The organism is Paenibacillus sp. CMAA1364 (genome assembly GCF_054373195.1).
Genome location: NZ_JBITNB010000014.1, coordinates 1 through 57,671, shown reverse-complemented (window position 1 = coordinate 57,671; position 57,671 = coordinate 1). Strand labels below are relative to the sequence as shown.

The following is a 57,671-nucleotide window of genomic DNA, read 5'->3' as shown; positions in this document are numbered from 1 at the left end:
TGTAAAAAAGGAACTCAATCTGTAGATTAAGTTCTTAAAGTTAAAGAATCTTCTTATAGTCCTATTGAAAGACCAGCAATAGGGGTAAGTTCACTCTGAAGAACACGTTGTTCTTGGACCAAGTTACCATACTCGTCCAATCCGTAGACAGACATGACAACTTCTGATAAGACCGAAACGACATTGATCTGGACCTCATAAGCAACATTTCCTGCGATAAAGAATTCTCGAATATTGGAAGAGTTGGCGGGGACGATAAATCCAGTAACATAGAGTGGGGTAAGTGACAATGTTGAGATCGATACCCCGAATATCTCCAAGACGACCGTTGCAGAACCAGAACCAATGTTTCGTGTGCTAACGACAATGTTGGTAGCTGCCGTACCTGCGGCTCTAGTATTGGTGATTAGACCTGTTGTAAATGGCATCGAAGATCACCTCCCTTCTCCTAACATATTATGTGAAAAGAAGTTGATAGTTCGAGACGATCATTCACTATTATTTGTGTATTTAAATAATGGGTATCAGATACCCAGAGCAAAACTCCTACCCGTCATATAATGAATAAACAACGAAAGAATAGGAGTCGGTTCGCATGACAAATTTCAATTTCCAAGTCACACCCGGAGGGTTTCCGAAATTTGAGCCAGCTGTAGCAGTGAATTTACTTATACCAGGCATTATGATAGCCGTATCTGTGGACACCACTACCGGGGTCCCCAACACAGGGGTCTATCGATCACTTGACGGAGGTTTCAGTTGGGCCAATTCATTACTTCCTCTTCCTGTTGGCTATACAGGAGCAGAAGCGCCTTATGTCGCGTATGGTTTTCCTGATATATTCATCATTACCGCCCATGTCTTTCCATCTACGCTAGGTGGGGGTACATGTGTAGCTTATATTTCAAATGATAACGGAAGTACTTTTGGAGATCCCATTGTTGTTGGACCTGGTTTTGGATCATATATCAATAATGATGAAACACTAGTGGCTATTGATACAGGACAATCCAGTCCCTTTCTAGGTAATGTATATGTGACATACAATCATCAATTCAATGTAGCTAATGGAGGGAACTCTACAGCTTTCTTTAATCGATCCACCGATGGTGGGCTTACATGGGATCAACCCGTTCTCTTATCTAGTGATGCAGATCAAGTTGAACGTCCGGACATTGCCTTCGATCTTATAGGTAGTGTATACGGTGCATGGGTAACGGTAAATCCAACCTATAGGTTCGTTATTCGTCGCTCAGATGATGGGGGAGCAACATTTCAACCTCCTGTGTTGGTGTCTGATATCGTTCCAGTTCCTATTATACTTCCTGTGCCGAATTATAATTTTAGAGTTCTGACCTTCGCCAATGTTTCAACCGATCGTTCGATCGGCCCTTATACCAATAATGTTTACGCTGTGTGGCAAGACTTCAGGGAAGGTTACTCCGATATCTTCATGTGCATATCTACGGACTTTGGTCAGCACTGGTCTTCACCTGTTAGCATAACCAGTGCCCCAGCAGGCTCGCAGAACTTCTTCCCCGCAATTGATGTAGATCCATTAACTGGCGTAGTCAATATTATTTATTACAGCAATCAGATGAATGGATTCGATCTAGATGTGTATGTTGCCAGATCGATCAACGGGGGACAGAGTTTCACGAATACTAGAATTACGATTAATTCCTTTGATCCCAATGCTGGAAGTGCTACGCCAGTTTCGTTAATCGGAGATTACATTGACATTATAAGTGTGCCACCAGGAGGTTATATTGGTGTATGGACAGATACAACACCAGGAACTCAAGTCATATATGCAGGGTATTCTGATATTGTGATTACTTGATCATACGAAATATACAATTCTATTTATGATAGTTATATAACCGTACCTGATTAGACATAATGTAAGGGTGATTACCTACGAATGAGGAGGAGAAGAACCATTACAGAACCATTTCTAATACCAGCTACAGAAGGCATGAGTTTCCAACTTAAACAGGGTCAAGTGATTCGGGTGACAGATGTGGAGGGTGAACAAGTAGCAGATTTTGTTGCCTTTCGTGCGGATGATATCACTGAGCGTCTTGACCCTACGGTAACCATGGATGCCTTACATGCAATGAAGGTGAATGTGGGAGATATCATCTACTCTAATAAATATAAGCCGATGCTTACAGTTATAGATGATAAGGTAGGGCGACATGACTTCATTAATTCTGCCTGTCGCCCAGAGATGTATGAATTCTTATACGATAAAACCGACCACAGAAGCTGCTATATGAACCTAAATATGGCTCTTAAGAATCATGGCATTCCCGCTCCACATCAGCATTACCCCTTTAATCTGTTCATGAATACGGTCGTGTCATCAGACGGTCAGATCCGTGTGGAAAGACCCTTATCCAAGAAAGGGGATTACATCGAACTTCGTGCGGAAATGGATCTTATTGTCGCCATATCTGCTTGCCCGTGTGAGGAAAGTGAGTGCAACGGGGACAAATGTACCCCAATCGCTGTCGAAATAAGTTAATTCTTCTAAAAGAAATCGCCCCTGCATACAATAACTAGGACAAGTTATTACATGTTTAGGGGCGATATTTATGTATATATTTATGAGTTATGTATTTCTGGGTATTTCTTTATCCGCTCCAATTGGTCCTATTAACGCTGCTCAACTGGATAGGGGAGCTAGATTCGGATTTACGCAAGCTTGGTTAATAGGGCTTGGAGCGATGTGTGCTGATTTAATATATATGTTACTTATCTATTTTGGTTTAGCTCATTTCCTAGATACACCCTTTATGAAGACATTCTTATGGTGTTTTGGCTGCTTCGTTCTTATCTACACAGGTATCGATACCCTAAGAAATATGAAGCAAGATCCGCAATCGGATTCACGAGCAGAGCAGTCTAGTCTAAATTCCTTTCGTTCCGGATTTATGTTGGCTATTACGAATCCGCTGAACATTTTATTCTGGCTTGGAATTTATGGTTCGATTTTAGCTGAAAGTGTGCAGAATCATGGTCTAACCTTAGTATTGTGGCATAGCTCAGGTATCTTTGCAGGAATACTCTTGTGGGACGTAGTGATGGCAACACTCGCAAGTTCTTTTCATAAGTTCGGGAATCGGAACACGTTGCGAATTATTTCTATCGTTGCGGGTTGTTCTTTAATTGGCTTTGGTATCTACTTTGGTTACCAGGCATTCACCTATATCATCTCCTCCGCATAATATGCTTCCAAGACATGGAGGAGGTCATTACGATATGGCTGATTTATATACCAAAGACTGGTTGGATGAACATTTGACGACATTGGCACCCTGGAAGCGGGACGCTTTTCGCCAATTCGGTCTGATTCTTGCAGATCCGCAAGACAAGTATCCTTGTATACTGGGACGACAAGGATTTCTAGCGAATAACCTACGTTTTGGCTTTGTAGCTGATCCGAGGTCAGAGGAAGCCGCCGCCGATACCGCTGAAATGATGAAATCATATGGTGCTATCTCTAGAGATACGGGTAAATTCGCATCGCTTGTTATTTTCTTCAACACACCTGTAGAGGTGTATAATAACTATTCTGTTGAAGATTATGAACGGGTTTTTTGGTCTGTTCTAAGCCGAGTCCATGCCAAAGATCAGGCGCCATGGCCGGAACATATATCACGAGATCCATCCGATCCATCTTGGGAATTTTGTTATGATGAGCAGCCCTATTTCTCTTTTTGCGGAACACCTGCACATGTCATTCGAAAGAGTCGCATGTTTCCTCATTTCCTCATCGCTTTTCAACCCCGTTGGGTATTTGAACACATCAATGATTCCACACCCTTTGGACGTAAAATTAAACAACGTATTCGACAAAAACTAGTTGAATATGATGGTGTTTCTGCACATCCTTCACTTCAATGGTATGGACAACAGGACAACTTAGAGTGGCAACAGTATTTCTTGCGCGATGATGAAAGTGTTCCTACTAAATGTCCTTATCGTCATATGATAAAGAGTAAATTATAATATATTGAAATCAATTATATAGTCATTTACAAATTGTTCGAATGAGATTGGTTTACGCTTGAGAATAACTTCTATTTCATCTGTTATAAGCTTGGCTGTACCCAATCTAGTCATGGTGTACAATATGGTCATGACATTTGCAAACTCTTTAGGCATTCCTCTTCTAATCATGGTTTGTCTAAAAGATATTATATTAGGGTTTTTATATACAATTGTACGATGTAGCACTTTAGACATTATCGAAGCTACTTGATCATAGGTAAGTGCTTCGCTTCCTGTTAAATCATATTTTTTAAACTCATGCCCCGGTTCCGTAAGACAGGTTGCTGCGACCGCAGCAATATCTCGTGTATCAATAAAACTGGTTTTGGATTTACCTACAGGTACATACAACTCATTGCGTACAGCAATATCTTCACGGTGGGTCGTATTTAAGTTTTGCATAAAAAAGCTAGGTCGCAAAAACGTATAAGTAAATCCTAATTCAACAATGTATTTTTCGATTTTGTGATGAGGGACTATAGGGTTCTTCTCTACTCCAATTAAGGATACAAATACAATATGCTCCACACCTGCAGATTTAGCAGCCTGCAAAAAGGGGAGAGTGTCTTGTTTAGGATCGGCTAGTTGGGGAGGACGAACGATAAAAATTTTCTTTATATCTGTTAAGGCGTTACTATATGTAGATTGCTGTAAAAAATCAAATGATACTATATCCAATTTTGGGTAACACGAGAAAAATGCCCTTCCTTTATCTATGTTTGTTACAGCAGCTCTTATATGAACGCCTCGATTATATAATTCTTTTACAACAAAACTTCCGATATTTCCAGTCGAACCAATCACTAAGATAGATGGCATTATTATTCCTCCTTGTGAAGTTGTACAGTAGATTCCATAATCTTTAGAAGATTGATAAATTGATCGCTTTGTTCCTGACTGAAGTTGACTAAAGCTCGTTGTACAACACGCTCGCTTGCTTCTTCTAGCAAAGGTATTAAATTTTTAGCTTCTATAGTAAGGTTCAGGGTGAAAGATCGTTTATCTTGCGGATGATGCTGCTTAAAGATCATATTCTTATCTTCAAGGCGTGCAATGATTCCAGAAACAGTAGGCTTATCAAAATCAAGGTCCTTAGCGATGAATTTGGAAGTTCGTTCATTAAAGGAACTATGATGTGTTTCTTTGATATCAATGTTTTTGATGACTGCCCATTGAGCAGGGGTGAGCCCATATTGATCAAATTCCTTTGAGAGTTCGTAACGTAAGTCTTTAGCGACTTTCATAATAAGATAACCTATTGATTCCATGTCGATCTCCTTTATATAGTTAGTGCGCTAACTATATATCGAGTATGATATCTAATTAGTAAGCTTAAGTCAAGAAGTCTTATCTGTATGAGATGCTCGATACTTCTTACCACATTGTAAAGGCTTCGTATAATAATTATCTGCGATGAATTCCCTCGTCCTTATCATAACGACGCCAAGCTCTTGGTGTCATTCCAATATACTTTTTGAAAACAGTGGCAAAATGTTGACTAGTCTTATAGCCCAGATCATGTGCAATGTCTGTGATTGACGTTCTGGATTTCACAAGCAACTGACAGGCGTAATCCATTCTCACTCGTTCTATATACGATGCCGGTGACTGTCCTGTTGTGTCTCGAAATACACGGTAAAAATGTGATTCGCTTAGGTTTAATTCCTCCGCTAACTGACTAGTAGTAAATCTTAGGGTAGGTTCTGTAACGATACGTTTGGTCAGCTCCAAGGAATATTCAAAAATATTAGCCGTCTGCAAGGATGGACTGGAGGAATGCATAAGTTGAAGGAGAACATCCAGTATCTGATGACGAACTTGAAACTCAAATAACAGCCCCGGCTGCTCGATCAGTTTCCTCAATGTACGAAAACGTTCAGCAATCGATCGATTCATGGATACGATACGCGGTAATTGACACAGAATATGGCTGAATTGTTCTCGATCCTCTTTTTCTAATGAAAACCACGCTGTAGCATGCTGTGGGTCCTGTATAATCATCCACCACATTTTGCACGGCCCGATATAATCAAAGCTGGCTCTATGAAGTTCTCCTGGTCTAGTATGAAACATCTGTTGCGCATGCATAGAATATCTGACACCATCTACTTCCCAGCTAACGGCACCTTGCTCTAAATAAACGAACTCGTATGCATTCTCGTGGTAGTGAGTGCTAAGGGGGGCTGCTACACTAAAATGATCATATCCTAACAGATCGAATTCCGTAAGATGCTTCAGTATCGGATGACTCCCACATTGGTATACCCAACGTTCATTTTGTAAGTTCGATGACATCAAATCAACCTCCTGACCTAATTTATTAATCCCTAATGTTTCTGATCCTATTGGATACGATGTGGAAAGTCAAATCATTTGCTAGCGCCTACAATAGAGGTAATTGATATCAAGGAGTGATTGTCATTGAACCAACAACCTAAACATATCCACGTCGTATTCAAGACTCATCTGGACATCGGATATACTGATCTTGCCGATCATGTAGTCACACGTTATATGAAAGAGTTTTTCCCTAAGGCTATTGCGGTAGCCGAATACTTTGCAGAACATAATGAGAAGGGAGAGTTCATATGGACTACTGGCTCATGGCTCGTTGATTATCTTTTAAAGCATGGAAGTGAGAGTGAGAAATCCAAGACAGAAGAAGCTATTAATAAAGGTCTTTTAACCTGGCATGGTCTTCCATTCACAACATATACAGAATTGTTTGATCCTGAATTGCTGGAACACGCCCTTAGCATCTCTCAAAGGTTAGATCGGCGGTTTGGCAAAAAAACGATATCTGCCAAAATGACGGATGTTCCCGGTCACACCCGCTCTATGATTACGCATTTAGCGAAGGCGGGAATCAAGTATTTACATTTAGGTGTGAATGCATCCAGCCATGTCCCTCACGTTCCTGATATATTCTTGTGGAGAAATACAGATGGTTCCGAAATCGTGGTTCAATATAGCAAAGATTATGGGGATTCAATTCAGGTAGAAGGCTTGCAGGACATGCTGTACTTCGCGCATACGCACGACAATCACGGCCCGTCTTCAGCTCAGCAGATCGTAAGCGAATTTGATCAACTGCGTACGACTTATCCGAATGCTGTTATCAGGGCATCCACGCTAGATTGTTTCGCAGAAAAAGTCTGGGCTATTCGTGAGACCTTTCCTGTTGTGGAAGAAGAGATTGGCGATAGCTGGATTCACGGTGCATCGTCGGATCCGTTCAAGCTATCCGCCTATCGTGCGTTGCTAAGATTGAAGAGTAAGTGGCTAGTGGATGGTTCCCTTAAGGTCTCGGATGACGAATACATTGCATTCTGCGATGAACTGATCATGATTCCTGAGCATACTTGGGGGTTGGATATAAAACGTTATCTGGCGGATTATGCTCATTATGATAAAGATGATTTTTCACAAGCACGTAAGAAGAACAAAACAGAAGTGGACTTGAATCCACAAGTGTATCGTTTCCTCGAAGAGAACTCACGTGCTGAAATCATTGAAATGTTCGGCAACGAGGCAACTGCAAAGCTGGAAGCTCGTTCTTACGGATTAATGGAGAAGTCTTGGCAAGAGCAACGAAACTATCTCACAAAAGCGATCCATGTTCTACATGCAGATAGGAAGCAAGAAGCTGAAGAAGCATTAGTGGCACTTCAGCCCGTAAAAAGTTCCGCTTGTGCAGGAGCGCAAGAGCTGATGACCGATCACACTTACTCGTTGGGAAGCTTTAATGTTGTATTTGCTGATGACGGTTCGATCATTGGACTGCAGGATGTGAATGGAAAACAGTGGGCGGGGCATGAGAATCGAATCGGTATGTTTACTTACGAAACGTATTCCCAAGCCGATTATGATCGGTGGTATCAGGACTATCATATGCGATGGAATAAGACTCACTTCTGGGTTGTTGGCGACTTCGGCAAGCCCGGGATGGATCTGACAAAGCAGTGGATTACACATCAAACGCTCAAGCCTAAGCTGACATCCCTAACGCGTCAACATGCCAATGGAAAAGATACGGTATGCGCTAAACTGACTATGCCTTGTGAAGCGGCCGAACAGATGGGAGCACCAAGAGAGCTAGTTATTGAATATGAATTCCCAGCGGACAGAGCCGTTATCGAGTGTAAAGTGATGTGGTTCGATAAAGATGCCTACCGTTTGCCTGAAGCATCTTGGCTGACGTTCAACCCCGCAGTTGACAATTGTAATCTGTGGAAGCTAGATAAGCTCGGGCAACTCATCTCTCCTCTTGACGTTGCAAAAGGTGGGAACCGAAACATGCACGCGGTCAATGAGGGAATGTACTATCGTGGAGCGGATGGAGAGGTATCGATTCAAACGCTGGATGCTGCGCTTGTCAGTCCAGGAGAAAGGAGATTACTGCAATTCGACCATTCCTTTGCCCCATTAACAGGAGGAATGCATGTCAATTTGCATAATAATGTTTGGGGAACCAATTTCCCCGCTTGGTATGAGGATGATGCACTTTTCCGTTTCAAGCTGACTTTTACATCAAAAATATGATTTGAGAGGATAGGGATGAATATGATATCAAACAACACAAAACCATGGAAATTGTTCGCCATTCAGCATTCGCACACCGATGTAGGTTATACCGAAAGACAAGAGAAGATTCAACAGTATCATGTGGATTATATCCGGCAAGCATTGCATATTTTCGAGGAGATTGAATCAGGCCGTCGTCCTGAATGGAAGGGTTATAAGTGGGTATGTGAAACATTCTGGCCCGTTGAATCCTTCTTAAAGAAAGCAACGGAACATGAGAAAGAGCAATTGAAGCAAGCGATACGAAGTGGAGTCATTGGTCTCTCAGGAACATATCTCAACTTTGGCGAGCTGATCGGTAAGGATCTTCTGGAAGCGGTAATTAAGCGGATTACGGATTATGGTGAAAGCATTGGACAACCTGTTCATAGTGCAATGACTGCCGATATTACTGGATTTGGCTGGGGTTACGGACAAGTGTTGGCAGACGCTGGTATTCATAATCTGATCACTTGTATTCATACCCATCATTCGATGTTCCCTCTTTGGGCAAAACAAATGCCGTTTTGGTGGGAGACCCCTAATGGCGACCGTATCTTGACATGGAATGGTGAGCATTACATGTTAGGCAATGATCTCGGTTTAATGCCTGGTCTAGGTGGCTCATATACGATTAAAGATGAGTTAGATACAAGGAATGGAGTCTCGTTTGAAGTAGCCGAAATTCGCATTAAGCGCTACATCGAGCAATTAGCGGAAGATGGTCTGACCATGCCATTTGCTCCGGTTATGCTATCTGGGCTTCCGACAGATAATGGTTCACCCAATGTCAAAATGATGGAATTCGTTAACGAATGGAACGAGAAACATGGCGATGAAATTTGTATTGTACCAGCGACACTGGATGATTTCTTCGATGAGCTTCGTCGATATGCGGAACAGAATCCTGATGTAATCCCGGTGTATCGAGGCGATTGGCCAGACTGGTGGACGGATGGGGCATGCTCGACACCAAAGCATGTGCAGGTATTCCGCGAAGCGCAGCGTGTCTATCAAAAGGTACAGCAGTTAGATCCAGAGCAATACATCATTTCGGCGGATCGAATTCAAGAGATTGAATATGAATTGGCATTATTTGCTGAACATACATGGGGCTACCATTCATCGGTCAGTGAGCCATGGAATCAATTCGTGCAGGAGCTTGGAGTACGTAAGGAAGCTTATGCTGCGAACGCTAGCCGACTTGCACATACCGCACTTTATGACATTCAAGAGGTGAAGGGCGACGCGTTACTTGCACCTGACCGGACGATGCGGTTCAAGGTATATAATCCGTACGATTATGTGCAGTCGGATCATGTCCAACTGATTATGGAAGGTTGGCATTATGAGCTGATTAAAGACGGTTATGAGGTTATAGATGAACAAAATGGAAATAGATATCAGTCCCAGGTGGCCTATACCCATAGAGGAGTCATTGTGAGTGTACCTATGCAACTATTACCTAAACAGGAATGTGTGTTAAGGATTCAACCTTCGGTGAAATCGCCAATAAAGACAGCATCCCGTCATGATTACGTCGGCGCAGACCGAATGGCAGATATCATCGCACCTGAAGAGAAAGACATGATGGTCACACCAACCTATTTGGAAACTTCCTTTGTCCGGATTGAATGGAAGAAGGGAGAAGGCATTACAACATGGGTTGATAAGCGTACGAATCGAGATTTACTTCGTGAGGATCGACTACATGATGCCTTTACACCTGTTTACGACGTTACCAAAGCGAATAGTATAGAAAATATGATGGAAGTACGAAGAAAAATGGGACGCAACCGTAAAGGGCCAGATGCCGTTGTATCTGTTGGCAAGCTTATTTCCACCGCTGTGATTGAAAACGGGGATGTGTATGGTAAAATCCAGCTAACTTATCAGGTGGATGGTTGTAGCCATTATTCGTTACTTCTAACGGTATATGCTGACCGACCGCGTGTTGACGTAGCGGTTCGCATCCATAAAGACAGTATCTGGGACCCAGAGAATCTGTATATATCGTTGCCTTTTGGTGATGCAGTTGCAACGGATAGCCATCAATTATGGATTGATAAGGCAAAGGCCTTGGTCCGTCCGCGTGTAGATCAATTACCTGGATCCTTGGCAGATTATTACTGTGTTGGCGAGGGGGCTGCATTCGTTGGTGAGAAGGAAGGTCTCGTTATCGCGATGCCAGATACACCATTGATTCAGTTGGGATCATTGGAGCATGAAGCGCGTTTACTAAGTGGTCATACTAAGCTCGCAGATGATCCGGCGCATCTATATTCATGGACGATGAATAACTATTGGGAGACGAACTTTGCTGCTACGCTTGGCGGATTTTATGAATTTAGATATTATGTGGCCTGGGGAGAAGGATACAACACCCCTGAAAAGTCAATTGAAGCTTGTCGTAGTATGAATGCAGGACTGCTGTCTTGGCGAGCGAAGTAATCTAGTTCGGTGACTGGAGCTTGAACTGAATTTGTTGTAAAATGATCTATAGGGAAGACCTCTTTGTTGTGAATTGAGTTGTGGTAACCCAATTCTACAAGAAACGGTCTTCCTTTTTCTATGTATCTATATACATATAATAGTTTACGCTCTTAAGTAGTAGTGGTTGGTTTTCTAAATTAGGGCAAATAAGGAGTATACGCTATGTTAGGTACAAATGATTTAACCCAAGGACCTATTATGAGTACGTTAATGAAATTGACGATACCTATCATTGCAACCAATTTCATCTCAACTACCTATGGTCTTGTCGATATGATATGGGTAGGGAGACTCGGAAGTGGGCCCGTCGCTGCTATAGGTACGGCAAGTTTCTTTATAAATTTAGCGCTTGGCCTAGCAACCATGATCACAATGGGGACAGGTATTAAAGTCTCCCATAGTATGGGGGCTGGTCAGCAGGATAAGGCAAGATCGTATATTACGAACGGTCTGATCATGTCGATAGGCTTAGGACTAGTGTATATGGTTTTTATCATGTTAAGCCGTAATCAACTGATTGGCTTCTTTGATCTAGGAAGTGATGAAGTTGAACAGATGGCGAAGAATTTTTTGGTAATATCTACAATCGGAACTGTATTTTCAATAATAAATATGTTGTATGCTATCATTCTTAATGCAATGGGAAATAGCAAACAGCCGTTTCAAATTTTTACCGTCGGACTTATTTTCAATATCGTCATGGATCCATTATTTATATTTGGATTAGGTAGTTTTGAAGGTTGGGGTGTATCTGGCGCTGCAATCGCTACACTCATAGCAAATATACTGGTGACCAGTTTATTTATCCTCAAAACAAGGAATTCGCAATTGATTTCTAATTCAATTCGGTGGAATCCGCATCAAATGAAAGAAGTCATCCGAATAGGGATTCCTATTACGATCCAGCGGGTAACTTTTACGATCATATCTATCATCATTGCGAAGATTATTATTCGTTTTGGTGCTGATGCGATTGCCATTCAAAAAGTTGGCATTCAAATCGAATCGATCTCGTATATGACCATTGGTGGACTGCAAGGCGCTATCGTTGCTTTCTTTGGACAGAACTATGGAGCACATCGCATGGATAGAATGAAGGAGGGTTATCACAAGGCTCTGCTCATGACATCTGTTTTTGGTGTCATCATATCGATGATATTTATACTATTTCCGCAACAACTCTTTTCAGTTTTTCTTTCCGATTCGAAGAGTCTAGCGTTAGGCGCGAATTATATGCGTATCATTGGTGTTTCTCAAATGTTTATGTGCTTGGAGCTGATGACTGTTGGTGCTTTTAATGGTATTGGCAAAACCCATATTCCACCCATGTTTAGTATCTTATTAACGGCATTAAGAATACCTTTAGCGTTGATATTATCCGAACCCTTCGGACTGAACGGGGTATGGATGTCGATTGCCTTGACCAGCATTCTTAAAGGAATCATTCTTGTCTTCTGGTTCAAGCGAACGCTACGCACAATGAATGAACCACAATTAAATACTTAAATAAAGGATGGTAGTTCAAATGACCATGTTAAATTATAAACTTATACAACAGCTGAACGACAATAAGTTAAATCATGATCTTTTAAAAGGTCAATTTGGCTTGGAAAAAGAAAATGTGAGGGTTGATCGAAAAGGACGACTTGCGCTCACACCGCATCCTAAGGCTTTTGGAAATAAAATGGAAAACCCATATATTCAAACTGATTTCTCCGAGAGCCAGATTGAGATGATCACGCCAGCACTCGGTTCAATTGATGAGATGTATCAGTTCATGGAAGCCTTGCAAGATATCGTTACTTTGGAATTGAAGGATGAATATTTGTGGCCAAGTAGTAATCCGCCTAAACTACCTGAAGATCATGAAATTCCGATCGCCAAGATGAATGATCCGATTGAAGACAACTATAGATCGGAACTAGCGGACAAGTATGGTCGTAAAAGACAATTATTAAGTGGAATCCATTATAATTTTTCATTTGATGAAGGATTTCTTCGAAAATTACATGTGTTAAAAGGTGAGCAGGAAGGTTTTAAAGAGTTCAAAGATGGCCTTTACTTCAAAGTAGCACGTAACCTATTGCGATACCGTTGGTTTCTCATCTATCTGACCGGCGCAAGCCCCGTATTTGATAAGACATATATTGATCGATGTGTTGATTTGGGAGAACCATTAGATAGAGATAGTTTTTATTTCCCAAATATGAACTCGCTTCGCAATAGTCCATGTGGGTATCGCAATGAAAAATCATTATACGTTTCTTTCCATTCAATGGAAGATTATGTTCAAGATTTGAACGAATTAATTCAATCCGAGAAATTGTTGAGTGTGAAGGAATTCTATAGTCCAGTCCGAGTAAAAACAGCCATTGGTGATGATCCATTACAAGAGCTTAAAGAAGATGGCGTGGCGTATCTGGAACTGCGATTTATTGATTTGAATCCACTCTATAAAATAGGAATCAGTAAAGACAAGATGAAATTCATTCATTTATTCATCCTATTTATGCTACTGAAGAATGACGAGACTTTCAGTGTAGAAGATCAAAAGATAGCAGACATGAATCATGATCAACTGATCACGGAGGGCATAACAGGTCGTTTGCACGATCAAGTGGATAAATCTACAACGATGCAGGAGAAGGCTTTAGCCTGTATAGAAGAGATGCAAGAAATAGTAAGACTATTAATGCCTAAGAATGAAGAATTCCTACATATTCTGAATGATGAAAAAGAGAAAATTAGTCATCCTGAGTTGAATTACGCTTCTATATTGAAGTCTAAAATTCAAGAATCATCATATTTAGCTTATCATTTAGAGAAAGCCAAACAATATACTCAGGAAAGTGCTCAGAATAGTTATCGTTTCATAGGATATGAAGATCTGGAATTATCCACACAGTTGCTATTAAAGGCTGCGGTTAAAAGAGGAATTAAGTTCACACTGATGGATCGGGAAGAAAACTTTATTTTGCTTACACAAGCGGGTCAAAAAGAATATGTAAAGCAAGCTACGAAGACATCGTTGGATTCGTACAGTACGGTATTGATTATGGAAAATAAGGTCGTAACCAAGAAGGTCCTTGCAGAACAAGGGATTAGAGTACCTAAGGGCGAGACCTTTCAGAGTCTTGAAGAGGCAATGTCTGCATATGAAACATTTCGAGGTCAAAACATTGTAATCAAACCCAAATCAACGAACTTCGGATTGGGCATCACCATTTTTAATCAGGAATTCTCCAAAGAAGACTATCAGAAGGCTTTCCAAATCGCTTTTGAACAGGACCGTACGGTCCTTCTAGAGGAGTTCATGACAGGTAAAGAATATCGTTTCCTTGTGATGGGAGATGAAGTGGTTGGGATTCTACATCGAGTTCCTGCCAATATCGAAGGGGATGGAGTTCACACGATAGAGCAACTTGTTCATGAGAAGAATGAAAATCCACTCCGAGGTCAGGGGTATAAGACACCACTAGAAAAGATTCAATTAGGCGAGGCAGAAGAGATGTTCTTAAAGAATCATTCCCATAGCTGGAGCGATCTACCGCAATCGGGTGAAATCATCTATCTGCGGGAGAACTCGAATATTAGTACAGGTGGCGACAGCATTGACTATACCGACAACATTCCAGATAGCTATAAGGATATTGCCATTCAATCGGCTAAAGCGGCAGATGCAACCATATGTGGTGTAGATATGATGATTGACGATGTTGAACAAGAAGCAACGTCCAACAATTACAGTATTATTGAAATCAATTTTAATCCGGCCATTCATATTCACTGCTATCCTTTTAAAGGTGAAAATCGAAAAGCAGATGAAGTAATTCTTGATCTATTGTTTGGTAAGAATACTGGATAGTTGACCGGATGGTACGATAATATAAATTTATAAATAGTGCAGAACCTGGCGCGAGGGTATCGTAAGAGGACTGCGAGCAAGAAACAGATATACCGTGAATATGCCTTGGAGTAACAGCAAGTTATTGGAGGTTTCGATATGGTCTGAGTGCGCAGGCCGTTGTATACTAAAGTCACACGAGAAAGGAAGGAACTCACATTAATGAACATCACACGATTCTGTGAAGGGATTAAACTTGATCCTGCTGCTCAAGAACAGGTAAATGAGTTCCAGATGAAGGAAGAAGAATACCTTGCTTATAAACAACGTTTTTATTTGGACAGATGGTCCTTTTTTGATTCAGCAAAACAAAAGATAGGCTATCGGAAGTTATTCCTGTATTTATTTGTGCGGTTCTCAGTAGATGCTTATGAAGAGTATCGCATTCGAAAAATAGATGATGAGGTTTATTTCGATACATTCTCAGATATTCAGATTTGGTGTATGCAATGTATGCGTGATTTCGGCGAATATGGGATAGAAGAATATCATTGGCTTCAAGAGCATGTACAGCTTCGTTTATTCCGTCTGGGAAGATTGTAATTTCAGCCTATCTCTTGTGATCGTGATATCGTCGTTCATGATTGTAGAATCGTTAAAAGTCAAATTGTGCTTAACGTTCATATCCCAACGGGAGAACCTTTGTTAGCAGAAGCCGTGGAAGAATCATTTGAATTAGCCAGAGCTTTTTTCAGAGGGATCTCTCCCGTATTTATTTGTCATTCATGGCTACTAGATTCCGATCTAAGTGACATACTGAACCCGGAATCAAATATTATACAGTTTCAAAGTCATTTCTATATTTATGATGTTGATAAGAGTTCAAAGGAAGCGGAGCAAAGAATCTTCAGTAAAGAAAGTGATAATCCCAGTACGTATGAAGAGAACACTCAGTTGCAACGCCATGCAAAAGCATATTTGATGGCTGGCAGCAAGTTGGGAAGCGGGTATGGGATCAAATTAAATAGATAACGATATGATCGCCAGAAGTGCTATTGTATTCATCTTTGATCTATAAGCTGTGCGACGATAGAACCCCTATGCAACATGTATTTTGCGTAGGGGTTCTTAACTTTTTATTTTAAAAATAAGATTGTTAAAATACGTGTATAGTAGTAAAATTGATTTGTAGGAAAAACTAGGTTTTGTATAATGTATAAGGGTGGTTGTATGGACAAAAAATATTGGGTACCTGCTTTGGAGAAAGCAGATGGGATTCTACGTCTTATATCCGAAAAACCTCGTAAATATCGTTTAATTGATCTCTCCTCTCAGCTAGGAATCCACAAGAGCTCTATGTATTCCATTCTGCATACTATGGAAGCTCTTGATTGGGTTAATAGAGATGCAAATGATACATATGGTATTGGTTCTGCTACGGGGAGATGGGGAAATGCTTACACGCAAGGTCAGGATATAATCGCGTCGTTCCATAAAGAAGCGAGCATGACGAGAGATCTACTTCAGGAGACCATTCAACTTGCAAAGCTTGAAGGGAATGAAGTGTTATATTTAGCTAAAGAGGAAGCACCAACGATGGTCAGATTGGCTTCCGGTCCAGGGATGAAGTTCCCTGCTCATGTGACTGCGCTGGGGAAAGTGCTGTTATCGTTCTTAGATGAAAAGGACCTTGATTTATTGTATCCGCTTCAAGAATTAACAGCTGCAACAGAGTATTCATTGAAAACGAAGATAGATTTGGTTAAACAACTCCGAGAAATTTCCGATGAGGGGATTGCCTTCGACGAGCAAGAAGTGATCGTTGGGTTCAGCTGTGTATCTGCTCCCATAATATCTCAATCAGGTGAAGCCATTGCAGCAGTGAGCTGCTCCATGCCACAGCATATCTGGGTGAAAAAGAAGGATGTCGCGGTGACGGAGATTCGCCATTTGGCAAGTCGTTTATCCCAATTCCAAGGAGGGGAACATAATTGAGATTAGCAGATAAAATCATCTTAATCACAGGCTCCGGTTCCGGTATCGGAAGAAGCACGGTATTACTGTTCGCCCGTGAAGGTGCAACAGTCATCGTGAATGATCTTAATGAAGTCAAAGGAATAGAAACTGTGAATGATATTCAAGCTTCTGGAGGAAAGGGGCATTTCATCTGTGCCGACGTGACCCATCCCGAATCTGTGTTACAGATGGTAAATGAAATTATTAAAAAGTATGGTCACATTGATGTGCTCTTCAACAATGCGGGTATTAGTGGCGTAGGAGCCTTGCATGAAATCGAGCCCGATGCTTGGGACCGGGTTATTCAGGTCAACATTCGAGGTGTATACTTACCATCCAAATATGTGATTCCGCATATGATGACACGTAAATCTGGCAATATCATCAACATGTCCTCATGCGTCGCAGAAATCGGACTCGCGAGAAGGGCTTCCTACTCGGCAACCAAAGGAGCCATATTAGCGTTGACGAAGTCGATGCAAGTGGACTACGCGGGATATAATATCCGTGTAAATGCCCTTTTACCCGGTACAATTCTAACGCCTTTTGTAGAAAATTACTTAAAAACATCCTATGATGATCCAGAAACTGCGATTGCGTCAATCAAGAAACGCCAGCTTAGTGAGGAGCTGGGCTCACCTGAGGATGTTGCTCAAGCTGCACTATTCCTAGCTTCAGATGATTCGAAATTTATGATGGGTTCTCCTCTGTATATTGATGGAGGTGTTACTTTCGGAAAAAATGCGTGAATACCCGCAAGAGTTGTAACAGGAAACGGTATACGAGATTGTGAAAGCGCTTTAAAGTGTTTGGCTATGCACAATAGAAACTGAATGGAAAGGAAGATGACTATGGATATAGTGAAGAAGGGCGGCAGAGCCATTATCTTGCATACCCATGATAACGTGGCAACGGTACTTGAGCCTTTTAGCAAAGATTCTGTTTTTGAAATGACGGAAGGGTCTTCAATCACGTTGCGAGACAACATACAGTTCGGGCATAAATTTGCCTTAAAGTTCATATCTAGAGGTGAAAAGGTATACAAGTATGGTGTTCCGATCGGTATGGCGATATTAGATATTCATGCAGGTGATCACATCCATTTGCATAATCTAATGAGTATGCAGCAGATCACAGATCAATCGAAGCAATAAATTCCGGGGGTGAGCGAGAATGAAAGGATACAAGAGAGCGGATGGAAGAATCGGAATACGTAATCACGTAGCAGTCATGTATACCGTTGAATGTGCACATCATGTTGCTGATACTATCGCGCGAAGTGTACCCAATTCTATTCAATAAGTTCAACAATACGTTAACTGGGCATGGTGACGATATTCCACTTCCCAAATTAACGGAGAAGGTCGATTATGAAGCAGAGCTCGTCATCGTGATCGGAAAGACGGCTAAGTATGTTACGAAAGAGGACGCGCTTAGCCATGTATTTGGTTACTGTAGCGTGAACGATTTGTCTGCAAGGAACTTACAGCTAAGAACACAGCAATGGCTGTTAGGCAAGTCATGCGATAAATTCTCTCCACTTGGACCCTATCTCGTATCGGCGGATGAACTCGGAAATCCGAATGATCTGGATATTAAATGTACGGTCAACGGAGAGGTGCGCCAGCATTCCAATACATCGGATATGATCTTCCATTGTGATGAGATCGTGAGCTATATATCGCAACATATGACACTTGTACCTGGAGACATTATTCTGACAGGAACACCCGAAGGCGTCGTTCTCGGTTATCCAGAAGATAAGCAGGTGTACTTAAAGGATGGAGACATCGTTACGATTGAGATTGAGAAGTTAGGTAAGCTGACGAATCGACTCATAGCGAGGTTTAAAATATATGAGGATAGATGCACATCAGCATTATTGGCAATTAGATCGACAGGATTACTGATGGCTTACGCCAGAGGTTCCTACACTGTATCGAGATTTCCTGCCTAAAGACTTAGCAGAGTCATAGCATCACGCAAACCATTGTTGTTCAAGCAGCGGCGAGCGTTGCTGAGACTAAATTTCTTCTAAGTCTGTGTGAGACGAATGATTCTATAGCTGGGGTAGTGGGTTGGTTGAATTTTGAGCAGGGAAATTTCGTGGAAACATTTGAACAGCTCCGTAAAGATCCTCATTTTATTGGCGTTCGTTTAATGCTTCAAAGTATAGATGCTATGGAATACCTGCATAATCCTCTAGTCATTCATCATTTAAGATGGTTAGAGGAAATAGGGTTTCCTGTTGATTTATTGATTAACGTGACGCAATTCCCTGCTGTATTAACCATGCTTGAACTTGTACCCCATTTAAATGCGGTTATTGACCATATTGGTAAACCACAGATTTCCAAGCAGGTGATCTCACCTTGGCAAGAATGGATTACGGAGGTCGCACAATATCCGCAGGTGTATTGTAAACTCTCCGGCATGGTTACTGAAGGGAATATGTCGAACTGGGTAGATTCCGATTTTAGCTTTTATGTGAAGCATACGATCCAAGCATTCGGATTGCAGCGGGTCATGTTTGGCAGTGATTGGCCAGTCTGTCTACTTGCAGCAAGTTATGATCAGATTGTCGACATTTTACTTCACAATTTACCAAATGAGCTGACAGATCAACGGATAGAAGATATTTTTGGTAATAATGCAATTCGGTTTTATCAATTAGAAACAAGATTTGAACAATCTTTATTAGTAGAAAAGGTCTGAAAGTGAGGTGTGACAGATGAAGGTAAGTATGTTCATAACATGTATCAGTGATGCTGTGTATCCTCGAATTGGAGAAGCTATGGCTCGGTTATTGGCTAAATACGGTGTCGCTCTTCACTTTCCCACTATGCAGACTTGTTGCGGACAACCTGCTTTCAACAGTGGTTATTGGGAAGAAGCACGAGCATCAGCGAAGACGATTATAGAAGCATTTGAGGATAGTGACTTCGTCATCGCACCATCAGGTTCATGTATAGGTATGCTTCATCATTATCCAAAGTTATTTGAAAATGATCCGATCTTACTTGCTAAAGCGGAGGGGTTACAGAAGAAGTCCTATGAGTTCACTCAGTTTCTCGTCCAAGTGTTAGGGGTTACTGATGTAGGGGCAACTTTCCCGTATAAAGTAACTTATCATCCATCATGCCATGGGAGCCGAATTTTAGGGATTAAGGAAGAACCGATGACGCTCATGAGGAATGTCAAAGGAATGGAACTCTTACCTCTTCCTTTTGCCGAGGATTGTTGTGGATTCGGGGGAACCTTTGCTGTTAAAATGTCGGATATATCTGGCGCTATGGTGGTAGAGAAGGCGGATCATGTGTTAGAAAGTGAAGCAGAAGTGCTTGTCGGTCTAGATATGGCTTGCCTTATGAATATTGCAGGAAATCTACGTTATCGCAATAAGCCAATTCGTGTGATGCATTTAGCCGAGTTGCTATATGAAGGGGTGGAGCATGCATGAGTAAGACAGACATCAAAGGAACGAATGTCAAAGGGCGTGCAAAGCTTGCTTTAAATGATGACTTTCTGCGAAAGGCTGTTAAATTCACGACCGAACGATTACGTGATGGAAAAAGAAAAGCTTCAGATGATCTTGGAAATTGGGAGGAATGGCGGGAACAGGGACGACAAATCAGACTACATACCATTGCTCATCTAGATTATTATCTGAATCAATTCGCGAACCAAGCTAGATTGAATGGCGTTCATGTCCATTTTGCAGATACGGCTGAAGATGCCGTGAAGATCACACTTGCTATTGCTGAGCAAAAAAAGGCATCGTCTGTCGTGAAGTCTAAATCGATGGTCACAGAAGAACTCCATTTGAATAAGGCACTTGAATCCATTGGTGTGGATGTCGTGGAGAGTGATCTGGGTGAATATATTATTCAATTGGCTGGAGAGACGCCGTCTCATATTATCATTCCTGCAATTCATAAGAATCGGTATCAGATTGCTGATCTTTTATCCAAAGAAGCGGGAGAGACGTTACCCCCTGACACCGCCATACTGGCTGGGTTCGTACGTAAGAAATTACGAGAGAAGTTCCTTGAAGCAGATATTGGGATGACGGGATGTAACTTCGCGATTGCCGAGACAGGTTCTATGGTGTTATTTGAAAATGAAGGGAATGCACGAATGGTGTCCACCGTACCTTCAACACAAATTACATTAATGGGTATGGAACGGATTATTCCATCCTGGCGTGATCTAGAGGTCATGGCAACACTACTTCCACGCTCCGCTACAGGGCAGAAGTTAACGGTGTACATGTCGGGCATTACCGGACCTCGGAGACAGGAAGATGGGGATGGTCCAGATGAGATGCATATTATTATTCTAGACAACGGTCGTTCTTTACAACTGGGGGATCCAGAATTTCAGGAACTACTTAACTGTATTCGTTGTGGAGCTTGTCTAAATGCCTGTCCAGTGTACCGTCATATTGGTGGGCATGCGTACGGTGGGACGTATAGCGGTCCGATCGGAGCCGTATTAACACCTGCATTGAATAAGAATATTGACCAATGGGATGACATTGCTAGTGCATCGACCCTTTGTGGAGCTTGTTATGAAGCCTGTCCGGTTAAAATACCATTACATGATATGTTGATTTACTTGCGTAGACGCAAGGTTGAACGAGGCCTCGGAGATAAAATAGAGTCCATCGGAATGCGTGGCTTCGCTGCCATTATGTCTAATTCAAAACGGTATGAGAACGCTTTGAAAATTGGAAAGCTAGCGCAGAGACTTGTTGTGAGAGATGGAGAGATCACCTCGAAGCTGGGTCCATTAAAAGGCTGGAACAACTATCGTGTCGCTCCAAGCCTGGCTAAGGAATCCTTTCGTAATCAGTGGGGGACGATGGAAGAAGAGATTCGCCACGGGTTACAAGAAATGGATCCATTGGTCTCCAAACGGATGGATGAAATTGTTAAGAATAGGGAAGTGGGAGGGAAGGATCATGACTGAGACACATCAAGCGTGGTTGGCACAAATGGAATTGGAATCCCGTGCAAAACAGGAGCAATTCATGAAGGGGATTGCCGGACGATTAGGGCATCCACGTCTTACGACTGCTCCGCCACATCCCTTTCGAGGGGCACCCGATTTTTGGCAATCTTTCGAATGGTCATCTGAAGAAAAAGTTCAACATTTCACGGATAATTTCGAATCCGCAGGTGGGCATGTACAAAGAGTATCTGATATGCAACAAGTGCAGTCCTTTATATGTAGCAAAGCAACTGAATTATCTGCGCGATATATGATTCATCAGAATGAGGTTGAACTGAATCATCTTCAACTGAAAGAAAAGTTAGAGAATGTAGTAGTATCGAAGTGGAATAGAGGGAACGATGAAGATTGGATTGCTCGAGCCGCAGAGGCGGATATCGGGATTGTGATGGCAGACTATGCCGTATCACATACAGGCTCGATCGTTGTGGTATCTTCAGAAGACAAAGGAAGATCCGTTAGTCTATTACCAACCGCACTGATCGCGATCATCCCATTGGAACGATTTAGGACTCGCTTAGGTGAAGTATTAACTACATTTGATGAGATGAGAAGGGATCAACTCCCTGCTGGTATTCATTTCATCTCGGGTCCTAGCCGATCGGCAGATATTGAGAATGATCTAACCATTGGGGTACATGGACCTGGTATCGTGTTTGCTGTAATTGTGGGTTGAAGGTGTGAACATGATTTAAGAATCGTTCAACGGAGTTGTTGAACGATTCTTTTTATAGGAGGTTACATATAAATCATTTTGAAGCTACTAAAGCTACCGACAGCTAGCTAAGTACATATGTACAAAATACGGGTTTTGTGAAGAAGTATACAAAAGCAGGAGTAAAACGGTGAACAAGCGTTTTACTCCTGCTCGGATTTAATCCATAGTGGATTTTGTATTTTCTCCTCAAACAAATCCTTTATTTCATTAAACCATTTCTTGCTGCTGCCACCGAAAATCAAAGTATTTGAGGACTTTCCCAACCCCTTTTTAACTTCAACATGCCCGGTAGATAGAATATGGTACTCAAGAGTTAAATTAGTATCTGAAATGAACTCAATTCGTATATCAAAAAATTCAATGGTATAATTTTTTACTGGCCCTATGTTAGGAAATAATTTAATGACTTTTCTGTCTTTTAAGAGCCCTATCACTTCAGCAATTTCTTGTTCATCCGTGGTTCTAATTTGTAGAAGAGTTGACCCTTTACCGGGCTTGTTGTCAGAAATTCCTACAACTACTCCCTTAATATGCTCATGTTTATAATAACTACTTGAATACATATACCCGCTAAATAAAACATAAATCAACAGTCCAAAGATTAGTACACTTAGTATTAATATGCTTTTTTTCATACTAAATCGCATTGAATGTTACACCCCCATAACATAATTAAACCATGTATATTCGTCACTAATTGAAGAAGATACCGTTTTTTATGCGCCAGCTTGCGATATAACATCAATCGGGCTTAAGAGCGGCACGGAAAGACGGATTTTCCTTGCCGGACGTCTTCCGTCAGATCATCTACAGATATTAAGGTGCTGTCCTTTCCCAACATGAGAATAAGATACTAAGATTTCCCGTGGGGATCCTTAAGTACGACCTGGTATCCCCCACTCCCAAAAAAGGGATGGCATACCGCAGTGATGCTCAAATGATCCTTCTGCGAGTATTCCTTATGCACATAATCCATTCCAAGTCTTCCTGCTGTTTGCTTATTCCGTTGCTCCGATATCCCGTAGATTACCGCTCCCCCTAAGAGTATGATAAAGAGAATTAAAAGACCTATACGAATTATTCTATTCCTAGTCATCTGTCCATTCATCCCTCACTTAAATAAAGCCTCTCACACGTTATGTATTATTATCTAGTTTTTTTTAAGCTCAAAAATAGTTGCCTCTGATAACAAGATAAGCCTATCGTTATTAACAACAAAAAAACTTACACTTACAGGTATGCTAAGTTTTGTAGAAGGGTCACTTATATCTATTGCTTTTAATACATCATTTATATTTAAGTCTGGGATATCTATTTTATATGATCTATAAAAAGAGGTAGAGTTATAGCATGTGTCTGTAATCTCATATAATGGATTTTTTAGTTCATATTGATATTCCTTATATTTTTTTAGTCCTTTTGATGAAAAAAAGTCTTTATTGATTATAATTTCATCTCCAATAAATTTTTGCCCTGTTGGATGTTCAGAAGCATCATTATATGAATTTGAAAATCCCAAAAGCTTCTCAACTTTCCAAGTTCCATAGAAATATTTTTCGGTTTCACTATCTAACTTTATACGTTCTACCGTACAATATTCGGATGTGTTTTTTGGAATAATAGACTTATCCGTTTCAGGTTTAGGCTCACTAGAAGTATTCGGATTTGATGTCATTTCAACATCTCCGCAAGCCGTTGTTAGCATCAACATTATCATAATACAAACCAATAATATCTTTTTCATATTTCGTACTCCTATGTTCTCGCCTGTTTACTCGCGCGCTAACTGCATAGCTTTTTCATCGGTCTACATGACAGGGGTATGATCAGCTTTCAAAGTTTATTTCTTCTTGTCTGTGAACATATTATAATTCATTTAATCTCTCATGTTTTGTTTTACCCAGGCATATTCCAGTTCTACACGGTTTAATAATAACGGACTTTCTTCCTTAGCACGGTTCTTCATATATTCTATATCTAGACTATCGAATTGACTGGACATTAGATATCGAGCCCACTCGAGACTACGAGCATCAGTCCAAAATTCGGCTGCATTTAGACGATCCATAATTAAATCTTCAACGCCGATCACATAGCAATATCCATCAGGCGTTTTTAATTTCACTACTCGATCTTTGGAACCTGCTAGGTCATTAGATGGTATTTCGATAGGTATATCCATCTCCAAGACATAATGAAATCGGCCTTCTCGGACAAATCCTAATTGATCAAATAAAGCACGTGCTATATCGTCTCTAATCATCACAAGATCTATATCTGCAGTTTTATAGCTACCTGAAGTATAAAGTTCTACAGCATGTCCTCCCACAATAATCGCAGGATCAGCACCTAGATCATCTAGTACAGGGGTAATCAAACCCATGACATAGAACTCTTTCAGATTACTTTTTGATGGATCGGATGCTAACTCTGTAATCTTTTTTTTGATTGTCTGAATTCGTATTTTCATTTCTTCAGAATCTAAGTATTTAAACATACATCACCCATATCCTTAACGAAGCGTCCATTCACGCTTGTTAACAATTGTAATCTGTCCAGATGCTACAGACTTTTTGAATCGATTCCTTGCACTTTGCATAAGTATGATCATCTCATCTTCAGGTCGTATTTTTCGGGAAGCGCTAGTCTTAATTACTCTCATACGATCCCGATTATGGCTTGCACGAACTGCATCAGTTAAGTTCATTTCACGCATAAAATACACTCCCTTTTTCTTTGGGATTTTCCAACTGTTGCTATATCTATACCCTAATTCATAATACGCTGAAAATCAATACATCGTGCTCAAGAAGTCCATTCTTAATCACTTTCATGAAGATGCAAGACATCATGAGCCACTTCAACACCATTCACGGTAAGTACGATCCGGTGTTCTCCTGGATAATGACGACGGGTGGATAAATTTGCCCAACGATGTGTTCGAATACCCTGGATATGTGAACCCCCAGGCACGAATTTATCTTTTAGAAGGAATAGTTTACGGGAAGTCTTCCCATTCGCCTTCACGAAGTCGATCCCGTATTCGATACGAATGCGAACCTCTTCCCCTTCTTCTATATGAAGTTCATAGCGAAGCTCACTGGAATCTCCAATAGACAGATCACTCGGATCTACGGATAAGGAAGCGGATGCCACGATGGACTTCTCTTCACTCGTATTCGCATAACCGAATATGGCAAGCACTTCTGGATTTGCTTTGCGAATGAGTGTTCGACAAGCATGCCGAATAATCCAGTCTGTATGTGGATGATATCCCAACCAGCGGTGCGCAATATCAATGACAACCGAAGGGTGATCTTTGGCAATGTCGTTTAAGTTATTGGCTACACTTTTACGAACATATAGGGATGTATCTTCCTTCAACAACTCAAGAACTGGCAACACGCTTGTGGGATCATGCTTGAACATGGTCAATGCTTGCCCCCATGGCAGCCGAGGACGACATCCTTCACTTGCAAGACGACGAATATGTTCACTTGGACTCTCCGCCCATGCCATCATTTGACGCATCATTCGCTCTCGTGATTGTATTATAAACGGTCTCACTGCAAATTCTGCAGATGATTTAGAAGTAAATCGCTCCAAAGCCTGCATAGATAACTCCCAATGTTCCTCCGCCTGTCCGTACCTCTCTATGAAATCTGGAAAGAATAAATAGGGGAATCCAACACATGTCTCGTCAATGGCGAACAATATCTCTACGGCATCTTCATACCGTGCGGGTAGATAATGACCAAGTGTTTCTGTTATTTTACGAATCCGTTCTTTCAGCTTCAATTCATCCCAGCTAGCATCCATCGTTGAAGCAATAAATGCTTCGGTATCGAATGGGTCGCACACACGGTGTACCTTAGCGCCGAATTGGTGCAGGAATGCTTCGTTATACATATCTTTAAGTGGCTCTGCCATGAACTCTCTCCTTCTAAGTAGAGATTTTCTATTGAATGACTACAGTATCTCCAACATTTACACCAGATAGAATCTCTACTTTATCTCCCGTTTCTAGACCAATCACGATATCTCTTCGCTCATATTGCCCATTGCCCATATCCAACATCACATAGGCTATATCTCCTTCACGTGTTACAGCAATACTGGACACGACAGTAGCATTTTCTTTGCGGAGTGTCTCGATCTCCCCACTTAGGCTGAGTCCACCAATTAATTTCTCATTCGGATCAAGAGAGATCACCACTTCAAATTGAGGAATTTGATTTGCATTGTTCTCACCCGCAGCGCTAACTGCGAATTTGGATACTTTGGTTACCTTTCCCGATAGTTCTAATTCCTTGAGTGCAGTCATCTTTACTTGAACATTCATCCCTTCTACAATGCGAAATATATCTTGTTCTCCGACAAGAGCAATGAATTCCAGTTTGTTCAGATCTACAATTTTACCAATGTATTGATTATCTGTTACGGATTGCGGACGTTCTTTAGAGCTGTCATAAAGAAAAATACCGCTTGCAGGGGCTTTATAGATTGCCGTTCTTAGCTTAGCCTTTTTCTCATCAAGCTCTTGTTTCTGGATATCGGCGTTCATTTTATTAAGTTCATCACCTAACCGTGCGGTTTCTTTGGCTGCAAGTGCTTTTAAACGTTCCGCTTCGGTAGCACCAAGGACTTCCTCGTCTTCTTGTTGTTGGCTTAGGAACTCATTTAGCTCCGCTTCTAACTTCGCTTTGCGATTCGTTGCCTCTTGCAATGCAATTTCGTTCTTTAATGTGGATTGATCTAGTATGTACAAAATATCGCCAGCTTTTACTTGGCCCCCATTCTCTACTTTCCACTCCGTTACCTTAGATGCGAATGGGGCGTAGACGAGTGTTTCCTGTTCATACTGTGACTTCCCTTTCACTTGAACCGATTTGGTTATTAATTCTGCAGTTACTTCAAAAGGGATGGCTTCTAGAGTATCCATCGGTTCCATAGGTTCATCCGTCTTGTTCAGTGTGATAAATAGGATTGTACCCACAACTAGAAGGGCAATGACGATAATAATCCATTTCAATTTCTTCTTCATCTATTTGTCTTCCTCTCACCTTGGAATAACTAATCTCTTTTTATAGCTGTCAATGCATCTGTTCTAGAAGCACTAATCGCTGGATAAATCCCCGATAATACCCCAGTCATTAAGGCAAAAGCAATACCCACTGGAAGATACATTATAGGAATAAATATCTTCATACTTTGACTCGGATCTAGACCGGCAGAGGTACCAATGAGCCGATTGATCCCATATACAATGAGATAGGAAATAGCTACTCCCAACATGCCACCCAATAGCCCAAGTAAAGCGGCTTCTGTAATGAACATATTACGTATTTGGCCCATGTTAGCACCGAGTACTTTCATAATACCGATCTGTCGTCGTCTCTGATAAGTAGACATGGTCATGGCAACGATAATGGAAATAGAGGCTATGATCAAAATAAACATACCTACGCCCAAAGCAGCCTTTTTAAATACATCAAAGGTCTCTGCAAGCTGTTCTTTCTGATATAGATTCGAACTCGTGTTTAAAGTTAACTTCTGTATAAGTTGCTCCAACGGCACGATATTCTCGGTAGAATCTACTTTTACAATTAAAGAGTTATAGGCTCCCACCTGGCCGGATTCACCATTCTGAATCTTCAATTCTTCAATTAATCGCTCTCCCGTCTCAATAGAGACATACATGACCTTGTCGTAAGAAGCCATCATATCATCAACACCTGACGCTTTATTCAGCACCCCACTCACCGTAAGCGAACTGCTATTATGAGTCTCTCCATTGGTAGAGGAATAGTCCACCATTTGCAGTTGAATCTGTTGCAGATACAACTCAGAAGGTATGAGAGTTAGACTATCATATTGTTGCCTTAGTTCGTCGTTAAAAGGATCGTTGTTGAACCCATCGAATATCTTCTGCTTCGTCTCGGCATCCATCAAACCTAAGGTGGCACCATAATTAAGAACGACCATCCCTGAGAGATCGGAAGGTCCTCCTTGCTTAAAGGACTTATCAAACTTGGTAAGTAGATGAAGATCGGTTCCTATGACCTGTATATCTACGACTCTATTATCAATGGTATACATCTGCACATGGCCTAATTCTTGAAATGGGGCAGCTGCACTTACATGGTTCAAGCCTTGGATAATATCTAACTTCTGCTGAGTTAATCTTCCAGGATCAAGAAGATCCTTCTCTACAGATTCTCCACCACTACCACCTTGAGAAGGCACGCCAGTATTAGGTGTCACAGTGATTTCATCCATTTTAAAGAATTGGTTCATGGATTGTTCTGAATAGCTCTCCGCAGATTCACCAACACTTAAGGCGACAATAATGGCAGCACATCCGATGGATATTCCTGCCATACAAAGACCTGTGACAACCTTTCGCCGTCTGATCTGATCCCATGCGAGACGAGAAATATCACTAATCCTCATGACTTGTCCCCCCACCAGTTACCAATAAGGGAGAAACATCCTTCTCAGTTACTAGATAACCATCTCTTAGTGCAAAGATCCGCTGCATTTGTTCGGCAACATCGGCTTCGTGCGTAACCACGATAAAGGTCGTGTCCATTGTCTTATTCAATTGTAGCAATATGCTGATGATTTCCTCTTCCGTCTTGGAATCTAGATTCCCTGTAGGCTCATCTGCAAAGATAACGGACGGTTCTGTAATGAGAGATCGCGCGATACTGACACGTTGCTGCTGACCACCTGAGAGTTGTGATGGGAAAGCATCTGCTTTATCCGGAATACCTACCTTCTCTAATAATGCGAGGGATTTCTGTTTGCGTATAGCAGGTGAAATCGATTGGAATACCAAAGGCATTTCAACATTCTCTCGGACCGTTAGACTACTAATAAGCTCATAGGCTTGAAAAATAAATCCGATATGCTGTCTTCGAAATTCAGAGAGCTTATTCTCATTCATCTTCACGATGTTATGGTCGGCAATGTATATTTCCCCGTCGGTTGGCTTCATTAGGCCTGCCATAAGATTTAATAGCGTAGATTTACCAGAGCCGGAACTACCTAATAGAGCTACCATTTCACCTTGTTTTACTTGAAAGTTAATGTCATGAAGTACCGGGGTCCATTCATTACCATTCTTAAATGTGTGCGTAATATTGTGGACTCGTAACATGCATACTGCTCCTTCTTATACTTAGTATTAATCCAAATGTATTACTCTATCTCAGGTAGTCTCTCGTACGTTAAGATGTATTGCTGGCTTCCCAATTCAATGCGTTCACCTTGCACTTCATCATACAACGTTAATCTATAAGTACCACCGATAAGTGTTTTATATCGATCGTTACTGAAGAACAGCGTATGCATATTATTCATTCCTTCCGTAAGATCTGATCCTAGATCAAGTGGTTTCTCTTGTGACTGACCGTTGCGATCTGTCAATTTGAGAATGAGCTTATGCTGGAAGTTACCCGTATCGTAATTACCATCCTTGAACAAATGATAATGTAGAGCAATATTGATCGTATCGCTACCTTCCTTGATGCTACCGTTCGCACTTTGGATAGATAACGTATAGGGATGAAGTGTAACCTGCATCAGATTGGTTGATGGAGTAGATATATTAAGATCTAACGATGCCATATTAATAAAGCCTGTAGCCAATTGTCCTGGTTCTGTTAATTTGTTCCCCGTAATCCCCGATCCGATATAGAGCGTTAGACCAGAGGTGTTCACTGACTTAGGAAGCTTAGCTGAGAACGTAATTAATTGTTTGCCTCCAGGATTAACAGCTGTTTCTGGTTGATTCGAAGTAGCTTCGTAGAATTCGCCATTTGCCGTTTTATAGTAGGCTTGAAGTCGTACCATTCTACTCTGTCTTCTCTCATCATTCGTCATGAGTACTTCTGTTGAAGCAATGCTAGCGTTAGCATTGTTGTATACAACAGTCTTTTTCTCTTGAAGGGTAGCATTCTTACCTACATGACTTATTTTAAAAGATCCACCTCGCGTAATGTTGTTTACAACATCTGTGGTGCTATTGGTGGATAACGTCACAAATGGAACAGACTCCTTCTCTTCTATTGCGTAAAGATTAAGCTTCATCATGTTGAAATCCGTTGTATATGGAATTTTAGTCATGACATGAATATCCATAGATTTGCCTGGTGCAAGGACCGTAGATTGTTTATCCATAAAAATCTCTGTTGAAGCGAACAAGTCATCATAATCCAATTGTAAGGCAGCCTTCAATTCCGGTAGGGATAGGGAGACCGATTGCGTGTTCGTTATACGTAATTTAGCTACAACCAAATCTTCTTCCATCCATGGGAAGCGTTGAACCGAATGTAGATTGTAGACAAAAGTTCCATATGAATTGGTTGTGCTATAATCGAGTCCCGATAAAGTGTTCAACCGAAGTTGGTAAGGGATTTGATAATAAGCAATAGGTAATGATGGCATTGTAGTATTTGGTTGCTCAGTAGATGGGGTCGTAGTATCTATCGATACGTTCTCTATCATTTGTAGTTGTAACTGTTTCTGCTCTACTTCTAAAGGTATTTGTGCCGTAATCGCGATCACTTTCTCTTCCAATGGATTCATAATCATACCGTTTAGCGCATTGGCACGTACAGGGAAGAACTTACCTGTGGAAGATTTGATCGTTAGATCATAATTCGGCATAATGACCGTTTTATTACCTGTATTTTTTAGTCGAAGCTGGAAAGACCACATTCCCTTATTATTCTCTTCATACACAACTGCATTATTTAATTGCGTTTCGATCGTATTGTTGTTAATGATAATCTTCTTGATAATATCCTTTTCTACGATAAGATCAGGTGTAGTTGCAATAGGAAGGTTAAAGGATATCTTGGGAAGTTCTAGCTTCAACGTCTCATCCTTGCGAACAAATTGGAGTTTCATATGATTCGTATTCATATAGGCAGGGATTTCCGTCATATAGGTGATCACTTTATTCTCTTGGGGTTGTATCTTATAGTTTAGTTGAGAACGATCTAAGGCAAGTTCAAACGAAGTACCACTAGCGGACACCAAATATAACATATATCCCGGTTCTGCAAATATCGTACTACCTTTATTCGTTAGGCTGACGCCTACCTTTGCATATTTCTTGCCATTTAGTTCATAGAATTGCAACGATTTAGGATATGCCGTGATAGGTTTGTTATTTAATGTGGTATGAATGCTTTTACCAATCGCGATGTCGGGAGAGTAGTCTGTAGGTAATTTGAATGTGCCTAGATGTCTTAGGTACCCTTTGACTTTAGCATCCCACACATACATGGGGATCTTTAACCCTTTTAGGGATTTGGTCTTCCCCACATTAACGTAATACGTTACACGTTCAGAACCTTTCGGATTAACCTTTTTCTTAGTCATGTCTTCCGTAATTGGATTGCCAGGTAGGATAGTTCCTGATGGCGTTGCGACTCTAGAAAAGTAATTGTTCAGAGTTGTATTTTTATGGCTTCCATTCGTATAGTTCAATGTATAGGTTAGAATATTTCCGCCTTCTTGTGGCCAGATGTGCACATCCACTAATGTTGCACGAAATTGAGATCCAAGTGTAATGGAACCCAGATTACCAATCGCACTAGCTGTAATAACTTGCTTAGCTGGCGCAGTATAATGGGTCGCAACAGGAGCAGCTGATGCTGTGTATCCTGGCATTTGGGAAAAGACAAGAGAGCTTGCGAGCACAATGTTATATGTATATAATTTTCTGAATGGTTTCAATGTTATACCTCCATATTAAATGACTAGATTAATTATAATTGGATAAGTAATGGTAATAGTATCTAAGTTGTAACTATATAGGCATATATCAAACAAAAGACAACGCATAATGCGTTGTCTTTTGTTTGACTCTATCCATATTATCACAATGAGTTCTAGTATATACAGGTATTTACAGTGACTTAACTTTCTTGCAAAGTGACAGGTAAAGTTCCCTCTGCCTTATCCTTACCTACTAGAATACTAGCAAGTGCTTCCATGAAATAAGGTGTATTCTCATAACAACATAGATAAGTAGGAACAGCTGGAATATCATTAAGATCATAAGGGTTACGAGTGGATGCAACGATCAAATTAGATTGTTGAGTCGTCAATCTTTCAGCCAGTTCGCGTTGCCCTGCAGGCAATTGACTTCCCGATGTATACGTAACGAAGATAACTTGATCAACAGATGTGGCTGCTTGAAGAACGTGATTGATCTCCTCTTCAACTGGAGTTGCACTAATTCGTATTTCTTCTACATTATCAATATAACTAGCTAACGTCTGTCCTAACGTCGCGACATCTGTCCAAGGCTCATCCACCTGCGTCTCCTGCCGCACCTCAGGCCATATGACAAGAACGGATTGACTTTTGGCAATAGGGATCAAGCCACTATCTTTGACAAGTGTAATGCTATTGCATGCTACTTCGTACAGCAAATGATCAATTTCTTCTTTTTGTCCTCGTTCTACGAACTCTTTTGGATTCGTAATATTGATATGCTGTAGACGCTTTTCTTTCAAATTTAATATGCGATCTACGGCCAGATCAATGACACTTTCAGCGATTCTTCCACTTTGAACGGCTTCATTGACAGCATTGATCGCATCAATCTGATCACTTAATGTATGACTTACTAGTACACAGTCAGCTCCTGCCTCAATAGCTTTGACAGCGCCTTCTGCTATGCCGTAATATTTGGCAATAGCATGCATCTCCAGACAGTCTGTCACAATGATTCCCTCGAATCCTAATTCTTCACGAAGTAATCCGGTCAATACGGCTTTAGATAATGTAGCTGGTATCGGTACAGGTTCAATTGCAGGGAATATGACATGCGCCGTCATGATCATATCCACACCTTCTTCAATAGCTCTAATAAATGGCTTGAGTTCAACCTTATCCAACCGATCACGCGTGTGAGGCACTTCTGCTAGTCCCAAGTGCGAATCAACGCTGGTGTCTCCATGACCGGGGAAATGTTTCGCTGCTGCGGATAGATTCTTATCTTGAAATGCCTTAATTACTGCAGCTCCATGCTCGGATACAAGGTCAGGATCTTCTCCGAAAGATCGTACACCAATGACTGGATTGCGTGCATTATTATTTACATCTAGACACGGCGCAAAGTTAACGTTTAAACCTAATGCGATCATTTCTTCTGCACTAATCGTGGAGACTTTATAAGTATATTCAGGATTTGTTGTTGCACCTAATGCCATATTCCCTGGTATTCGGCTCATTTTCTTATGATCAATCCGGGTCACCATACCCCCTTCTTGGTCAATTGCGATCCACAAGGGCAAATTATCAGATTCCATAGCAATCTCTTGTAGTGAAGATGATAGTTGAGAGACTTGATCTAAGTCATCAATATTACGACGGAAATAAATGATACCCCCAACGTGATGATCTTGAATCAACTCCGTTATATGATGATTTGGTACAAGATCATCGAATCCACAGATAAACATTTGGCCGATTTTTTGCTTCAGAGTAAGATTGTGTAGATTCATTATTGATCACTCACCTTATACTTTATATTTTATATTTTAATGCTACATTACCTAACTGGTTCTTTTAATTGATCCCGATAATCTGACGGAGTCATACCTGTATGCCGCAGGAATACTCGGGTGAAATAACGTCTTTCTTGATAGCCAATATCTAGACCAATCTGAGTCACACTCTTCTCACTATATTTAAGAAGATGTTTCGATGCTTCGATCCGTTGATTGGTTAAATATTCTACGAAGGTACAACCCACATGATTTTTGAAAAGTAAACTGAAATAACTACAACTGATACCCAAATGATCAGCAAGTTCTTCTATGCCCAAGTCTTTATCGAGTCGAGCCATAATATAAGTAATCGCTTCCGTCATTAATTGAAGTGGTGTTTTCTTAGGAGATTCAGTTGGTTCTCTCTCTTGAATCTGCGCCACGAACTGAAGTGGATCAAGCTTACGATTCAGTAACACTTGTTTACCAATGACACGAAGCGTATTCTCTAACTCCTTATAATGTATTGGCTTGCAAATGTATTCGCGCACTTTATATTTAATTGCAAGTCTCGCATACTCAAACTCTTGATAGCCTGTAAGCAAGAGTATTTCAGCATGACAACCTCTATTTCGTAATTCTCCAATAAGTGTTAATCCATCCATAACAGGCATACGAATATCTGACAAAATAATATCGGGGGCCTTCTGCTCAAATATTTCTAAAGCTTCTTTTCCACTTCTTGCAAGTCCCATAACTTCCATACCTAAGTCGGCCCAAGGGATTACCTTTTTCAGATTATTTAGAATTGGAGCTTCATCATCAACTAGCATCACTTTTAGCATCATATTTCCCTCCACTCATCATTTGGTATAACACAGCGAATAATTGTACCCGTTGTACTTGAAGAACATATGAATAAACCGTAAATATCTCCATAATGAATTCTAATTCGATCCGCAACACTTCTGACACCCAGACCTCTACGTTCTTGATTAACTGGATTTCGAACTTGAACGGTTTCATTTATATCATTCTGTTCGGATAGCATATATTCGAATGATAGTAGCTGTTCGTTACTGATCCCAATTCCATTATCCTCGACTTCCAAGATAAGCCTTCCTTGCTCTGTCCAACTACGTATACGGATTAATCCTTTATAAGAAATCCCTTCAAAACCATGCTGTATGCTATTTTCTACTAATGGTTGAAGTGTTAACTTCAATATACTCGTATCCTTTAAATGCCTAGGGATATCGATTTCATAATCAAAAACATCTTCAAATCGAAATTTCTGAATTTCCAAATAGCTTTTCAGATGATCTACTTCTTTTTCCAATGAGATTATTTCCTTACTCTCTATACTAATTCTAAGAATATTTCCCAATCGATAAACCATTTCACTTACTTTTTCGCCTTCATTCTGCATAGCAAGTACATTGATGGATTCTAATGTATTAAATAGAAAGTGCGGTTTGATTTGTGCTTGTAGAACACGTAGCTCCGCTTGATTCTTCTGCTTCTGTTCATTTTGTACTTGTGAAAATAAAAGATTGATCTTATCGACAAGATCATTAAATCCTTTGGATAACACATGTAGTTCGTCTGTACCCTTATCTTCAATACGAACTTTGAAATCTCCACCTTCTACCCTACGCATGAATCGGACGATCATACCAATAGAACCTGTTATACGATTCATAAATACGATATTAAAGGTAAGTGCAGCGAACAGACATAATACGGTGATCCCAATAAACCATTGAGCAAAGACTTTGGTTTCCTCTGACAATGACTCCCAAGATGTAACAGAGACGATGCTCCAAGGGTATTCTTTAAGATGGTACATAGATACGATACTTTTATTATGATTGAATGTTGCTTTGAAACTTTGGTATCCATTCTCGAAATCTGCCGGTTTGTCCATTAGTGTCTTAATGTTCTGTCCATCTAACGACTGCATGGGATCGAATAAGATCAAACCATCATTATTAACTAACATAAAATGTGTAGAACCAGCGCTTTGATCCAACGAGAGATTACGGAATATGGATTCGATATCCCAACTTTTGATTTGTACGATTAGAATACCTATATTCTTAAGTGTACTAATATCCTTAATAAGTCTAATTTGAGTGAATACAGGTTCGGTACCTGTGATCTCAGGATATTCATGAGGTGCAAGCCATTTAGGAACGGCATTCAGTTCAACAACTTCTTGATATAACGGATGATTCTTGAACTCACTGAATTTCATCGCTTTAAAATTTTCTTTTGTAAATATAGAAACCGTACTATTGTTCCCATGTAAATTATAGAGAAAAGCATAACTTATAGATGGGTGGTTATATAGTAAGTTACGAAAGTTACGTTGACTAGCATTCAAATTCAATTGTTCTGTTGCGGTCAGATCCTGCTTACTGGGATCTTTCTCCGTTAAGGCCATATGAAATACAGACGTTCCAATGCCACTGTCAGTCACATTATCCATTTGCTTAAATGCTGTGGAAATACTGTAACTGATCGACTTAAGCGAGTATTCCGCTTGGCGGCTATATTTCTCTTCTATCGAGTTTGAAGTGACCATAAAAGTGACAATACCCAATATACATAGAGGAACGATAATGAGTATAACAAATGCCAGCAATAATTTGACACGTAAATTCATAACTACACGCATCCATTCTGTATGGGTTTATCCTTTTATACTGTCTGTTGATATTTGTTGAATATTTCTGATAAATGTGGATTTAGTCTCCATTTGCGTTATTATTCGCTATATCTTGCACCTTTTGAAGTTCTTCACCCATTTGTTCAGGAGTTATTTGTTGACCAATAAGCCTCTGAATTTGAATATTACTAATTTCAGTGGTCACATCCGCTTGAACTAAAGAGTCAAACGCTGGAAATGAAGTCTCTGATGAGTTAAGTACATCTACAATTTGCTTCATCAAGTCATCTGTTATACTTGCAGTCAGCTTATCTGCTTCCATCTTCATGGCAGGAAGAACACCATCTTCTACTAGACCACGAATTTGCATTTCTTCATTATAAAGATTCTTAATAAATGACTTTACAGCTTCCATCTTACGAGGATCTTTCTCTGCAGCACTGGAGAATCCATAACCATTATTCACGTCACGCATAATAGAAGTCTGATCACCAATACCATTTTCCACTGGAGGAAGATTAAAGAATCCAACCTTACCTACTAATCCTTCACCTGACTCTCCAGCCATGAACACGGACGATTTCCATGTTCCATCATACATTAGAATCGCTTCACCGCTTGTGAATTGTGTTGTGTATTCAGCATATTCAAAACCTAGTTCTCCCTTTTTAAAGTAGCCTTTATCCACCCATTCTTTATATTTAGTAAATCCTTTAATCACATTAGGATCAGTCCATTTAGCTTCTCCTGTTGTGAACATGGCCGTTACATCTGATCCGGCATAGCGTGACCATAAGTGATTGGCAAGCATAAGTGGTACCCAACCGCCTTTGGATGCTCCAGCCATAGGCACTTTACCATTGGCTTGTATTACATCTAAGAGTTGTTCTAATTCTTTCATCGTTGTTGGAATAGTAAGTTCATTCATCTCAAAATATTCTTTGTTATAGAAAAATCCTTCACCTGAACCACCGACAGGCAGACCATAGATTTTACCTTCAAATGTAAAAGGATCTAAGGAACTGAATTTCTCCTTAATACCAAGTTCTTCAAGGATTGGTGTCAAGTCTAGTAATTTACCTTCTCTTGCATATACTTTAGAATCCGGGCTTCCAAACAAATCGAAGATATCTGGTGGATTTCCTGCAGCCATTTCACCACGAAGCTTCTCTTTGCGGTTCACGTCAGAATCTACTCCATCAATCTTGAACTTGAGTCCTTCAACATCGCCCTCCACCTTTGAGATCACATCCGTAAGAATGGCAAAACGTTTCTGTTTATCAGCACCGAGTTGTGTATGACGAAGTGTCATCTCAAGAGGTTCAAGTCTCGTTGTCACTGTAACGGCGTTCTTGTTACCGTTTCCACAACCGAATAAAGTTATTGTTGTAAAGAAACAAATAGACATGAGTAGCATGAAGCTTTTCCTTGTCTTCATTGTTCTATCCCCTCGAAGATATTTTATCTATATATGTATTCTAGTGTATTGAGAACTATCTTGTAAGGAGGTTATCCTCTAAATTAAGGGGTATAAACTTCTAATATTAGTTCTTTATAACTAATTAATATTTACTTCACCTAGACTAGCTCCTTTAGCAAATAAGCGTTCAATATTTCTCTCCACATGAGGATCAGCAACTAACGGTGGTGCTTGATGTGGTTTCTTACGGGCATCAATAATAACATTATCACATACCCAATGTTTGTTCTCATAATGACTATTCACACCATAGATGTCATGAGAAGGATTACTACGTGTGAATGTAGCCCACATGAAATTTGAGATTGACGCACTTATGAAGGAACTATCGTCACTCAGAATGATCATCGGACAAGACGGTAGCGGTCCTTTACGATGAATCTCATTTGATAATGTTCGTAATTGTTCCTGCGCTTGAGGATAATCTATAAATTCAGGTCCTTGGATGACAACTATTCCCGGCATCACCAATTGTGGGTTATCGTAACCCCTTATTTCCTTCATACACTCAGGTACTTCCGTGCATAATTCTCTTTTTCGATCCCCGTAAGCTGCAAATACCACTTTACTTCCACTATTTAATCCAGTGCCCGAATAATCAAGCGTATCTATGGTCGTATTCGTGTGGAAATGAATGTCCCGATGTAGATCGATACGTTCCAGAATATAGGTTAAGAAGTTTACTTCGTGATGCGTATCCAAAGGCTGATCTTCTTCTGCCGTTATAAAAAGATACTTGGCCAGGCTCAATTGACCTGTTCCCAGTATGCGGTTAGCGATCGTGAGTATCTCTGCTGGTTGTTTGACTTTCTGGTAAGGGGTATAGCGTTCGCTTCCAATTGCAAATAGTAGTGGGTGGACGCCAGCAGCATCCACTGCATGAACTTCTTTGACACCTGGTATTTCTTGTTTGATGGCATCGCCTGTTAACTCATGAATGAGTTCTCCAAATGCGGTATCTTCTTGTGGTGGGCGACCCACTACAGTGAACGGCCAGATCGCATTGGGCTTAGCATAGACTTTATGTACTTTCATAACTGGAAAAGGATGTGTGAGACTGTAATAACCCAAATGATCACCAAAAGGACCTTCTGGCAACGTATCACCTGGATGAATCTCACCTGTGATGACGAAGTCTGCATCATGGCTAATACAATAGCCATCGATATAGCTATATCGAAAATTACGACCTGCTAGAAGACCGGCAACCGTCATCTCGCTTAATCCTTCGGGCAGAGGCATGATAGATGCCAACGTATGTGCAGGTGGACCTCCTACGAAAATGCTCACCTTCAGGGGAATTCCTAACTTATTGGCTTTGTCTTGATGCACCCCAATACCTCGGTGAATCTGATAATGCAAACCAACGTCATGATTTAATTCATACTCATTACCATTAAGCTGTACACGATACATGCCTAGATTGGAGTTCATAATTCCTGGTTTCTCAAGATCTTCTGTATATACCTGGGGTAATGTGATGAAAGCTCCACCATCCATTGGCCAGTGTTGGATTTGAGGTAAGTCAGAGATTTGAATTTCTTGTGTAGTAACAAGACCTCTTCCAAATGACTTCAAAGGTAAAGCTCTGATAGCAGCTAATCCATTTCCAATATTCTGAAAGGGGTGTTTCAGAGCCTTCATAGGATCGTCGCGAAGAGCCATGACGTTCTGCACAGATGCCCAAGTATCTCGGAACATGAATTTACTACGTTCTAGCGTCCCAAATAAGTTGGATGCTGCTCGAAATTTCGAACCTTTTACATTCTCGAATAACAAAGCAGGTCCACCCGCTTCATACACTTTCATATGAATAGCAGACATTTCAAGATAAGGGTCTATTTCTTCCTTAATACGTACTAAATGACCATTTTTCTCTAAATCGACAATGCATTCTTCTAAATTACGGTACATGGTTGTTTATCTCCATTCACTAGTCATTGGTCCTGCGATAATTGATGATCCTATTGTATCATATAAGGTTACCCTATTATTTATAGAAATGGTCACGAAACTTGCCTGGTGATTCTCCCGTCCATCGTTTAAATTGCCTGCTAAAATGCGCAATGTCTTTATAACCTAGCTTGGTAGATATGAACTCTATCGTAAGTTCTGGTTCCATCAGTAATAGTTTCGCTTTCTTCAACATTAATGTTGATAAATATTGGCGCGGGGACATCCCGAAAACATGATTAAACATCCGATTCACAGATGACATGCTATAACCCATTTCCTTAGCAATGGATGCCACAGAATCTGTGTCACTTCTCTCATGGATTCCGTCAAATGTTTCATTCACAGTACGCTCCAATCTTGCAGCTATACTCGAAGCTGTTTGCGACATACGTGAACCTGTTGTGCTGTCGCTTCCCTGTTGGGACAGATGACCACTGACCGCGGCAAACAGCTCGAATAAAGTAGATAGAGCTCTCATCCTAGATTCCACGCGCACGCTGTCCTCCTCAATTGTTATTGCTATCAATTTGTCGAGTGCAGGTCTGATCGCGTGTGCTAGATCACTCTTTGATGTATGAAAGCATATTTTATTTCGACATAAAAGTTCTCGAAACGCTCTCTCGTCCACGTCAAAATGAAGACAATAATACGTCATCTTCTCCCCTCCCACCACTCGACTTTCATGAATATCTCCCGGATTTAATAGTAGTAGATCTCCAGGCTTCTGAATGTAAGTTTTTCGGTTAACAAACATCTCTTGTGTTCCAGATAACACGAGATTCACCTCAAACATCGGATGTGTATGAGGTGAATATATCCAATCTTGTTCTACGGTGCGCCAATGCGCGGCAAACACTTTAAATGTGGAATCCATATCGGGTAGCATATACTCTTTTTGTTGTCGATCGTATACTACTTCCATGTAACACACCCCCTAATTATAATTAACGCCCTTAATCTTCTTCTGATTGATTTGGATAAATTCATGCTTGTTATGGATATATGATCATCATAACATCATTGTTATAATAACCTTATTATAACCCAAAACCTCGTATTATGGGAGGTTGTTAGGATGGGTAAAAGGAGATAACTTATGACTACTATTCAAAATCCGATTTTAACGGGATTTAATGCCGATCCCAGCATTTGTCGTGTAGGAGAAGATTATTATATCGCTGTTTCTACGTTCGAATGGTTTCCTGGAGTTGGTATATATCATTCCAAAGACCTTAAGAACTGGCGTTTAGTCTCAAGACCATTAACCCGTTTGAGTCAATTAAATATGATGGGAAATCCAGATTCCGGTGGAATTTGGGCACCTCAATTATCGTATAGTGATGGGCAATTCTGGTTGATCTATACCGATGTTAAGGTTCTCGAAGGTCATTGGAAGGATTGTCATAATTATTTGTCCAATTGTGAAACCATTGATGGTGACTGGTCAGATCCAATCTACTTGAATAGCTCTGGATTCGATCCATCTCTATTCCATGATGAAGACGGAAAGAAATACTTGGTCAACATGAATTGGGATCACCGCATCGGTCATCATAATTTCTATGGGATTGCTTTGCAAGAATACAGTGCTACGGAGCGTAAACTTGTAGGTAAGGCAGAGATCATTTTTAAAGGTACCGATATCATGCTCACGGAAGCACCTCACTTGTACCATTTAAATGGCTATTACTATCTGCTTACTGCTGAGGGTGGTACAAAGTACGAGCATCAAGCAACGATTGCACGTTCTAAAAATTTGAATGGGCCTTACGAAGTTCATCCAGAGAATCCGTTAATCTCTTCCTTTGCACATCCGCGTATTGCTCTGCAAAAAGCAGGACATGCATCGATGGTTCACACACATACCGACGAATGGTTCTTGGTACATTTAACAGGAAGACCGTTACCAAGAGAGGGACAACCTTTATTAGATCCTCGTGGTTTCTGTCCACTAGGGCGTGAGACAGCCATTCAAAGACTTGAATGGAACAATGATTGGCCATATGTCGTAGGTGGTAACCAACCTTCTGCTCAAATTGAAGGTCCGAAGATCGAAGAAGTGAAATGGGATAGAGATTTCCCAGTGAAAGATGACTTTGATGATGAAGTTCTAAATCTACACTTTCAAAATTTACGTATTCCATTAGGAGAGCATATCCTCTCTCTGAAAGATAACCCTGGCCATTTACGCCTATATGGAAAGGAATCATTAACGTCCAAATTCACACAAGCTTTTGTGGCAAGACGTTGGCAGGACTTTATTTTCACAGCTGAGACAAAGGTTGCATTCAACCCTACGACTTTCCAACAATCTGCAGGATTAGTGAATTACTATAATACTCAGAACTGGACATCTTGTCAGATCACTTGGAATGAAGATAAAGGAAGAATACTTGAATTGATGACATGCGATAATTCCTCCGTTGCCCAACCTCTTCAAGGCCAGGAAATTGTTATTCCTGATCATGTGGAGCACGTGTATTTACGCGTTAACGTGAGTACGAATATGTACCAATACCATTATTCCTTTGACGGAACGAACTGGATAGCCATTGCAATTCAATTCGAATCGTATAAACTTTCGGATGATTATATCCAAGGTGGAGGGTTCTTTACAGGTGCTTTCGTAGGGATGCAATGCCAGGATTCATCGGGCCAGAACCTTCATGCTGACTTCGATTACTTTACTTACAAGAACTAATACGGGTTAATGCAGAAACGGCACCGTCGTCCTTCAAAAGGATGGTGGTGCCGTTTCTGTCGAAATATTAGGAACAGCGTATCAAGTGAAACTTATAAATTATCTTTTTAGAAAGATCCCTTGCGGCGTCCTTAATGTGAGAATCATGATCTTATCGTCAAGTGACAACTTGCCCTGTTCTTGTAAAGCGAGAATGCAGGTGGTGGTGAACAGCTTCGTAATGCTCGCCATAAGCAAAGATAAGCAAAGGAGAGTCTAATTCCTTACCACCGTATCCACTGCTGTATGAGAAATCACCACTTGTGTTCTCCACAAATAAAACTCCCTCATGGACCTGCTTCGAACTTGTCACATTATTGAAGATATTTTCAAGCTTTTGCACTCTACGGATTTCCATAGGTTCTCCTTTCGCCTATAATGATACCATCACTACTTCATCTTCCTTTTGTTTTCACCTTACATAAGTAGATATGGATGTAAATTGTAAATAAGTAAATATAATATGGAGGTGTTTTAATTGGAGGTTCTAACAACTGAGTGTATGGAGGATTATTTACATGAGCATCATCAGTTTTTCCATAGTGGGCAGACTCGTGATCTTCCATTCCGTCTACAACAATTAAGCAAACTAAAAGAAGCTATTATAACCAATGAAAAACGGATCATCGCCGCACTATATCAGGATTTGGGGAAGAGTGAGTTCGAAGCTTATGCAACGGAAATTGGCTTTGCCTTGAGCAGCATTGGTCATACGATGAAGCATTTGAAGAAATGGATGAAACCACAGAAAGTAAAGACACCATTACATCAATTCCCATCCAAGAGCTATATTATGAAAGAACCCTATGGGACCGTACTAATTATTGGCCCGTATAACTATCCTTTTCAACTCCTCATTGAACCACTGATCGGCGCGATCGCTACTGGAAATTGTGTCGTACTGAAGCCTTCTGAGAATACCCCTACCGTTTCTACTCTTATTAAAGAAATGATAGAAGAGATATTTAATAAATCGTACATTCGTGTGATTGAGGGTGATAAAGATACAACATCTATCCTGATCCATACCTCCTTTGATTACATCTTTTTCACAGGAAGCGTGGCTGTTGGAAAAATTGTCATGCAAGCTGCAGCCAAGAATCTTGTGCCCGTCACGCTAGAACTAGGTGGCAAGAGCCCTGTTATCGTTGATCGCACAGCCAATATTGAATTGGCAGCTAAGCGTATCATATGGGGAAAGATGATGAATACAGGTCAGACTTGTATTGCGCCAGATTATGTTCTAGCCCATGTAGATATTAAACAAGTATTAGTTGATGAAATGAAGTCTATTATGACTAACTTCTATGGGTCAGATGCGAAATTAAGTAAGGATTACGGACGGATTGTGAATGAGAGACAATTTGATCGTTTAATTAATATACTTACTATGGATAGAGCTAATATTATAGTTGGTGGGAACGCTGTAAAAGATGATTTGTATATTGAGCCAACACTGCTAGCTACGCAAGGTTGGTCAGATGCTGTTATGCAAGACGAAATATTCGGTCCTATCTTACCCATTATGGAGTATCGTGAATTGGATGATATAGTTAATATGATTAACAGTCGACCGAAACCTTTATCTTTATATGTATTTACAGAAGACAAGATCGTAGAACAAGGAGTGTTGAGTCGAGTTTCCTTCGGGGGTGGGTGTATTAATGATACGATATCTCATGTTGCTAATACAAACCTTCCTTTTGGCGGTGTTGGTAGTGCCGGGATTGGCGCCTATCATGGCAAATACAGCTTTGATACCTTCTCCCACGCTAAGAGTATTCTGAAGAAAAGCACGAAATTGGATATTAAAATCGTCTTTCCTCCTTATGGTGACAAAGTAAAATGGATTAGGAAGTTATTGAAGTAGCTAATATGATCTGATGTACACATAAATAGAACACATCGAATGTCATGTTAAGATCGATGTGTTCTATCTTTGTATTGTGTTGAGCTACTCATTTCACCTTTTGTACGGCAAAAGAAATACATACGGTGCGAAATTGTGTTGGCACATCATATTTCTCTTCATCAATTGATTGATTATCCGTTCGCTTCTCCAATATGCTCCAATCACGATAGGCTGTCTCAAGTAGTGTCATAGCTCTCTCTGTTGATAAATTAAGTTCAATTAAAGGTTCTAATACTTTGCCTGAATCAGTCTCAACTTCTGTGACTGCTGTATTGATAGTGATACAGTGAATGCCACCTTGAACAGTACCCCGCTTCATTCGTTCAATTACCTTCAACAATGCATCTTCTGAACTCACATGTTCCAGGCATCCACAAGCCATAATATAATCGTATTGAGATTCATTGATCGTTGTATATTCCACGTCACACTCTTCCACTTGGATTATGTTAGATACATCATACTTATTTGCGTTCTCCCGTAATTTAGCTATGGCGGTACCCAATAAGTCTATAGCGATTACTTGACTATCTGTACCTTGTAGACGTGTAGCAACCGGAATGGTATTACGTCCAGCACCACAACCAAGATCGAGCACATGTAGGTCTTTCTTGGATTCTAACAACTGATCCAACAGATTCATTACTATTTGATTAGGCTCGGACATCCACGTGCCAGATTCAAGTATGTCATGTTCTTGATACAACTCATTATGATAGTTGGCTTCTGCTTTACGAGCTTCTTTGAAATTAGCTTGATCCATTTGATCACCTCTTCATGAAGTATATACAAATTCGGATTAGTTTATTTTGGATAGAGCTTTTGTCATCATGTCATAATTAATAGCACCTTGGAAAATTTCTTGGATAACACCTTGTGTATCAACAAAATAGGACGTTGGATAAGCAATAATTCGGTACGTATCAGAGACATATCCCTTCTCATCTAGCACAATGGGGAATGTTAATTCGAATTTCTCAACGAAAGTATGGACATCGCTTGCTTTGGATTCAGTATTCGTTAAGTTTACAGCTAATACGATGACATCATCGCCGTATTCTTCATAGATCTTCTCCATATGAGGCATTTCAGCTCGACATGGAGGACACCAGGTAGCCCAGAAATTAATAATGACCTTTTTCCCCTTATAATCTGATAACTTCACTGGCTTCCCTTTTAAATCCATAAGTTCAAAATCGGGCGCATTATTCCCTTTCTTAATACCTATATTCTCCAAAGACTGTTGTTCATGGTTGGGTTGGGGTTGATCTTGATTTAGATAGTCGTATACGCCCCAACCTACTAATAATAGAACGATAATGATAGCAATGCCATTCTTTCGCATGTTGCACCTCAATTTCTATTGTATATCACGATCACATGATCATGTAGACCATCACTATCATTCTTTACTTTTTCTACGATCCAATATGTTATCCCAAATCATACAAAATATAAATATGGCGAGAAATAGCAATTGAACCATCGTAAAGCCATAGATAATAGTGATTCTTCCTTGTTCCACAAAATATACACCCAGCATCATGAGACTATACCACATGAAGTAGCGGGTATAGTCTGTGGATTGACCTATTGATTGTTTCTTAACGAAATAGAGTAACCCAATCGTGATATTTGAAATGACATATAGTAAATGGAATAGAATACTCGTTCGATCAACGATTAATATCAAGAGATGATACATACTACTACCCGTGATCCACGCTATACTCAACACATCCAGATTCATCATCAGAGATGTACCATCTTTACGTGATCGAATGTATAAATAGATACATGCAGTGAGCAAGCCTAACCATAATCCCTTATCCCCACCATTGAAGTATAGAAGTGAAATGGGCTGTTCTATAACCGATATTGGGTCGAAAATAATGATACTCATCTTCCAGATGATAATTGTTAGAATAAAGGCATTCACATACTTATCGATGATAATTCGATCAACATCTAATTGCCCTATACGATATTTCACAGCCAGATAACTAGTGAATGCAGCAATTATCAGCATGAGGATTTGGAAATTAAGTATAAATGGTCCTAATTGTATAACGTTCAATCCTTCACACCTTTCTATGCTAGTTCAATCCCTTACCGATGGTCTATATATAAGTTAGCCTGACTTATATCACGAATGATTGATAATTCTTGCTCACTTAAAGGCTCGACACGGCCTGCCGCAATATTATGTCGCAGTTGTTCTATTGAACTTGCTCCAGGAACCGTAACAGCCACCGCTGGGTCAGACAATACATAACGTATAGCGAGTTGTGCCATACTTCGATCTTCACGAACTAACACTTGAAGCTTGTCACGCATGAGTTGTAGTTGCTCTTGGTTATAATTCAGAAATCCTTTAGACGTTTTCTGATCACCTTGGTGTGATAAGATTCCCTTAGCCACAGGTCCTCTAACAATCATGCTAACATCATTCTCACCTAATAAAGGCAATATCTCTTCTTCTGGTCTTCGATCCAGTATATTATATTGGCTCATCACGCTAACCACATTCGCATCTGAGATATATTCTCGAATCACATTGGGACGTATAGAAGAGATACCATAATATCTTATGATCCCTTCTCGCTTGAGCTGTTCAAATGCCTCAATCGTCTCATCCATAGGATCTTCCATCGTACCGCCATGTAATTGATACAGGTCGATATAATCTGTCCCCAGTCGACGTAGGCTTTCTTTGACAGCGTTCATGATATAGTCTTTTGAAGGATCCCATACTGTCTTGTCATGCTCAGGTACGTATCGATTCCCTACCTTCGTGGATAGGATGATTTGATCTCGTCGATTCTTGATTGAACTACCGACAATTTCTTCATTAAGACCATGGTCATAGAGATCAGCTGTATCTAAGAAGTTAACCCCTAAATCTAACGCTTCATGAACTAATGCCATGGCTGAACGTTTATCATTTCCTAACGACATACACCCAAGACCAATTTCGCTTACATATAGATCAGATGATCCAAGTTGTGATTTCTTCATCTTATATCCTCCCGATTAGATTAATATATGGAATATAGTAAGACCAATTCCGATAATGAACCCACATAATGCACCGTTCACTCGGATCCATTGTAAGTCATTACCCACTTTGTCCTCTAACATATGCACGAGTGTCTCATTATCCATCTGATCTAAGTTATCTTTCACTAATAGACCTAATCTATAGTAGTTCTTCTCCACAAGATCAACAATTATCGCTAGAACGCCCTGCTCCCATTTCTGTACAAGTTGTTCATGCTTACTGAGCATGGAAGTAATAGAACGATATAAGGTTAAGATGATTCGACCGCCATTATCGTACTCACGATCCAACCGTTGAACAAGTTGTTCACGAAGGTCTTCCAGTTGGTTGAGAATGAATGTATACGTGCCTGTCCCTGTGAGTGTAGTGTCCAACCAGTGTTCGATTTGTTTCGTTACCTCAGGATTCAAAGCAGCCGTTGTGATCTGCATTCTTATCTCACGCAGGATACGCTCCCTATAATCACTATCTGGTCTAGAGAGATCATTAATGGAAGATAGAATGAACCCTGTAAGTAGCGAACCTAACTTCTCTTCACTCATGAATCCTAGAAAGGCTGAGATCGCAAAACCTTTCATCCCCCCAAGCTGTACATCTTGTAACTTCGCGTGCACCCAATGTCCCAACATTTTCTCTGATTCTGAATCACTTGCCCATGTCTTTCCATAGGTAAGAATATAATCAAGAACTAACTCATCATATTGGTTCTCTATAATCGATACAGCCGTTTGAGCTATAAGTGGTTCGAGTTCTTTATTGCGGACATAACCGGCAAAGCCTTTCTGCACAAATGAGGCTACATTGTCAACAGGAATCGTCTCTACAGTGGATTTCAGTGAATGGATAACCGTCTTTCTTATCTTTCGCTTACTAATTAGTTTGAAAATACCAGATGCTACCGCCTTAGATAGTTTCATCTGACTCAACTTACGCTTAATACTTTCCTTATTTAATAATTCTGTCTCCATAGCAGATATTAATGAGTTTACAATTTTATCTCGATTGTTAGTTAATAAAGACGTATGCGGAATCGGAATTCCCATAGGATGACGGAATAATGCTGACACAGCGAACCAATCAGCAAATCCTCCGACTAAACCCGCTTCAAATCCACCTTGTAGCAATCGCACTGCTAAATTTTGTGGTAAAAACAATGTTACGATGAAGCCGATTCCCATGAAGATCAAGGAAGAGCTTGCTATGTATCTAGTTCTCATGTGGTTCCTCCTCCATATTCTCGAACTATTTATTCAATAATTAATGATAAAAGAAAAAAAGCAGGAAGTCCATGGACCCCCTGCATCGATACAATTGAATGAGCATGTTTCTATGGCGTATTAACCATCATTAACTATATTCCATTCATACAAACATAGATTTTACGAAACCCTTTTTTCTTTAATATACGAGCAGCCTTCTTACTCTTACGATCTTTTTTCCCAATAATGATGACCGAATGTTCAGGTTCTAGATCCTTCCTAGCCACATAGGGTAATCTACCTAGCGATATATTCACTGATCCAGGTACATGACATGCTTCGTAATCAAGTGCGTCTCTAATGTCCAGTAATTTATAGGGCGTATGATCAGTTGGTAAGGTGCTACAAGGATATTCCTGTAGTTCTGGCGTTGGCCACCATGTGGTGATGACCATTGAAGTGAACACAAGAATAGCAATACCCATCCATATCATCTTCCATATCTCCAATCATAAATACAGTTTGTTGACATAAGCTTACATCCATATTATAAAAGAATGAAGCTTAACTGTCAATAAAATTATGACAGATAGGAAAATGAGGATTTTCTTCTTTTATAAACATCAAAAAACCGTGTAAGTACACGGTCTCTCAACAATGATTAGGGTGTTCTGAACCTTATAGTTCTTGAGCTTCAATCGCAGCATCCAGCAATTGATTATATAAATCATCGTCTTCGACAAGGATCTCATCAAGACGCATTAGATCCTCTTCACTTCCAGGATCCTTAAAAAAGTTAAGACTATAGTCCCATTCCTTACCTCTTTTACTAAAGAAAGTGATTTCGAATGTATCCTTTTGTCCCTCAATGCTAAATACGGTATGACCTACAAAATGATCATCTTCATTTCGTTTCATATCTGTATGTTTAATTTGCAAATTCATCGTTCATGCTCTCCTTTATATCTGAAATATATTTATATAGTATACCATTTCACGAGCTATGACATGTTCATTTTCATTATGCAATTCAATTTAGTACAATGAAGATTGTAGAAACTATTTGATATGGAGGAAAATACATGACTGATTTCCAACAGCAATTGATGAAATATGCAGATTTAGCTGTACGAGTTGGTGTAAATATACAGCAAGGTCAGACGCTCGTTGTCAATGCACCTATTACTTCAGCAGCATTTGTACATTTAATCGTTCAGAAAGCATATGATGCGGGTGCGGATCTGGTAAAAGTAAACTGGAGTGACGAAGTGGTTACGCGGCTACAGTATGAATTAGCAGCGGATAAGACATTTGGCCAGCCTCCTACTTGGTACGCGGGTGAAATCGTAGAGCTTGTGGAGAACGGTGCAGCCGTATTGACTGTTCTTGCCGAGAACCCCGATCTTCTAACAGGAATCCCACAAGAAAGAATTGCTACTTCGCAAAAAGCAAGAGGTCAGGCTTTAGCGAAATACCGTCAATATGTACAATCGGACAAGTTCAGCTGGTGTCTGGTTGCCGTACCTACAGAAGAATGGGCAGCTAAAGTGTTCCCTGATACGGATCCATCACAACAAGTTCAGAAACTGTGGGAAGCGATATTCCATACCGTACGTATAGATCAAGAACACCCTGTGGAAGCTTGGCAAGGACATCTAGACGTATTAGCGTCAAAAGCTAGTATGCTAAATGCTAAGAGATATAAGAAACTTCATTATACTGCACCAGGGACAGACCTTACGATTGAATTGCCACAAGGGCATATTTGGGCTGCAGGTGATAGTACGAATGAGAAAGGTCATCGTTTCGTAGCTAATATGCCTACGGAGGAAGTATTCACTGCTCCCCTGAAGACGGGTGTAAATGGTACGGTGAGAAGCACCAAGCCTCTTAGTTATGGTGGTAGTATTATCGATAATTTCTCAGTCACTTTTGAGAATGGACGTATTATCAGTGTATCTGCTGAGCAAGGACAAGAAACGCTTGAACATCTGATAGCAATGGATGAAGGTTCCCACTATCTAGGTGAGGTTGCTCTCGTTCCGCATCGCTCTCCGATCTCGGAATCGAATATTCTTTATTACAATACACTGTTTGATGAGAATGCATCGAATCATCTAGCGATTGGTAGTGCTTATTCTTTCTGTCTAGAAGGCGGCAAGGATTTGAGTCAGGAACAATTAGTTGAACGCGGCTTAAATACAAGCGTCACACATGTAGACTTTATGATTGGCTCAGCAATGATGAATATTGATGGCATTACAGAAGATGGCTTGGAGGAACCCTTGTTCCGAGACGGAAATTGGGCAATGTAGATTGATTCATACGAATGGAGGATAATGAATATGCTGAATTTTGAAGATAAATTAGAGAATTATGCTACACTTGCCGTGAACATTGGTGTTAATATCCAACCCGGTCAGACGCTAGTTATTAGTGCCATGATTGAATCAGCAGATCTAGTTCAACGGATTGCTCGTAAAGCTTATGAAGCGGGTGCTAAGCTTGTGAAGGTGAATTATAGCGATGAAGTAATTTCACGATTGCGATATGAATCAGCTTCTAGTGAGTCCTTTACTGAGCCCCCTACTTGGTTCGCAGGTGAAATGATTGAACTCGCTGAGAATGGTGCAGCCTTCTTGACGATCATCTCTTCTAGTCCTGATCTTCTAAAAGGAATCGAACCACAGCGTATTTCCGACCATCAACGGACCTACGGTCAAGCCATGTACAAATATCGTCAATATCAACAGGCTGATAAAATGAGCTGGAACGGCATTGCCGCGCCTTCACCTGCATGGGCAGCGAAAGTATTCCCAGATGCAGCACCAGAGGCACAAATGGATATGTTATGGGATGCTATCTTTGCCGCTGTTCGTGCGGATCAACCCAATCCTATACAGGCATGGCATGAACATATTGACAGACTACAAGCTAAATCCAATCAACTGAATAGCAAGAAGTATCAAAGCCTTCATTTTGTAGCTCCGGGAACTGATTTAACCATTGAATTACCCGAAGGTCATATATGGGCACAAGCGGGTAGTATTAATGAGCAAGGAAACTCATTCGTCGCTAATATTCCTACAGAAGAAGTGTTCACAGCACCGCTAAAGACTGGCGTCAACGGTAAAGTCAGCAGTACGAAACCGCTCAGTTATGGTGGGAACATCATCGATCGTTTCTCGATCACGTTTGAGAATGGACGTATTATCGATTTCAGTGCAGAAGAGGGTTATGACACACTCGAACGTTTAGTGAATATGGATGAAGGTTCTCATTATTTGGGTGAGGTGGCGTTGGTGCCGTTCCAATCTCCTATTTCGCAAAGTAATATTCTGTACTATACGACTTTATATGACGAGAATGCTTCATGTCACCTTGCGATTGGAAGCTCCTATGCATTCAATCTTGAAGGTGGTAAGACCATGAATCCAGAAGAACTTGCCGCTAGAGGTATGAATCAAAGTATCACTCATGTTGATTTCATGATGGGTTCGGCACAGATGAATATCTATGGGTTAACTCGTGATGGGCTAGAAGAGCAAATCTTTGCCGATGGGAATTGGGCATTCTAATCCAGTTATTCGACCATAGAATAGTTACAGGAAACAGTTCTTAAAGGGGATTGAAATGGGTTGGCCCTTTTAAAGGAGGAAAAGGATGTCTCACTTATTTAATAAGATGAAACAAAGTGTCTCTGATGTTGGTAAGAAAGCGCAAACTACGGTCGAAGCAGCAACTTTAAAAATGCAGCTCATATCGAAAGAAAAGGATTTAGATAAGAATTATACGGCCATTGGACGTATTATCCATCAAAGCATCGCGCGCAAAGAAAAGATGATACCTACAGCTGACATACAGAAATATGAACAGAACATTCTTACGCTTGAGAAAGAATTACAGCAGATGCAACGCAAAATTCAGCATCTTCAAAGTCTAAAGGAATGTGGCTGTGGTAAAATGTTACCTTCCGATGCAACGTATTGTCCTTTTTGCGGTCAGCAATTTCATACGCTTAAGGTCAAACAGGTATCTGTAGATAAACACAATTCCCATACTACGAATCACTGTAGTCAATGTGGAACAGCAGTTATATCGTCGGATCGCTTCTGTAGTGCATGCGGACATCATCTGAATATGAGTTGAGTATTCTATTCTAATTCAGTCAATCTTAGATCAGCCTAAAAAACCAGTCTACACCCTATTACGGGTATGACTGGTTTGTTTGTTATGCGTAAGCCGGATATAAATAACTCGTTGCCATCCATACTTCACCTGGCTCAAGTCCGATTAGACCAATCTCCTCGGCATTTCGATCTTGAATATTCGGTGCATTCACAAGATTTATCTGAGGTTCTGCACAGAAGTATTGTCCACACGCTTCATTATTCCAAATCATCCAATACTTAAAGGCAGCATCCACATCATAGATCAGCTTATCCCCTGTTCTTGTGTCAGTAAGTTCCATCATATTACGTCCATTCTGGGGACTGGATGTATAGTGATTATCCCATGGTGACGAATAAGGATTAACGCCTTCATTCTTCATCAATTCTTCATTCACTGTTAAGGGCTGAATACGTCCAGTGGGTAACATACGATCATTAAGCTCTTGGCGATCCCCTACAGTTAACTTCATACGATAATCAGCAGCTGAGCTATGAGGTGCAAATGGCGCATTGATTGCCGTGTGAAATGCAAGTAAATTAGGCATTCGTTCGCTCCCATTATTCTTCACTGATACTTGTTGTCTAAGCCCTGCTTCACTTAAGGTATATTCTAGCGTTAGTGTAAATTCAAAAGGAAAATACTTCTTATACAAATGGCCGACACTGACTTTTTGTGAAATGGCAACCTTGCTCTCATATGTATCTGATGAAAAATGGTCAACATCCCAAGGCAGTGTATGCATATACCCATGCAAGTGGTTGCCTTTGTCTTTTTCATTAACTGGCAGTTCATAGACTTTACCTTCCCAAGGAAATTTACCATCTTCGAAACGGTTGGGTGGGAATAATACAGGAATGCCATACACGGCAGGATTTGCTTTGAAATGTTCCATCTCATGTTCATTGGGTTCACGTAGGAAGTGATAACCTTTGTCTGTATCACGAAACAAGATCAAATTCCCACCTAATTCAGGTAATACAGCTGCTTCATAGCGACCATGTTGGAGCAATATTGCCTTTTCACCTTGGTACTGAGTCTCAAATGCGGCATGTTGAATATTCATAATATCCTCCTATAAAGGTAATCTGGTTAAAATTCATGAAATCATTATCATAGAATACTTGATAATATGAGTTATTATATCATGTTACTTCGGAAAGGGTAGCGTCAAGAATCATGTGTGACACTCCATCCATAACGAATAGCTAATCTTCGTGCAGAATTAGATTTACTTAATAACTAAATTAACAAGATTTTCCTCCACAAATAATGTAAAGTATAGAAGATGAATGAAATAATTATATTGGATTAATCGTTCGTTTTGTCGTTAGGAGGATGTTAACATGTCAAATCATTTAAAATTATTAGTGGCCACCGATTTCAACCATTTAGATCAATCTTTACAAGAAAAAGTCTATTATGAATATTATGATTTAGTGTATGGGTTAGTATATTACATGCTTAAGAATCATACGGCTACGGAAGACATTATCCAGGATGCGTTCATTCTAGTCATTAGAAAGAAACCTATATTTGAGAATGAGATCAAACTAAGAGCTTGGTTAAAAGTCGTATGCAGAAATGCAACCATCACTTATTTAAGAAAAAATAAAAAACACCGTAACCAAATGGATATAGATTATGTTAATACATATATAGATGAAGGATTGCAGTCTTCTATCTCTGTCGAGCAAGAAGTCGAATTTAAAATGATGGAGGATTCTCTTCAAGCTCTAGTAAATACGTTGAAGCCAGAATATCGGGTACTCATTGAATACCGCTGGAAACAAGGATTAAGTTATAAAGAAATCTCTGACATCTTAGAGATTAAGGAAGAAGTTATCAAACAACGATTGTTCCGAGCACGTGAAAATATTCGTAAAAAATTGCGTAATGAATGGGGTGAAATTGATGAACAACGGAAAATTTGACACATGGTTTGACGATGCTTTTGAGAAAACAGTATCTTCATCCTCCCTATCATCCGATCAATCCAAGAAAGAGTCTTGGCAGAACGTTCAGGCTAAGATCGAACAATTAAATAAATGGAAAAAAAGAAAGAGACATTTCCAGCTTGCTGCCGTTGTAGCTGCATCCGTGAGCGCAGGTGCAATTGTATTTAACCCTCCTGCGGTGACGCAAGCGATATCCCCTGTAGTCCAATCAATTAAAGACATCGGCAACGGTATGGTTACCATCATAACTGAAGCATATAATCGACCGAATGAAGATGGTGCATTAACCGCAGCGCCTGATGCCATTTTCCCAGAAGACCCAAATAAGCCATCAGCCGAATTGAATGCTACAGCGAATCATAAAACGTTCATGTATACATTAGAGGAAGTGAAAAGTAAGGTTAGTTTCCCCTACCCTGATCTTAAGAATATTCCAGAACGATTTGAATTGTTCAGCACAGAAATGGCTGATATAGCACCTGGGAAGAAGACTGACTCCATCACATTAACATATAAAACATCTACCGATGAAAAGATGCGAATTACGCTTGATTCTTCAAATATTCAACAGTCGACGACAACTACAGGTTCAGAGGATACGCAAGTGCTTACTCTTAACAATCATATTGAAGTCTTTTATACTGCCGGTAGATATCACGCTGCTCAATTTATATACAATGGGTTATCCATCCGTATCTATGGGAATCTAACGAAAGAAGAACTTCTAGGTATGATAGAGAACCTTCCGGAGTGAATGTTTTGTCAAAACAGCCCAGATCTTGTTAACGAGTAATAGAAATAAAGGTAGCCCCATTCAATATGGGAGCTACCTTTATTTCTATTACTCGCGCGAACGCAGAATTTCTCTATAGCTCCTGTAGGGTAATTTCATTTCGCCAATTGCCATGATTACAATCATTTTTGTTGGTGTTCCCGATTCTAACGGAAGCAGAAGACCCTATTTACTTGATATTGAAGCAGATAGCATTCTTACGGAACTGACTGACACTATTGGGCTGAAATTGATGATCATAACCCTAAAAGTTGAACATAAGTGTTGTCACTTCCGTTACAAACATAAGCAACACTAAAATCACGATATAAGGGCTCTCTTTTCCGTTAGAATAACTGAAATATTTTAGCTGACCAACAAGGATGTTACTCTACAATCTGGTCCGTTTATTTCATTGTCCCACAATCCATCTATCCTTCATTTAAGTAAGCTGAATTTAGTGTTATTTCTCCCAAATCAATACAGCACGTTCTAAAATTGAATCCCAATAATCATTTCCTTCAGTACTTTTCTTCGCATCATAATCTACATAATACACTGCATCCGTTATTTCACTTTCAACCAGATTAAAGGTGTGTTCCTGTTGATTACGACTTTCACCATTATTAATAAGGTTTCTTGAAGGCGAATCAGCTATAGTTTTTGTATAAAAAATAAAACTCACATTCTTTTTTTCTCCATCAATTACAAGTTGCATAGGATGCGTTGCGTTAACGACTGCATAGTTTTTACCGTAATAATGGGAAACTAACTGATTTTCATTTTTCATTTCAATTTTGAATAGATCTTTCGAATAGGGAATAACCGTTTCATAATACAAAATATAAGTGAATGTCCCCATTAAAATAATAGCTGTTACTAAAATAGAACAAATCGAAATAATCATTTTTTTCGTACGCCACTTTTTACTAATATTATGGATAAGAGAGACATTATTTTCTGCCGGAATATAAAGATTTTGATTCATCGACTCGTATTCTTGTTGACACGTAGCACAATGCTGTAAATGCTCGTCTACCATTTCTTTTGTATCTTGACTAACTACTTCATCGATATAAAGGGGTAAAACGTCTTGAATAATCGTGCAGTTAATCTCTTTCATGATTCATTTCCTCCATATACTCCATAATTTGTTTTCTTGCTCTGTAATAAGTCACCCTTGCCCATCCAGGACTTTTCCCAAAGATTTCACCAATCTTCGCAAATGGTAATTCACCAAATACCCTTAGTGAAAAGACTTCTTTGTATGGCTCATCCATAGTGTGAAGAAAATGATGAATAACAAAGGCATCTTCTTCCTTCATAAGATGTTCTAATACCGTAACCCCATTGTCAGATTCGATATCGAATAAATCGTAATTCACTTGCAATTTATTTTTTTTGTAATAATAGAAATAAGTATTTTTGGCAATCGTAAATAACCATGCTCGAATGTCTTTAGCTCCGTCGAAACTTTCGAGTGTGTAAAATAGATTGTGTAAACTCCCAAATCTATTAAAATAGATATATAGG

General features: G+C 40.2%; 57 protein-coding genes and 2 pseudogenes. 27 read left to right on the top strand and 32 right to left on the bottom strand.

Annotated features, from left to right (window positions below):
- Positions 1 to 53 precede the first annotated feature (53 nt).
- Positions 54 to 428: a hypothetical protein gene (locus ACH8E3_RS10320; protein WP_458632548.1), complete on the bottom strand. Its 375-nt coding sequence runs from the start codon at positions 426 to 428 to the stop codon at positions 54 to 56.
- Between the two features lie 167 nt (positions 429 to 595).
- Here ACH8E3_RS10320 and ACH8E3_RS10315 point away from each other — a divergent pair, with 167 nt between their 5' ends.
- From ACH8E3_RS10315 to ACH8E3_RS10300, 4 genes are all read left to right on the top strand, one after another.
- The gene (locus ACH8E3_RS10315; protein ID WP_458632547.1) at positions 596 to 1,843 is read left to right on the top strand and encodes a sialidase family protein; all 1,248 of its coding nucleotides are present in this window, start codon (positions 596 to 598) and stop codon (positions 1,841 to 1,843) included.
- 99 nt (positions 1,844 to 1,942) lie between these two features.
- Positions 1,943 to 2,530 carry a DUF1989 domain-containing protein gene (locus ACH8E3_RS10310; protein WP_458632562.1) on the top strand — a complete coding sequence of 196 codons (588 nt, stop codon included), beginning with the start codon at positions 1,943 to 1,945 and terminating at the stop codon, positions 2,528 to 2,530.
- A gap of 70 nt (positions 2,531 to 2,600) precedes the next feature.
- Positions 2,601 to 3,233 (top strand): LysE family translocator, encoded by a 633-nt coding sequence (locus ACH8E3_RS10305; protein ID WP_458632546.1) that lies wholly within the window; start codon positions 2,601 to 2,603, stop codon positions 3,231 to 3,233.
- Between the two features lie 34 nt (positions 3,234 to 3,267).
- Positions 3,268 to 4,017 carry a YqcI/YcgG family protein gene (locus ACH8E3_RS10300; protein WP_458632545.1) on the top strand — a complete coding sequence of 250 codons (750 nt, stop codon included), beginning with the start codon at positions 3,268 to 3,270 and terminating at the stop codon, positions 4,015 to 4,017.
- On the opposite strand, the gene ACH8E3_RS10295 is transcribed toward ACH8E3_RS10300, so the two are convergent.
- The 3 genes from ACH8E3_RS10295 to ACH8E3_RS10285 all read right to left on the bottom strand — a co-directional run bounded on the left by ACH8E3_RS10295 (position 4,012) and on the right by ACH8E3_RS10285 (position 6,354).
- Positions 4,012 to 4,878 (bottom strand): SDR family oxidoreductase, encoded by an 867-nt coding sequence (locus ACH8E3_RS10295; protein ID WP_458632544.1) that lies wholly within the window; start codon positions 4,876 to 4,878, stop codon positions 4,012 to 4,014. The two genes, ACH8E3_RS10300 and ACH8E3_RS10295, sit on opposite strands and share 6 nt — an antisense overlap.
- A 2-nt stretch (positions 4,879 to 4,880) precedes the next feature.
- Entirely contained in the window at positions 4,881 to 5,327 is a 447-nt protein-coding gene (locus ACH8E3_RS10290) for a MarR family winged helix-turn-helix transcriptional regulator (protein WP_458632543.1), read from the bottom strand.
- A gap of 136 nt (positions 5,328 to 5,463) precedes the next feature.
- Positions 5,464 to 6,354 carry an AraC family transcriptional regulator gene (locus ACH8E3_RS10285; RefSeq protein WP_458632542.1) on the bottom strand — a complete coding sequence of 297 codons (891 nt, stop codon included), beginning with the start codon at positions 6,352 to 6,354 and terminating at the stop codon, positions 5,464 to 5,466.
- A 126-nt stretch (positions 6,355 to 6,480) separates the two neighbouring features.
- On the opposite strand from ACH8E3_RS10285, the gene ACH8E3_RS10280 reads away from it, so the two are divergent.
- The 16 genes and pseudogenes from ACH8E3_RS10280 to ACH8E3_RS10205 all read left to right on the top strand — a co-directional run bounded on the left by ACH8E3_RS10280 (position 6,481) and on the right by ACH8E3_RS10205 (position 22,664).
- Positions 6,481 to 8,601 carry a DUF5054 domain-containing protein gene (locus ACH8E3_RS10280; protein WP_458632541.1) on the top strand — a complete coding sequence of 707 codons (2,121 nt, stop codon included), beginning with the start codon at positions 6,481 to 6,483 and terminating at the stop codon, positions 8,599 to 8,601.
- A 15-nt stretch (positions 8,602 to 8,616) separates the two neighbouring features.
- Positions 8,617 to 11,073 (top strand): glycoside hydrolase family 38 N-terminal domain-containing protein, encoded by a 2,457-nt coding sequence (locus ACH8E3_RS10275; protein WP_458632540.1) that lies wholly within the window; start codon positions 8,617 to 8,619, stop codon positions 11,071 to 11,073.
- Positions 11,074 to 11,277: 204 nt separating this feature from the next.
- The gene (locus tag ACH8E3_RS10270; RefSeq protein ID WP_458632539.1) at positions 11,278 to 12,621 is read left to right on the top strand and encodes an MATE family efflux transporter; all 1,344 of its coding nucleotides are present in this window, start codon (positions 11,278 to 11,280) and stop codon (positions 12,619 to 12,621) included.
- 19 nt (positions 12,622 to 12,640) lie between these two features.
- Entirely contained in the window at positions 12,641 to 14,980 is a 2,340-nt protein-coding gene (gene gshAB / locus ACH8E3_RS10265; protein WP_458632538.1) for a bifunctional glutamate--cysteine ligase GshA/glutathione synthetase GshB, read from the top strand.
- Positions 14,981 to 15,035: 55 nt separating this feature from the next.
- Positions 15,036 to 15,182, top strand: a pseudogene (locus tag ACH8E3_RS10260) (glycoside hydrolase family 95-like protein); the annotation flags it as partial.
- A complete protein-coding gene (locus ACH8E3_RS10255) occupies positions 15,182 to 15,562 on the top strand; it encodes an acyltransferase domain-containing protein (RefSeq protein WP_458632537.1) in 381 nt (126 codons plus the stop codon). The pseudogene ACH8E3_RS10260 and the gene ACH8E3_RS10255, both read left to right, overlap by 1 nt.
- A gap of 66 nt (positions 15,563 to 15,628) precedes the next feature.
- Positions 15,629 to 15,991 carry a hypothetical protein gene (locus tag ACH8E3_RS10250; RefSeq protein ID WP_458632536.1) on the top strand — a complete coding sequence of 121 codons (363 nt, stop codon included), beginning with the start codon at positions 15,629 to 15,631 and terminating at the stop codon, positions 15,989 to 15,991.
- Between the two features lie 198 nt (positions 15,992 to 16,189).
- Complete coding sequence (locus ACH8E3_RS10245; RefSeq protein ID WP_458632535.1) at positions 16,190 to 16,954, top strand: IclR family transcriptional regulator; 765 nt, start codon at positions 16,190 to 16,192, stop codon at positions 16,952 to 16,954.
- Positions 16,951 to 17,724, top strand: coding sequence for an SDR family NAD(P)-dependent oxidoreductase (locus tag ACH8E3_RS10240; RefSeq protein WP_458632534.1), 774 nt, complete (start codon positions 16,951 to 16,953; stop codon positions 17,722 to 17,724). The genes ACH8E3_RS10245 and ACH8E3_RS10240 overlap by 4 nt, the downstream gene beginning before the upstream one ends.
- Positions 17,725 to 17,826: 102 nt before the next feature.
- On the top strand, positions 17,827 to 18,129 hold the full coding sequence (locus ACH8E3_RS10235; protein WP_458632533.1) for a UxaA family hydrolase: 303 nt from the start codon (positions 17,827 to 17,829) through the stop codon (positions 18,127 to 18,129).
- A gap of 19 nt (positions 18,130 to 18,148) precedes the next feature.
- Complete coding sequence (locus ACH8E3_RS10230; protein ID WP_458632532.1) at positions 18,149 to 18,277, top strand: UxaA family hydrolase; 129 nt, start codon at positions 18,149 to 18,151, stop codon at positions 18,275 to 18,277.
- Positions 18,258 to 18,815 (top strand): annotated as a pseudogene (locus ACH8E3_RS10225) (fumarylacetoacetate hydrolase family protein); the annotation flags it as partial. The gene ACH8E3_RS10230 and the pseudogene ACH8E3_RS10225, both read left to right, overlap by 20 nt.
- 137 nt (positions 18,816 to 18,952) lie before the next feature.
- Entirely contained in the window at positions 18,953 to 19,690 is a 738-nt protein-coding gene (locus tag ACH8E3_RS10220) for an amidohydrolase family protein (protein WP_458632561.1), read from the top strand.
- 16 nt (positions 19,691 to 19,706) lie between these two features.
- Positions 19,707 to 20,435: a (Fe-S)-binding protein gene (locus ACH8E3_RS10215; protein WP_458632531.1), complete on the top strand. Its 729-nt coding sequence runs from the start codon at positions 19,707 to 19,709 to the stop codon at positions 20,433 to 20,435.
- Positions 20,432 to 21,946 carry a LutB/LldF family L-lactate oxidation iron-sulfur protein gene (locus ACH8E3_RS10210; protein ID WP_458632530.1) on the top strand — a complete coding sequence of 505 codons (1,515 nt, stop codon included), beginning with the start codon at positions 20,432 to 20,434 and terminating at the stop codon, positions 21,944 to 21,946. The genes ACH8E3_RS10215 and ACH8E3_RS10210 overlap by 4 nt, the downstream gene beginning before the upstream one ends.
- A complete protein-coding gene (locus tag ACH8E3_RS10205) occupies positions 21,939 to 22,664 on the top strand; it encodes a LutC/YkgG family protein (RefSeq protein ID WP_458632529.1) in 726 nt (241 codons plus the stop codon). The genes ACH8E3_RS10210 and ACH8E3_RS10205 overlap by 8 nt, the downstream gene beginning before the upstream one ends.
- Before the next feature lie 182 nt (positions 22,665 to 22,846).
- Here ACH8E3_RS10205 and ACH8E3_RS10200 read toward each other — a convergent pair whose 3' ends face one another.
- The 16 genes from ACH8E3_RS10200 to ACH8E3_RS10125 all read right to left on the bottom strand — a co-directional run bounded on the left by ACH8E3_RS10200 (position 22,847) and on the right by ACH8E3_RS10125 (position 41,248).
- Positions 22,847 to 23,353, bottom strand: coding sequence for a hypothetical protein (locus tag ACH8E3_RS10200; protein WP_458632528.1), 507 nt, complete (start codon positions 23,351 to 23,353; stop codon positions 22,847 to 22,849).
- 206 nt (positions 23,354 to 23,559) lie between these two features.
- Positions 23,560 to 23,802: a hypothetical protein gene (locus tag ACH8E3_RS10195; protein ID WP_458632527.1), complete on the bottom strand. Its 243-nt coding sequence runs from the start codon at positions 23,800 to 23,802 to the stop codon at positions 23,560 to 23,562.
- Positions 23,803 to 23,856: 54 nt separating this feature from the next.
- On the bottom strand, positions 23,857 to 24,450 hold the full coding sequence (locus ACH8E3_RS10190) for a hypothetical protein (protein WP_458632526.1): 594 nt from the start codon (positions 24,448 to 24,450) through the stop codon (positions 23,857 to 23,859).
- A gap of 132 nt (positions 24,451 to 24,582) precedes the next feature.
- Positions 24,583 to 25,203, bottom strand: a complete 621-nt coding sequence (locus tag ACH8E3_RS10185) for a hypothetical protein (protein WP_458632525.1) — start codon at positions 25,201 to 25,203, stop codon at positions 24,583 to 24,585.
- Between the two features lie 15 nt (positions 25,204 to 25,218).
- Positions 25,219 to 25,422 carry a hypothetical protein gene (locus ACH8E3_RS10180; RefSeq protein WP_458632524.1) on the bottom strand — a complete coding sequence of 68 codons (204 nt, stop codon included), beginning with the start codon at positions 25,420 to 25,422 and terminating at the stop codon, positions 25,219 to 25,221.
- A 104-nt stretch (positions 25,423 to 25,526) separates the two neighbouring features.
- Positions 25,527 to 26,636 carry a hypothetical protein gene (locus ACH8E3_RS10175; RefSeq protein WP_458632523.1) on the bottom strand — a complete coding sequence of 370 codons (1,110 nt, stop codon included), beginning with the start codon at positions 26,634 to 26,636 and terminating at the stop codon, positions 25,527 to 25,529.
- Between the two features lie 28 nt (positions 26,637 to 26,664).
- On the bottom strand, positions 26,665 to 27,750 hold the full coding sequence (locus ACH8E3_RS10170) for an efflux RND transporter periplasmic adaptor subunit (RefSeq protein WP_458632522.1): 1,086 nt from the start codon (positions 27,748 to 27,750) through the stop codon (positions 26,665 to 26,667).
- Positions 27,751 to 27,779: 29 nt separating this feature from the next.
- Positions 27,780 to 29,159, bottom strand: a complete 1,380-nt coding sequence (locus tag ACH8E3_RS10165; RefSeq protein ID WP_458632521.1) for an ABC transporter permease — start codon at positions 29,157 to 29,159, stop codon at positions 27,780 to 27,782.
- Positions 29,149 to 29,868, bottom strand: a complete 720-nt coding sequence (locus ACH8E3_RS10160) for an ABC transporter ATP-binding protein (protein WP_458632520.1) — start codon at positions 29,866 to 29,868, stop codon at positions 29,149 to 29,151. Before ACH8E3_RS10160 ends, ACH8E3_RS10165 begins: the two co-directional genes overlap by 11 nt.
- 41 nt (positions 29,869 to 29,909) lie before the next feature.
- The gene (locus ACH8E3_RS10155; RefSeq protein ID WP_458632519.1) at positions 29,910 to 32,456 is read right to left on the bottom strand and encodes a hypothetical protein; all 2,547 of its coding nucleotides are present in this window, start codon (positions 32,454 to 32,456) and stop codon (positions 29,910 to 29,912) included.
- A gap of 182 nt (positions 32,457 to 32,638) precedes the next feature.
- A complete protein-coding gene (gene nagZ, locus ACH8E3_RS10150; RefSeq protein WP_458632518.1) occupies positions 32,639 to 34,234 on the bottom strand; it encodes a beta-N-acetylhexosaminidase in 1,596 nt (531 codons plus the stop codon).
- Between the two features lie 47 nt (positions 34,235 to 34,281).
- Positions 34,282 to 35,067 (bottom strand): response regulator transcription factor, encoded by a 786-nt coding sequence (locus ACH8E3_RS10145; protein ID WP_458632517.1) that lies wholly within the window; start codon positions 35,065 to 35,067, stop codon positions 34,282 to 34,284.
- Entirely contained in the window at positions 35,064 to 36,887 is a 1,824-nt protein-coding gene (locus tag ACH8E3_RS10140; RefSeq protein WP_458632516.1) for a cache domain-containing sensor histidine kinase, read from the bottom strand. The genes ACH8E3_RS10145 and ACH8E3_RS10140 overlap by 4 nt, the downstream gene beginning before the upstream one ends.
- An 82-nt stretch (positions 36,888 to 36,969) precedes the next feature.
- Positions 36,970 to 38,328, bottom strand: a complete 1,359-nt coding sequence (locus ACH8E3_RS10135) for an extracellular solute-binding protein (RefSeq protein ID WP_458632515.1) — start codon at positions 38,326 to 38,328, stop codon at positions 36,970 to 36,972.
- Between the two features lie 120 nt (positions 38,329 to 38,448).
- A complete protein-coding gene (locus ACH8E3_RS10130; protein WP_458632514.1) occupies positions 38,449 to 40,284 on the bottom strand; it encodes a UbiD family decarboxylase in 1,836 nt (611 codons plus the stop codon).
- Positions 40,285 to 40,360: 76 nt separating this feature from the next.
- Positions 40,361 to 41,248 carry an AraC family transcriptional regulator gene (locus ACH8E3_RS10125; RefSeq protein ID WP_458632513.1) on the bottom strand — a complete coding sequence of 296 codons (888 nt, stop codon included), beginning with the start codon at positions 41,246 to 41,248 and terminating at the stop codon, positions 40,361 to 40,363.
- A 174-nt stretch (positions 41,249 to 41,422) separates the two neighbouring features.
- Between ACH8E3_RS10125 and ACH8E3_RS10120 the strand changes: the two genes are divergently transcribed.
- Positions 41,423 to 43,027, top strand: a complete 1,605-nt coding sequence (locus ACH8E3_RS10120) for a glycoside hydrolase family 43 protein (protein ID WP_458632512.1) — start codon at positions 41,423 to 41,425, stop codon at positions 43,025 to 43,027.
- A gap of 99 nt (positions 43,028 to 43,126) precedes the next feature.
- Here ACH8E3_RS10120 and ACH8E3_RS10115 read toward each other — a convergent pair whose 3' ends face one another.
- Together ACH8E3_RS10115 and ACH8E3_RS10110 are read right to left on the bottom strand one after the other, a co-directional pair.
- Complete coding sequence (locus ACH8E3_RS10115) at positions 43,127 to 43,222, bottom strand: hypothetical protein (protein ID WP_458632560.1); 96 nt, start codon at positions 43,220 to 43,222, stop codon at positions 43,127 to 43,129.
- On the bottom strand, positions 43,185 to 43,424 hold the full coding sequence (locus tag ACH8E3_RS10110; RefSeq protein WP_458632563.1) for a hypothetical protein: 240 nt from the start codon (positions 43,422 to 43,424) through the stop codon (positions 43,185 to 43,187). The genes ACH8E3_RS10115 and ACH8E3_RS10110 overlap by 38 nt, the downstream gene beginning before the upstream one ends.
- Before the next feature lie 144 nt (positions 43,425 to 43,568).
- Between ACH8E3_RS10110 and ACH8E3_RS10105 the strand changes: the two genes are divergently transcribed.
- Positions 43,569 to 44,936, top strand: coding sequence for an aldehyde dehydrogenase (locus tag ACH8E3_RS10105; protein WP_458632559.1), 1,368 nt, complete (start codon positions 43,569 to 43,571; stop codon positions 44,934 to 44,936).
- Positions 44,937 to 45,024: 88 nt separating this feature from the next.
- On the opposite strand, the gene ACH8E3_RS10100 is transcribed toward ACH8E3_RS10105, so the two are convergent.
- The 7 genes from ACH8E3_RS10100 to ACH8E3_RS10070 all read right to left on the bottom strand — a co-directional run bounded on the left by ACH8E3_RS10100 (position 45,025) and on the right by ACH8E3_RS10070 (position 50,183).
- Positions 45,025 to 45,741: a class I SAM-dependent methyltransferase gene (locus ACH8E3_RS10100; protein WP_458632511.1), complete on the bottom strand. Its 717-nt coding sequence runs from the start codon at positions 45,739 to 45,741 to the stop codon at positions 45,025 to 45,027.
- A gap of 36 nt (positions 45,742 to 45,777) precedes the next feature.
- The gene (locus ACH8E3_RS10095; RefSeq protein WP_458632510.1) at positions 45,778 to 46,323 is read right to left on the bottom strand and encodes a peroxiredoxin family protein; all 546 of its coding nucleotides are present in this window, start codon (positions 46,321 to 46,323) and stop codon (positions 45,778 to 45,780) included.
- A gap of 57 nt (positions 46,324 to 46,380) precedes the next feature.
- Positions 46,381 to 47,055: a hypothetical protein gene (locus ACH8E3_RS10090; protein ID WP_458632509.1), complete on the bottom strand. Its 675-nt coding sequence runs from the start codon at positions 47,053 to 47,055 to the stop codon at positions 46,381 to 46,383.
- Between the two features lie 32 nt (positions 47,056 to 47,087).
- A complete protein-coding gene (locus ACH8E3_RS10085) occupies positions 47,088 to 47,996 on the bottom strand; it encodes an aldo/keto reductase (protein ID WP_458632508.1) in 909 nt (302 codons plus the stop codon).
- A gap of 15 nt (positions 47,997 to 48,011) precedes the next feature.
- Positions 48,012 to 49,256, bottom strand: coding sequence for a DUF445 domain-containing protein (locus ACH8E3_RS10080; protein ID WP_458632507.1), 1,245 nt, complete (start codon positions 49,254 to 49,256; stop codon positions 48,012 to 48,014).
- Between the two features lie 134 nt (positions 49,257 to 49,390).
- Complete coding sequence (locus ACH8E3_RS10075; protein ID WP_458632506.1) at positions 49,391 to 49,732, bottom strand: rhodanese-like domain-containing protein; 342 nt, start codon at positions 49,730 to 49,732, stop codon at positions 49,391 to 49,393.
- A gap of 184 nt (positions 49,733 to 49,916) precedes the next feature.
- On the bottom strand, positions 49,917 to 50,183 hold the full coding sequence (locus tag ACH8E3_RS10070; RefSeq protein ID WP_458632505.1) for a hypothetical protein: 267 nt from the start codon (positions 50,181 to 50,183) through the stop codon (positions 49,917 to 49,919).
- A 137-nt stretch (positions 50,184 to 50,320) separates the two neighbouring features.
- Here ACH8E3_RS10070 and ACH8E3_RS10065 point away from each other — a divergent pair, with 137 nt between their 5' ends.
- The 3 genes from ACH8E3_RS10065 to ACH8E3_RS10055 all read left to right on the top strand — a co-directional run bounded on the left by ACH8E3_RS10065 (position 50,321) and on the right by ACH8E3_RS10055 (position 53,387).
- Entirely contained in the window at positions 50,321 to 51,553 is a 1,233-nt protein-coding gene (locus ACH8E3_RS10065) for an aminopeptidase (RefSeq protein WP_458632504.1), read from the top strand.
- Positions 51,554 to 51,583: 30 nt separating this feature from the next.
- On the top strand, positions 51,584 to 52,816 hold the full coding sequence (locus ACH8E3_RS10060) for an aminopeptidase (protein WP_458632503.1): 1,233 nt from the start codon (positions 51,584 to 51,586) through the stop codon (positions 52,814 to 52,816).
- 85 nt (positions 52,817 to 52,901) lie between these two features.
- Positions 52,902 to 53,387, top strand: a complete 486-nt coding sequence (locus ACH8E3_RS10055) for a zinc-ribbon domain-containing protein (protein ID WP_458632502.1) — start codon at positions 52,902 to 52,904, stop codon at positions 53,385 to 53,387.
- 82 nt (positions 53,388 to 53,469) lie between these two features.
- Here ACH8E3_RS10055 and ACH8E3_RS10050 read toward each other — a convergent pair whose 3' ends face one another.
- Complete coding sequence (locus ACH8E3_RS10050; RefSeq protein ID WP_458632501.1) at positions 53,470 to 54,474, bottom strand: aldose epimerase family protein; 1,005 nt, start codon at positions 54,472 to 54,474, stop codon at positions 53,470 to 53,472.
- 280 nt (positions 54,475 to 54,754) lie between these two features.
- Here ACH8E3_RS10050 and ACH8E3_RS10045 point away from each other — a divergent pair, with 280 nt between their 5' ends.
- Together ACH8E3_RS10045 and ACH8E3_RS10040 are read left to right on the top strand one after the other, a co-directional pair.
- Positions 54,755 to 55,342, top strand: coding sequence for an RNA polymerase sigma factor (locus tag ACH8E3_RS10045; RefSeq protein ID WP_458632500.1), 588 nt, complete (start codon positions 54,755 to 54,757; stop codon positions 55,340 to 55,342).
- The gene (locus ACH8E3_RS10040) at positions 55,323 to 56,120 is read left to right on the top strand and encodes a DUF4367 domain-containing protein (RefSeq protein WP_458632499.1); all 798 of its coding nucleotides are present in this window, start codon (positions 55,323 to 55,325) and stop codon (positions 56,118 to 56,120) included. The genes ACH8E3_RS10045 and ACH8E3_RS10040 overlap by 20 nt, the downstream gene beginning before the upstream one ends.
- Before the next feature lie 481 nt (positions 56,121 to 56,601).
- Here ACH8E3_RS10040 and ACH8E3_RS10035 read toward each other — a convergent pair whose 3' ends face one another.
- Together ACH8E3_RS10035 and ACH8E3_RS10030 are read right to left on the bottom strand one after the other, a co-directional pair.
- The gene (locus ACH8E3_RS10035) at positions 56,602 to 57,261 is read right to left on the bottom strand and encodes a zf-HC2 domain-containing protein (RefSeq protein ID WP_458632498.1); all 660 of its coding nucleotides are present in this window, start codon (positions 57,259 to 57,261) and stop codon (positions 56,602 to 56,604) included.
- On the bottom strand, positions 57,248 to 57,671 hold a 424-nt coding region (locus ACH8E3_RS10030; protein WP_458632497.1), incomplete at its 5' end, for an RNA polymerase sigma factor. The genes ACH8E3_RS10035 and ACH8E3_RS10030, both read right to left, overlap by 14 nt.

What these genes read in the sequence shown, in the direction of transcription:
- ACH8E3_RS10195 (WP_458632527.1), bottom strand. Translation starts at nt 23,802, where the DNA reads ATGACTAGGAATAGAATAATTCGTATAGGTCTTTTAATTCTCTTTATC.
- ACH8E3_RS10100 (WP_458632511.1), bottom strand. Translation starts at nt 45,741, where the DNA reads ATGGATCAAGCTAATTTCAAAGAAGCTCGTAAAGCAGAAGCCAACTAT.
- ACH8E3_RS10295 (WP_458632544.1), bottom strand. Translation starts at nt 4,878, where the DNA reads ATGCCATCTATCTTAGTGATTGGTTCGACTGGAAATATCGGAAGTTTT.
- ACH8E3_RS10085 (WP_458632508.1), bottom strand. Translation starts at nt 47,996, where the DNA reads ATGAAGAAATCACAACTTGGATCATCTGATCTATATGTAAGCGAAATT.
- ACH8E3_RS10245 (WP_458632535.1), top strand. Translation starts at nt 16,190, where the DNA reads ATGGACAAAAAATATTGGGTACCTGCTTTGGAGAAAGCAGATGGGATT.
- ACH8E3_RS10130 (WP_458632514.1), bottom strand. Translation starts at nt 40,284, where the DNA reads ATGTACCGTAATTTAGAAGAATGCATTGTCGATTTAGAGAAAAATGGT.
- ACH8E3_RS10140 (WP_458632516.1), bottom strand. Translation starts at nt 36,887, where the DNA reads ATGAATTTACGTGTCAAATTATTGCTGGCATTTGTTATACTCATTATC.
- ACH8E3_RS10315 (WP_458632547.1), top strand. Translation starts at nt 596, where the DNA reads ATGACAAATTTCAATTTCCAAGTCACACCCGGAGGGTTTCCGAAATTT.
- ACH8E3_RS10160 (WP_458632520.1), bottom strand. Translation starts at nt 29,868, where the DNA reads ATGTTACGAGTCCACAATATTACGCACACATTTAAGAATGGTAATGAA.
- ACH8E3_RS10270 (WP_458632539.1), top strand. Translation starts at nt 11,278, where the DNA reads ATGTTAGGTACAAATGATTTAACCCAAGGACCTATTATGAGTACGTTA.
- ACH8E3_RS10230 (WP_458632532.1), top strand. Translation starts at nt 18,149, where the DNA reads ATGAAAGGATACAAGAGAGCGGATGGAAGAATCGGAATACGTAATCAC.
- ACH8E3_RS10035 (WP_458632498.1), bottom strand. Translation starts at nt 57,261, where the DNA reads ATGAAAGAGATTAACTGCACGATTATTCAAGACGTTTTACCCCTTTAT.
- ACH8E3_RS10040 (WP_458632499.1), top strand. Translation starts at nt 55,323, where the DNA reads ATGAACAACGGAAAATTTGACACATGGTTTGACGATGCTTTTGAGAAA.
- ACH8E3_RS10050 (WP_458632501.1), bottom strand. Translation starts at nt 54,474, where the DNA reads ATGAATATTCAACATGCCGCATTTGAGACTCAGTACCAAGGTGAAAAG.
- ACH8E3_RS10075 (WP_458632506.1), bottom strand. Translation starts at nt 49,732, where the DNA reads ATGATATGGATGGGTATTGCTATTCTTGTGTTCACTTCAATGGTCATC.
- ACH8E3_RS10255 (WP_458632537.1), top strand. Translation starts at nt 15,182, where the DNA reads ATGAACATCACACGATTCTGTGAAGGGATTAAACTTGATCCTGCTGCT.
- ACH8E3_RS10070 (WP_458632505.1), bottom strand. Translation starts at nt 50,183, where the DNA reads ATGAATTTGCAAATTAAACATACAGATATGAAACGAAATGAAGATGAT.
- ACH8E3_RS10290 (WP_458632543.1), bottom strand. Translation starts at nt 5,327, where the DNA reads ATGGAATCAATAGGTTATCTTATTATGAAAGTCGCTAAAGACTTACGT.
- ACH8E3_RS10060 (WP_458632503.1), top strand. Translation starts at nt 51,584, where the DNA reads ATGCTGAATTTTGAAGATAAATTAGAGAATTATGCTACACTTGCCGTG.
- ACH8E3_RS10200 (WP_458632528.1), bottom strand. Translation starts at nt 23,353, where the DNA reads ATGCGATTTAGTATGAAAAAAAGCATATTAATACTAAGTGTACTAATC.
- ACH8E3_RS10210 (WP_458632530.1), top strand. Translation starts at nt 20,432, where the DNA reads ATGAGTAAGACAGACATCAAAGGAACGAATGTCAAAGGGCGTGCAAAG.
- ACH8E3_RS10285 (WP_458632542.1), bottom strand. Translation starts at nt 6,354, where the DNA reads ATGTCATCGAACTTACAAAATGAACGTTGGGTATACCAATGTGGGAGT.
- ACH8E3_RS10170 (WP_458632522.1), bottom strand. Translation starts at nt 27,750, where the DNA reads ATGAAGAAGAAATTGAAATGGATTATTATCGTCATTGCCCTTCTAGTT.
- ACH8E3_RS10180 (WP_458632524.1), bottom strand. Translation starts at nt 25,422, where the DNA reads ATGCGTGAAATGAACTTAACTGATGCAGTTCGTGCAAGCCATAATCGG.
- ACH8E3_RS10175 (WP_458632523.1), bottom strand. Translation starts at nt 26,636, where the DNA reads ATGGCAGAGCCACTTAAAGATATGTATAACGAAGCATTCCTGCACCAA.
- ACH8E3_RS10055 (WP_458632502.1), top strand. Translation starts at nt 52,902, where the DNA reads ATGTCTCACTTATTTAATAAGATGAAACAAAGTGTCTCTGATGTTGGT.
- ACH8E3_RS10125 (WP_458632513.1), bottom strand. Translation starts at nt 41,248, where the DNA reads ATGGAAGTAGTATACGATCGACAACAAAAAGAGTATATGCTACCCGAT.
- ACH8E3_RS10275 (WP_458632540.1), top strand. Translation starts at nt 8,617, where the DNA reads ATGAATATGATATCAAACAACACAAAACCATGGAAATTGTTCGCCATT.
- ACH8E3_RS10105 (WP_458632559.1), top strand. Translation starts at nt 43,569, where the DNA reads ATGGAGGATTATTTACATGAGCATCATCAGTTTTTCCATAGTGGGCAG.
- nagZ (WP_458632518.1), bottom strand. Translation starts at nt 34,234, where the DNA reads ATGAATCTACACAATCTTACTCTGAAGCAAAAAATCGGCCAAATGTTT.
- gshAB (WP_458632538.1), top strand. Translation starts at nt 12,641, where the DNA reads ATGACCATGTTAAATTATAAACTTATACAACAGCTGAACGACAATAAG.
- ACH8E3_RS10235 (WP_458632533.1), top strand. Translation starts at nt 17,827, where the DNA reads ATGGATATAGTGAAGAAGGGCGGCAGAGCCATTATCTTGCATACCCAT.
- ACH8E3_RS10120 (WP_458632512.1), top strand. Translation starts at nt 41,423, where the DNA reads ATGACTACTATTCAAAATCCGATTTTAACGGGATTTAATGCCGATCCC.
- ACH8E3_RS10305 (WP_458632546.1), top strand. Translation starts at nt 2,601, where the DNA reads ATGTATATATTTATGAGTTATGTATTTCTGGGTATTTCTTTATCCGCT.
- ACH8E3_RS10045 (WP_458632500.1), top strand. Translation starts at nt 54,755, where the DNA reads ATGTCAAATCATTTAAAATTATTAGTGGCCACCGATTTCAACCATTTA.
- ACH8E3_RS10215 (WP_458632531.1), top strand. Translation starts at nt 19,707, where the DNA reads ATGAAGGTAAGTATGTTCATAACATGTATCAGTGATGCTGTGTATCCT.
- ACH8E3_RS10165 (WP_458632521.1), bottom strand. Translation starts at nt 29,159, where the DNA reads ATGAGGATTAGTGATATTTCTCGTCTCGCATGGGATCAGATCAGACGG.
- ACH8E3_RS10145 (WP_458632517.1), bottom strand. Translation starts at nt 35,067, where the DNA reads ATGATGCTAAAAGTGATGCTAGTTGATGATGAAGCTCCAATTCTAAAT.
- ACH8E3_RS10205 (WP_458632529.1), top strand. Translation starts at nt 21,939, where the DNA reads ATGACTGAGACACATCAAGCGTGGTTGGCACAAATGGAATTGGAATCC.
- ACH8E3_RS10080 (WP_458632507.1), bottom strand. Translation starts at nt 49,256, where the DNA reads ATGAGAACTAGATACATAGCAAGCTCTTCCTTGATCTTCATGGGAATC.
- ACH8E3_RS10185 (WP_458632525.1), bottom strand. Translation starts at nt 25,203, where the DNA reads ATGTTTAAATACTTAGATTCTGAAGAAATGAAAATACGAATTCAGACA.
- ACH8E3_RS10065 (WP_458632504.1), top strand. Translation starts at nt 50,321, where the DNA reads ATGACTGATTTCCAACAGCAATTGATGAAATATGCAGATTTAGCTGTA.
- ACH8E3_RS10190 (WP_458632526.1), bottom strand. Translation starts at nt 24,450, where the DNA reads ATGAAAAAGATATTATTGGTTTGTATTATGATAATGTTGATGCTAACA.
- ACH8E3_RS10135 (WP_458632515.1), bottom strand. Translation starts at nt 38,328, where the DNA reads ATGAAGACAAGGAAAAGCTTCATGCTACTCATGTCTATTTGTTTCTTT.
- ACH8E3_RS10300 (WP_458632545.1), top strand. Translation starts at nt 3,268, where the DNA reads ATGGCTGATTTATATACCAAAGACTGGTTGGATGAACATTTGACGACA.
- ACH8E3_RS10110 (WP_458632563.1), bottom strand. Translation starts at nt 43,424, where the DNA reads ATGGAAATCCGTAGAGTGCAAAAGCTTGAAAATATCTTCAATAATGTG.
- ACH8E3_RS10095 (WP_458632510.1), bottom strand. Translation starts at nt 46,323, where the DNA reads ATGCGAAAGAATGGCATTGCTATCATTATCGTTCTATTATTAGTAGGT.
- ACH8E3_RS10320 (WP_458632548.1), bottom strand. Translation starts at nt 428, where the DNA reads ATGCCATTTACAACAGGTCTAATCACCAATACTAGAGCCGCAGGTACG.